Annotated in this window: 38 protein-coding genes and 4 pseudogenes; 18 read left to right on the top strand and 24 right to left on the bottom strand. The window is 70.7% G+C overall.

Annotated elements, in window-relative coordinates:
- Positions 1–138: 138 nt before the first annotated feature.
- From ACFVX9_RS27575 to ACFVX9_RS27565, 3 genes are all read right to left on the bottom strand, one after another.
- On the bottom strand, positions 139–567 hold the full coding sequence (locus tag ACFVX9_RS27575; RefSeq protein WP_387984063.1) for a hypothetical protein: 429 nt from the start codon (positions 565–567) through the stop codon (positions 139–141).
- A 274-nt stretch (positions 568–841) separates the two neighbouring features.
- Positions 842–1,303, bottom strand: a complete 462-nt coding sequence (locus tag ACFVX9_RS27570; RefSeq protein WP_387984060.1) for a nuclear transport factor 2 family protein — start codon at positions 1,301–1,303, stop codon at positions 842–844.
- Between the two features lie 322 nt (positions 1,304–1,625).
- Positions 1,626–2,672: an alpha/beta hydrolase family protein gene (locus ACFVX9_RS27565; protein WP_387984057.1), complete on the bottom strand. Its 1,047-nt coding sequence runs from the start codon at positions 2,670–2,672 to the stop codon at positions 1,626–1,628.
- A 291-nt stretch (positions 2,673–2,963) separates the two neighbouring features.
- Between ACFVX9_RS27565 and ACFVX9_RS27560 the strand changes: the two genes are divergently transcribed.
- Positions 2,964–3,383 carry a VOC family protein gene (locus ACFVX9_RS27560; RefSeq protein WP_380478864.1) on the top strand — a complete coding sequence of 140 codons (420 nt, stop codon included), beginning with the start codon at positions 2,964–2,966 and terminating at the stop codon, positions 3,381–3,383.
- A gap of 74 nt (positions 3,384–3,457) precedes the next feature.
- Here the strand turns inward: ACFVX9_RS27560 and ACFVX9_RS27555 are convergent, their stop codons facing one another.
- The gene (locus tag ACFVX9_RS27555) at positions 3,458–4,378 is read right to left on the bottom strand and encodes a LysR family transcriptional regulator (RefSeq protein ID WP_380370966.1); all 921 of its coding nucleotides are present in this window, start codon (positions 4,376–4,378) and stop codon (positions 3,458–3,460) included.
- A gap of 130 nt (positions 4,379–4,508) precedes the next feature.
- Between ACFVX9_RS27555 and ACFVX9_RS27550 the strand changes: the two genes are divergently transcribed.
- Complete coding sequence (locus tag ACFVX9_RS27550) at positions 4,509–6,110, top strand: bifunctional 3-(3-hydroxy-phenyl)propionate/3-hydroxycinnamic acid hydroxylase (RefSeq protein WP_387984052.1); 1,602 nt, start codon at positions 4,509–4,511, stop codon at positions 6,108–6,110.
- Positions 6,111–6,122: 12 nt separating this feature from the next.
- Here the strand turns inward: ACFVX9_RS27550 and ACFVX9_RS27545 are convergent, their stop codons facing one another.
- From ACFVX9_RS27545 to ACFVX9_RS27530, 4 genes are all read right to left on the bottom strand, one after another.
- Positions 6,123–6,677: a hypothetical protein gene (locus ACFVX9_RS27545; protein ID WP_387984089.1), complete on the bottom strand. Its 555-nt coding sequence runs from the start codon at positions 6,675–6,677 to the stop codon at positions 6,123–6,125.
- 173 nt (positions 6,678–6,850) lie between these two features.
- Positions 6,851–7,120 carry a hypothetical protein gene (locus ACFVX9_RS27540; RefSeq protein WP_380478870.1) on the bottom strand — a complete coding sequence of 90 codons (270 nt, stop codon included), beginning with the start codon at positions 7,118–7,120 and terminating at the stop codon, positions 6,851–6,853.
- Positions 7,121–7,385: 265 nt separating this feature from the next.
- Complete coding sequence (locus ACFVX9_RS27535; protein WP_063352546.1) at positions 7,386–7,757, bottom strand: hypothetical protein; 372 nt, start codon at positions 7,755–7,757, stop codon at positions 7,386–7,388.
- Positions 7,754–7,996, bottom strand: coding sequence for a plasmid mobilization protein (locus ACFVX9_RS27530; protein WP_063352545.1), 243 nt, complete (start codon positions 7,994–7,996; stop codon positions 7,754–7,756). The genes ACFVX9_RS27535 and ACFVX9_RS27530 overlap by 4 nt, the downstream gene beginning before the upstream one ends.
- Before the next feature lie 995 nt (positions 7,997–8,991).
- On the opposite strand from ACFVX9_RS27530, the gene ACFVX9_RS27525 reads away from it, so the two are divergent.
- Genes ACFVX9_RS27525 through ACFVX9_RS27515 form a run of 3 tightly spaced genes read left to right on the top strand, consistent with a single transcriptional unit; the run spans position 8,992 to position 12,079 of the window.
- On the top strand, positions 8,992–10,077 hold the full coding sequence (locus ACFVX9_RS27525; RefSeq protein WP_244293829.1) for a bifunctional DNA primase/polymerase: 1,086 nt from the start codon (positions 8,992–8,994) through the stop codon (positions 10,075–10,077).
- The gene (locus ACFVX9_RS27520; RefSeq protein ID WP_363373991.1) at positions 10,074–11,678 is read left to right on the top strand and encodes a phage/plasmid primase, P4 family; all 1,605 of its coding nucleotides are present in this window, start codon (positions 10,074–10,076) and stop codon (positions 11,676–11,678) included. Before ACFVX9_RS27525 ends, ACFVX9_RS27520 begins: the two co-directional genes overlap by 4 nt.
- Positions 11,675–12,079, top strand: a complete 405-nt coding sequence (locus ACFVX9_RS27515; protein WP_063352543.1) for a DUF6009 family protein — start codon at positions 11,675–11,677, stop codon at positions 12,077–12,079. Before ACFVX9_RS27520 ends, ACFVX9_RS27515 begins: the two co-directional genes overlap by 4 nt.
- A gap of 78 nt (positions 12,080–12,157) precedes the next feature.
- On the opposite strand, the gene ACFVX9_RS27510 is transcribed toward ACFVX9_RS27515, so the two are convergent.
- Both ACFVX9_RS27510 and ACFVX9_RS27505 read right to left on the bottom strand, forming a co-directional pair.
- Positions 12,158–12,706 (bottom strand): hypothetical protein, encoded by a 549-nt coding sequence (locus ACFVX9_RS27510; RefSeq protein WP_387984046.1) that lies wholly within the window; start codon positions 12,704–12,706, stop codon positions 12,158–12,160.
- Positions 12,707–12,946: 240 nt separating this feature from the next.
- Entirely contained in the window at positions 12,947–14,452 is a 1,506-nt protein-coding gene (locus tag ACFVX9_RS27505; protein WP_387984043.1) for a hypothetical protein, read from the bottom strand.
- A gap of 2,084 nt (positions 14,453–16,536) precedes the next feature.
- On the opposite strand from ACFVX9_RS27505, the gene ACFVX9_RS27500 reads away from it, so the two are divergent.
- The 3 genes and pseudogenes from ACFVX9_RS27500 (at position 16,537) to ACFVX9_RS27490 (ending at position 19,106) form a co-directional block, all read left to right on the top strand.
- Complete coding sequence (locus tag ACFVX9_RS27500; RefSeq protein ID WP_387984041.1) at positions 16,537–16,818, top strand: hypothetical protein; 282 nt, start codon at positions 16,537–16,539, stop codon at positions 16,816–16,818.
- A gap of 758 nt (positions 16,819–17,576) precedes the next feature.
- A pseudogene (locus tag ACFVX9_RS27495) lies at positions 17,577–17,947 on the top strand (IS5/IS1182 family transposase); the annotation flags it as partial.
- Positions 17,948–18,926: 979 nt separating this feature from the next.
- A complete protein-coding gene (locus tag ACFVX9_RS27490) occupies positions 18,927–19,106 on the top strand; it encodes a hypothetical protein (protein WP_380370947.1) in 180 nt (59 codons plus the stop codon).
- Between the two features lie 713 nt (positions 19,107–19,819).
- On the opposite strand, the gene ACFVX9_RS27485 is transcribed toward ACFVX9_RS27490, so the two are convergent.
- Both ACFVX9_RS27485 and ACFVX9_RS27480 read right to left on the bottom strand, forming a co-directional pair.
- The gene (locus ACFVX9_RS27485; protein ID WP_387984038.1) at positions 19,820–21,097 is read right to left on the bottom strand and encodes an MFS transporter; all 1,278 of its coding nucleotides are present in this window, start codon (positions 21,095–21,097) and stop codon (positions 19,820–19,822) included.
- Positions 21,098–21,176: 79 nt separating this feature from the next.
- Positions 21,177–21,770 carry a transcriptional regulator gene (locus ACFVX9_RS27480; protein WP_063352539.1) on the bottom strand — a complete coding sequence of 198 codons (594 nt, stop codon included), beginning with the start codon at positions 21,768–21,770 and terminating at the stop codon, positions 21,177–21,179.
- A 546-nt stretch (positions 21,771–22,316) separates the two neighbouring features.
- On the opposite strand from ACFVX9_RS27480, the gene ACFVX9_RS27475 reads away from it, so the two are divergent.
- Positions 22,317–23,171 carry a M4 family metallopeptidase gene (locus ACFVX9_RS27475; RefSeq protein ID WP_387984036.1) on the top strand — a complete coding sequence of 285 codons (855 nt, stop codon included), beginning with the start codon at positions 22,317–22,319 and terminating at the stop codon, positions 23,169–23,171.
- A gap of 283 nt (positions 23,172–23,454) precedes the next feature.
- On the opposite strand, the gene ACFVX9_RS27470 is transcribed toward ACFVX9_RS27475, so the two are convergent.
- Entirely contained in the window at positions 23,455–23,841 is a 387-nt protein-coding gene (locus tag ACFVX9_RS27470; protein ID WP_380370939.1) for a hypothetical protein, read from the bottom strand.
- A gap of 166 nt (positions 23,842–24,007) precedes the next feature.
- Between ACFVX9_RS27470 and ACFVX9_RS27465 the strand changes: the two genes are divergently transcribed.
- A complete protein-coding gene (locus ACFVX9_RS27465) occupies positions 24,008–24,310 on the top strand; it encodes a hypothetical protein (RefSeq protein WP_380370936.1) in 303 nt (100 codons plus the stop codon).
- Positions 24,311–24,427: 117 nt separating this feature from the next.
- On the opposite strand, the gene ACFVX9_RS27460 is transcribed toward ACFVX9_RS27465, so the two are convergent.
- Positions 24,428–24,919 carry a TetR/AcrR family transcriptional regulator gene (locus ACFVX9_RS27460; protein ID WP_387984033.1) on the bottom strand — a complete coding sequence of 164 codons (492 nt, stop codon included), beginning with the start codon at positions 24,917–24,919 and terminating at the stop codon, positions 24,428–24,430.
- Between the two features lie 630 nt (positions 24,920–25,549).
- Here ACFVX9_RS27460 and ACFVX9_RS27455 point away from each other — a divergent pair.
- On the top strand, positions 25,550–26,188 hold the full coding sequence (locus tag ACFVX9_RS27455) for a ParA family protein (protein WP_279634975.1): 639 nt from the start codon (positions 25,550–25,552) through the stop codon (positions 26,186–26,188).
- Entirely contained in the window at positions 26,188–27,471 is a 1,284-nt protein-coding gene (locus ACFVX9_RS27450; RefSeq protein WP_387984030.1) for a ParB/RepB/Spo0J family partition protein, read from the top strand. Before ACFVX9_RS27455 ends, ACFVX9_RS27450 begins: the two co-directional genes overlap by 1 nt.
- A gap of 115 nt (positions 27,472–27,586) precedes the next feature.
- Here ACFVX9_RS27450 and ACFVX9_RS27445 read toward each other — a convergent pair whose 3' ends face one another.
- Both ACFVX9_RS27445 and ACFVX9_RS27440 read right to left on the bottom strand, forming a co-directional pair.
- On the bottom strand, positions 27,587–28,267 hold the full coding sequence (locus tag ACFVX9_RS27445; RefSeq protein WP_387984028.1) for a hypothetical protein: 681 nt from the start codon (positions 28,265–28,267) through the stop codon (positions 27,587–27,589).
- Between the two features lie 150 nt (positions 28,268–28,417).
- Positions 28,418–28,671, bottom strand: a pseudogene (locus ACFVX9_RS27440) (hypothetical protein); the annotation flags it as partial.
- 306 nt (positions 28,672–28,977) lie between these two features.
- Between ACFVX9_RS27440 and ACFVX9_RS27435 the strand changes: the two are divergent.
- The 4 genes from ACFVX9_RS27435 (at position 28,978) to ACFVX9_RS27420 (ending at position 32,693) form a co-directional block, all read left to right on the top strand.
- Entirely contained in the window at positions 28,978–29,460 is a 483-nt protein-coding gene (locus ACFVX9_RS27435; RefSeq protein ID WP_380370925.1) for a hypothetical protein, read from the top strand.
- A 263-nt stretch (positions 29,461–29,723) separates the two neighbouring features.
- Positions 29,724–29,951 carry a hypothetical protein gene (locus ACFVX9_RS27430; protein WP_380370922.1) on the top strand — a complete coding sequence of 76 codons (228 nt, stop codon included), beginning with the start codon at positions 29,724–29,726 and terminating at the stop codon, positions 29,949–29,951.
- Between the two features lie 232 nt (positions 29,952–30,183).
- Entirely contained in the window at positions 30,184–31,989 is a 1,806-nt protein-coding gene (locus ACFVX9_RS27425) for an ABC transporter ATP-binding protein (RefSeq protein ID WP_380370920.1), read from the top strand.
- Positions 31,990–32,051: 62 nt separating this feature from the next.
- Positions 32,052–32,693: a nucleotidyltransferase domain-containing protein gene (locus tag ACFVX9_RS27420; RefSeq protein ID WP_387984025.1), complete on the top strand. Its 642-nt coding sequence runs from the start codon at positions 32,052–32,054 to the stop codon at positions 32,691–32,693.
- Between the two features lie 100 nt (positions 32,694–32,793).
- On the opposite strand, the gene ACFVX9_RS27415 is transcribed toward ACFVX9_RS27420, so the two are convergent.
- Together ACFVX9_RS27415 and ACFVX9_RS27410 are read right to left on the bottom strand one after the other, a co-directional pair.
- Positions 32,794–33,366, bottom strand: a complete 573-nt coding sequence (locus tag ACFVX9_RS27415) for a dihydrofolate reductase family protein (protein ID WP_363378373.1) — start codon at positions 33,364–33,366, stop codon at positions 32,794–32,796.
- A 146-nt stretch (positions 33,367–33,512) separates the two neighbouring features.
- A pseudogene (locus tag ACFVX9_RS27410) lies at positions 33,513–33,722 on the bottom strand (SDR family oxidoreductase); the annotation flags it as partial.
- Positions 33,723–34,034: 312 nt separating this feature from the next.
- Here ACFVX9_RS27410 and ACFVX9_RS27405 point away from each other — a divergent pair.
- A pseudogene (locus ACFVX9_RS27405) lies at positions 34,035–36,110 on the top strand (HelD family protein).
- 81 nt (positions 36,111–36,191) lie between these two features.
- Here ACFVX9_RS27405 and ACFVX9_RS27400 read toward each other — a convergent pair.
- Positions 36,192–38,210, bottom strand: coding sequence for a BTAD domain-containing putative transcriptional regulator (locus ACFVX9_RS27400; protein ID WP_387984023.1), 2,019 nt, complete (start codon positions 38,208–38,210; stop codon positions 36,192–36,194).
- Positions 38,211–38,321: 111 nt separating this feature from the next.
- Here ACFVX9_RS27400 and ACFVX9_RS27395 point away from each other — a divergent pair, with 111 nt between their 5' ends.
- Positions 38,322–39,200, top strand: a complete 879-nt coding sequence (locus ACFVX9_RS27395) for an alpha/beta fold hydrolase (protein ID WP_380478898.1) — start codon at positions 38,322–38,324, stop codon at positions 39,198–39,200.
- A gap of 127 nt (positions 39,201–39,327) precedes the next feature.
- Here the strand turns inward: ACFVX9_RS27395 and ACFVX9_RS27390 are convergent, their stop codons facing one another.
- The 5 genes from ACFVX9_RS27390 to ACFVX9_RS27370 form a co-directional block, all read right to left on the bottom strand.
- Positions 39,328–40,644, bottom strand: a complete 1,317-nt coding sequence (locus ACFVX9_RS27390) for a nucleotidyl transferase AbiEii/AbiGii toxin family protein (protein WP_387984021.1) — start codon at positions 40,642–40,644, stop codon at positions 39,328–39,330.
- Complete coding sequence (locus ACFVX9_RS27385; protein WP_387984019.1) at positions 40,641–41,348, bottom strand: hypothetical protein; 708 nt, start codon at positions 41,346–41,348, stop codon at positions 40,641–40,643. The genes ACFVX9_RS27390 and ACFVX9_RS27385 overlap by 4 nt, the downstream gene beginning before the upstream one ends.
- Before the next feature lie 198 nt (positions 41,349–41,546).
- Complete coding sequence (locus tag ACFVX9_RS27380; protein ID WP_380370901.1) at positions 41,547–42,476, bottom strand: ADP-ribosylglycohydrolase family protein; 930 nt, start codon at positions 42,474–42,476, stop codon at positions 41,547–41,549.
- Positions 42,477–42,593: 117 nt separating this feature from the next.
- Entirely contained in the window at positions 42,594–43,763 is a 1,170-nt protein-coding gene (locus tag ACFVX9_RS27375) for a hypothetical protein (RefSeq protein WP_387984017.1), read from the bottom strand.
- A 187-nt stretch (positions 43,764–43,950) separates the two neighbouring features.
- Entirely contained in the window at positions 43,951–44,778 is an 828-nt protein-coding gene (locus ACFVX9_RS27370; protein ID WP_387984015.1) for a phosphotransferase, read from the bottom strand.
- Positions 44,779–45,319 lie beyond the last annotated feature (541 nt).

Here is a 45,319-nt window from a genome sequence, read left to right as displayed (position 1 = left end):
TGGCTGTACTCTGCTCTCCCCCACTTCCTTCTGCGTTTCCCCGTCGCACTTCGCGTAGTAGGCACCCTCCCCAGCCTCCCGCCCCTCCGCCCCACCCCCCCCCCCTCCCGGCGGGGGTCGTGGGCCGAGGGCCGCAGGTCAGCGCACGGTCACGGTGAACACGGGGGAGGCGACGTCTCCGCTGACGATGCGCAGCTCGTTCAGGCCCTTGATGCCGAGCTTCACGCCGAGCGAGTAGGAACCGTTGTGGTTGGTGGGGACGGAGGCCGGCAGGGTGACCCACTTGCCGTGCTGCTTCTGCTGCAGGGTCACCTTGGTGCCCGCCTTGAGGCCGGTGGTGGTGCCGTTGACCCGGAACAGCTGCCAGGCCTGGACGGACGTGACGGACGGCTTGGCGGTGATGCCGGCCTGCGCGGCGGCCTGCTGCGCCGTCGCCTGCTGCGTGGTGGAGGTGGGGTAGGCGGCCGGGGCGGCCGCCATGGCGGCGGTGCCCGCCAGCCCGAGGGAGAGCACGGCGACGGTGGTCACGGCGGCCAGGCGCAGGGAGTTCCGCTTGGAGACGATCACGGGTGCCCCTTTCAAGGGGAGGTGATTGCTCGGCCCGAAGAGCACGGTCGGCGCGATTCGGGCTCTGTCATCTGTAGGGACGCCGCGCTCCACACTTCGGTTGTGAGCAGATCGTCACCGCCTTGTAACAGTCGGCGATGCCTCGGAGTTCCCAACACCCGCGCACACGATCGGAATTGGCGCATCCTCTTCTGCGAACGCGACGGCCCCCCTCGACGACCCGCGTGGGCCGCCGGGCAGCCGTCCCTGGATGAACAAGTCCGAGGTCAGGCTCTCAGTGACGGTCGCCGAGGCTGGCGACCACGGCGGCCAGTCGGTCCATGGCGTGGGCTACGCCGAGCCCGTCCATGTAGTCGCGGACGTGCACGATCCGGCCGTTGCGGACCCGGATCACCAGGAGGCCGGGAATGCTGAAGGTCTGGCCGGTTGTGGTCACGGTCCCGGTGACGACCTGCTCGACGGTGATCACCTCGGGGTCGGTGCTCTCGTGCACGGCGACTTCGCGGATCTCCTGCGGTTGCGCCGGGCTTGCGCCCCAGGCCGCCCGGTAGCCCGCGCGGATCCCTTCGCGCCCCTCGTAGCGCGCCGGCATGCCGGGGAAGAGGAACGGGAACTCGTGGACGGCGTCGACGGTGTAAAGATCGGCCAGGTCGTCCGCTGACTTGTCGAGCATCGCCCGCTGGTAGCGGGCCAGGACCTCACGAGGGCCAGGGCTGGCGGGGGTGGTATCCGGCATGGCGCTTGAGCTCCGTTCGGTCAACGCAGGGCTGAGCTCTTTCGAGCGATGGGCCGGGACTTCGGGCGCACGGATGCGACGAAGGCCCCCAAGACCCGGTTGTGACACCCGACTTGGAGACCCGCTTGACCGCACTCTACGTGAAGATCGACGCCGAGATCGGAGGAACGCGACGGATGGGACGACCGCCCCGGTCGAGAGTGCCGTCGTCGTGCTGGAGTGCGCGGTGCATGGACGCACCGTCCGCAGCGGGCAACCCTACGACAACCACCAGTGGCCTGATGAACGTCAATGCGAAGGCCACGGCCGCGCCGGCCCGCCCCTACCGACACCGCGCCAGCCAGGTCGCGATCTCATCCACCACCGCCGGCTCCACGTGCCCCGGTCGCGCGTATTCGGCCGGGGTCGCACGGCCACTGCCGGGGAGGAAGAGGTGGTTGGCGTCCTGGTGGATCCTGATCGCCACCTCGGGCCGGTCCGCCAGGGCGGCCTGCCAGCGCGTCAGATCGTCGGCGACGGTGACCTGGTAGTCCCGGCCGCCCTGGAGGATCAGCATCGGGCGGGCGAGTGCGGCCGCCGTGGCCACCGGGTCGTACGCGCGCAGGTCGAGCCAGTAGGCGGCGGAGAGTCCGAACGGCAGCAGCTCCGACGGCGTGTCGGGCATGAGTTCGGGGCCCGCCACCAGCGCGGCCTGTCGGGCCAGCGCCGCCACCGCGTCGTCGATGCCCGGGCCGGGGGCGAGCGCCGCGAGGTGGCGGGCCACCCGGACGGCCGCCTCGTGCATCGGCTGGGCGTCCGCGGCGAGCAGCACCAGTCCCGCGATCGACGGGTCGGCGGCGGCGATTCGGGGAGCCACCTTGCCGCCCATGCTGTGGCCGACCAGGTGGATCCGGTCCGCGGCCACCCCGGGCTGTCGCCGGAGCAGTTGGACGGCGGCGAGCGCGGGCGGCAGGTACTCGTCGGCCATGGTGAAGTCCGAGGGCAGGTGGTCCGGGTGCGCGAAGGTGGCCTTGTCGAAGCGCAGCACGGCCACCTGTCGGCTGGCGAGCCCCCAGGCGAGGTCCTTGAGCGGCTTGTTGGGGCCGCTGCTCTCGTCCCGGTCGAACGCGCCGCCGCCGCTGAGCAGTACGACGGCGGGCCACGGTCCGGGGCCGGCGGGCAGGCTCAGCGTGCCGGGTACGGCGAGCGGACCGGCGCCGAGCCGGACTTCCCGTTCGGTGAACCGGGCCTGGTCCGCGTAGGGCGGCGGCTGCCACTCGGCGCCGTCGTCCTGGGCGAGCCGCAGACCGTGCAGCAGGCCGTCGGCGCCGACCGACGTGACCACGGTGAAGCTGCCGTCCGCGCAGGTCACCGGGATTCGGACGCGCACCGGGTCGGCTTCTCCGGGCCCGCTCACCGGCTCCCCGATCGCCCTGACCCCTCCCCGTCCCGCGGCCTCGGCCGCCCAGGCGAGCCGCAGCGCTTCGGCGGATACGGCAGCGCGCAGAGGAGGTACGAACAGTTCCACGGTCTCGGCGAAACTCTCCGCGCGCAGTAGCGCGGCGAAGTCCCGGGTGAGCCGAGCCGGGGCTCGTGGCGAAAGCGCCGGTGCTGCCCAGTCGGTACTGTCCGGCCGCAATTCGGTAGCGGACCGAGCGGCGCTTCGGGCAGGCTCGCGTGCATGGTCTCGGTGTTGCAGAACGTGGCGATCGACTGTGCGGATGCCTACGGGCTGGCTCGGTTCTGGAGTGAGGTGCTCGGTCATCCGCTGCACCCGGAGGACGGCCCGGGTGATCCGGAGACCGCGGTGATGCTGCCGGAGGGCCAACTGTTGTACTTCCACCAGGTGCCGGAACCGAAGACGATCAAGAACAGGGTCCACCTGTGCCTGCGTCCGGAGACCACGCGCGAGGAGGAGGTCGAGCGGCTGCTGAACCTCGGGGCCACTCTCGTCGACGATCGCCGGGAACCCGATGGTGCAGGCTGGGCCGTCCTCGCGGACCCTGAGGGCAATGAATTCTGTGTTCTCCGCAGTGCGTCCGACCGCGCGGCGATGTCTTCCTGCGACTCCCCCGCGCAACGGCCGGCTGCCCCGCAGTAGCTGGTCACAGCCGTTCGTTGACGGCCGGGACGACGTGGTGGTCTCCGAGCAGTGACGCGGTTCTCACGTCCGGTTCAGTGCAGCGTGGCGGCGAGCGGTCGGACGGCTTCCAGCACGTGGCGGCGGAGCCACCGGGACGCGGGATCGTCGTCGAGTCGGCGGTGCCAGCGCAGTTCGATGTCGGCCGCAGGCATCTCCAGCGGCACCTTGTACCACCGGAGGGGCACCTGTCGTTCGACGAGGTGCTCCGCCACCACCCGGGGGCCGAGGCAGATGACGTCCCCCTCCAGCGCCATCAGGGCCGCCACGGCGAAGGAGGGAACCACGGCGACGACGCGGCGGGAGCGGCCCAGGCGGTGAAGTGCCTCGTCCAGCGGCCCGTGCGCGAGGCCTCGGCGGGAGGCGGAGATGTGCGGGTGGGCGCACAGGTCGTCCACCGTCAGCCGTGCTGCCTGGCCCAGGGCGGAGTTCGCCGCCACCACGGCGACGAAGTGGTCGGAGAACAGCGTTCGCGCGCGCACGTCCGGAGGGGGCGGGTCGGCGACGCCGATGTCGAGGTCGAGCGAGCCGTCGCGTAGCCGGTCGGGTTCCTTGGAGTCCTGGGCGACGAACCGCAGGCGGACCTCGGGTGCCTCGGCGGCGATCCGGTGCGTGAGGCGGGGTGCGAGGACGGGGCTGAGTCCGTCGTTGACCCGGATGGCGAAGGTCCGCCGCCACGATCGCGGGTCGCTTCCCGCAGCATCCACCCGGAGTTCGGCCGCGGCCTCCAGCAGCGCCTTGACCCTGGCGGCCGACCGCTGGGCGAACGGGGTGGGTACGAGGCCCCGGCCGGCGCGCACCAGGATCTGGTCGTTCATCGCCCGTCGCAGCCGGCCCAGGGCCCTGCTGGTGGCCGGAATGGACAGGTGAAGGCGCGTCGCGGCCGCGGACACGCTGCCGGTGTCCATCAACGCGTCGAACACGCGTAAGAGGTTGAGGTCCAACTGGTCGGCCACGGACGCCCCCTTCGTTTGCGTCTGACGCAAACTCCCTGTGCAAAGCATGCATTAGACATCGTGTCAGGGGCGTTCGAAACTGACGTCGTGGCCACCACACCCTCCGTCCCGTCCACGAGGAGCTGCGGACATGCCGAACACCAGGCACCCTGAGAACCGGACGCCGTCCCCTAGTGAAGCCACCGAATCCGCCGAAATCGCCGTAGTCGGCTGCGGGCCGGTCGGCATGACGCTCGCGGCCCTGCTGGGCAAGGCCGGGCACTCGGTCGTGGTGCTCGAACGCTACCCCGGCCTGTACGGCCTCCCCCGGGCCGCCAGCTTCGACGGTGAGATCATGCGCGCGCTGCAAGGGCTCGGACTCGTCGACGAACTGGCGCCCACCCTGCGGACACAGGACGCGTACGAGTGGCGCAACGGGGCGGGTGACCTCCTCATCCGACAGGTGTTCCGCAACGTCGGCGCCAGCGGTTGGGCCGACCTCTACCAGTTCCACCAGCCCGACCTGGAGACGGCGCTGCACTCGTTGTGCACCTCGATGCCGAACGTCGACCTCCGTTTCGGCACCACGGTCACCGGCCTGTCCCAAGGCCGTGACCAGGTCACCCTGAACACGTCGGACGGTGCGACCTTCGCGGCGCGCTACGTGATCGGCTGCGACGGCGGGAACAGCTTCGTGCGGAACGCCCTCGGCGTCGAGCAGGACGACCTCGGCTTCTCCGAACCCTGGCTGGTCTGCGACTTCACCCTGCGGCGCCCTGCGGCCGAGCTGGGGCTGCCGTCGATGCTGCAGATCGGCGATCCCGAGGGGCCCACCACCGTCATCACCACCGGTGCCCAACGCCAGCGGTTCTGCTTCCTGCTCGACGATGACGACGACCTCGGGCGGGAACGTGCGGCGGACGGCGTGTGGTCCCGCGTGGGCCGCTACCTGTCCCGCGACGACGCCGACATCGCCCGTACCGCCACCTACACCTTCCAGTCGCTGGTCGCGAGGCGCTGGCGGGACGGCCGGGTCCTGCTCGCGGGCGACGCCGCACACCAGATGCCGCCCTTCCTGGGGCAAGGACTCTGCTCCGGGATACGGGACGCACTCAACATCGCCTTCAAGCTGGATCTCGTGCTGCGCGGAGTCCGGGGCGCCGAGGTGCTCGACACCTACCAGAGCGAGCGGGAGCCGCACGTGCGCGGTGTGACGGCCACGAGCATGGAACTGGGCCGCCAGCACACCCTGCGGGACCCGGTGCTCGCCCGCGAACGCGACCGCACGCTGATGGCCCACCGACGCGCGCTCCGGGAGCCGGACCGGATCCGGCTGCCCGACCTCGGTCCCGGCCTGTTCGCCTCCGGCGGAGGCCGACTGTCGGTCCAGGGCCGGGTGAGCGACGGCCGGCGGACGGGCCTGCTCGACGACATCGTCGGCGGAGGTGGCTTCCGGCTGCTGGTCGCCGAGCAGGCCCTTCCCCTGCTGAACCGGGCCCCGCTGAGCGACCTGGGCGTCACGGTCGTCGGCTTCGGCCCCACCGCCACAGGCACCGCCGCCGGAGCCGTTCACACCGGAGCCGCTGCCCCCGGAACCGTCGTCGCCGACCCGGACGGCACCCACCGTCGCTGGCTGTCCGACCTCGGCGCCACCGCTGCCGCCGTGCGCCCCGACAACTACGTCTACGCGGCCGGGCCGGACGCGATCACGGTGGCGAACCAGCTACTGGCCCTCCTCACCCCCGGCACCTGAGCGCGAACCGGCTCAGCCAGACCCCGCCGCCGTGCTCCGCGCCCGGAACCGCGGCCACGCCCACGAGCCCGCGCCCACCAGCAGGACCGCCCCCAGCGCGTACACCGGCAGCCAACGCGTCGTCGTCGCCGCCAGGCAGACGTCGACGGCCTGGCGGCTCTGCTCCCGCTGCACGTACCCCAACGCGTCACCGGCACGCCCGGCCAGGTCCCCCAGCGCGGCCTGCGTCCGCAGGACCTCGTAGCGGCCGGCCTCGACGCACCCGCTGCGCGTCCCCGGCATGGGGAACAGCCAGTCCCAGCGCTGAAGTGCCGGAGCCAGCGCCAGCGCCACGCACAGCCCCACGACCAGCGAGTACGCCGCCAGGCTCCGCCCGTAGGCCGCCCGTCGACCCGGCGCCGGCAGCGGCGCACGGCCGAACGACAGGACCACCGCGAGCAGCGTCACTCCGAGATAGGTGGAGAACCACTGCCATGACCCCTGCGCGAGCGAGAACGCCAGCACCACGCCGAGCGCCGTCCCCAGCACACCGGCATCACCGGCCGTCCGTCCCCCGCCCGCGCCCATGGACACGGGGCCGCGGTCACCTCCAGGGCTGTGCCCACTCACAGGCTCTCCTCGTCCGCCAACGGGGCACCAGCCTCCCGCCACCGCCTACCGCCACGGCTTGTCACCACACCGGTGAGCCCTCGGACGCCACCCGCCCAGCCCAGCCCGGGCCTACGGACGGGTCAGTGCCCTCACCGCTCCCAGTAGTCGACGTCGGGCAGCCGTATCCAGCTGTCGGCGGGGCCCGTGACGGCGCGGGCGTCGGTGGGGCGCAGGCCCGCGAAGGCGCAGGCCTGGGCGACGGCGTGGTGGTGGTAGAGGTAGCCGGTCAGGACCTCGTCAGGGGTGTGGTTCGGGAGGGGGGCGCCACCGGGGTGGAGGTCCCAGGCTTCGACGGTGCCGTCGCGGACGATGCTGCCCTGGTTGCCGCTGTTCCAGGTCACACCGTCCCAGCCCGTCATCGCGGCCCCCGTTCGTTCGTCGTCAGCGCGGCTCTCCGCGAGCGCCACCCGTCCACACACGATGGCATACCGGTCTGACAGTCGCTGTCCGGTGCCTTCGGTAGCTGCTGGGGCTGTGCCCTCGGTGACCGCCAATCGTCACCGGACAGCGCCGCGGGGGTCTCCCCCGGCTGCCCGACCGTCGTGCTCCGGAACCGCAGGACCGCAGGACCGTGCCGGGAGCCCGACGCCTTCCAGATCCCGGCTGACCGGTCGTCGACCAGGGTCAGCGGTACCAGCTGCGGACGGCGGCCGCCGTCTCGCGGACGTCCGCGTCCCCGGCGCGGATGCGGGCGGCCAGGTCGGCGGCCTGCTTGGGCTCCGCGGTGACGATGACGCCGGAGGCGCTGAGGTAGGAGGCGGCCACGACGGCGGCGAAGTGCTCGTTGGCGAACTCCAGGGCCGGCACGCGGATCAGCTGGTGCATGAGAGCGGCGGCCCGCTGGTGCACCTCGCCGTACACCGGCACGTCCATGACCTCGTCGAGGTGACGGGCGACCGCGGCGGCGAGGGTGCCGTAGTCGGTGATGTCCGGATCGGCGGGCAGGAACTGGTGGGCGATGTCAAGCAGCCACGCCCGGTCTATCCGGAGGATCACGCGGCATCCGCTGCGGCGCCGCGAGTGCTCTGGGGGTAGGGCCCGAACTCGGCCTCGAAGGCCGGCGCCCACGTCGGCGCGAAGTGCGCCGCGGCTGTCAGGAACCGTTCGCGCCGCTCGTCCGCCTCCTCGGCCAACACCTTGCGCGCATAGTCCGTCAGGCTCAGCCCGGCTGCCTCCGCCCGCTGCTCCAGCGCCTCGTGCACGGCGTCGTCCAGTCGCACGTTCAGCTGCTTCATAACGGCGAATCGTAGTTCGGGGTACACCCCGCTACAAGCTTGAGAACGGCGTGTCGGGCAACACGGACCACCCCGGCGGGCTCCGGCACGTCCTGAGCGACCAACCCGGCCGATGGCCAACGGAGCCTCGGCCCGTTGCTTTCTCGACCAAGTCGGAGTCTCGGTCGCTTGGGTCGCTTCAGTAGCTGCCCTGCCGAGCCGCGTCCTGGCGCTACGGACCCTCCGCCGGCTCAGGCTTCCAGCGACTGACCCGGATCCGGCGCCACAAAAAGGCCGTACGTACCGGGACAGCAGGGCAACGGCACTGTCCTCGGAGGGCAACGGCGACCGAAGCGACTCAGCGACTCAGTGCTGGAAGTGTTCAGGCACTGATCGCTCCTGCGGACATAGTCCCAGGTCACAGCAGCGAAGCGACTCTCCAGGCCCTGCGGCGGAGCTACTGAAGCGACCCAAGCGACCCAAGTCGGGGACTTGCACGAGAACCTGGTCCGGCGACACGCCGGGGGACAGTGCCCGAGAGACTCAGTCACTTTCAGTCGCTGAGGTTCAGTCGCTGGGAAAAACCCCAGGTCAGGGCAGGTTCACCCACCCCGTCAGCGACCGAAGCGACTCAAGGTCAGGTATATGAAGACATTCCCCTGTGCGTGTGCGCGTTATAGACCCGGGCTTCAGTCGCTTCAGTCGCTGTTTGCTGTTAAAACCGGCTTTGACCTGCGAAAATGCCGGAAGACCGAAACCAGCGACTGAACGGGGTCAGTCGCTGGTCCGGGTTTCGGTAGCTGAGTTTCGCCGCCGACTCCGGCAGTTCGCGTTCCCACGTCCTCGCTCGGATAGTCTGTGTGAGCTATCTTCTGGACTTCGGTCGCTTCAGTCGCTGATCCGGCGCCCACCAGTGCCCTGACCTGGCTATTTGCCCTCAGCGACTGAACGAGCGACTCAAGTCCGAGCAGCTACCAACCATGGGGAGAGGGACCAGCGTGACGGCGCCTAAGGCCGTGGGGAGCGACCGAGCGTTTCGCCAGCCGGATGCGCTGGCCGTCGCGCGCTGGTGCGCCGTCCAGGGTTGGCCCGTCCACCCGCTCGCACCAGGCCGCAAGACCCCGCCCGCAAACTGCCAGCCCTGCCAGGAGCCGGCTCACAGTCCCGCCGACTGCCCGTGCCCTGCGGCCGGTCGCTGGTGCCACGGCTTCCACGCGGCCACTCTCGACCAGGACATCCTCACCGCCTGGTGGCGCGTCAACCCGGACTTCGGTACCGGGGTCGCCTGTGGCCCGGCGGGTCTCGTCGTCATCGACGTCGACAGCCACCCCAGCACCGTCCCCGCCCGGGACCGGATCCTGCCCGGAATCCCGATCCACGAGAACGTCAACCTCGACGGCCTTGAGAACGGCTACCACACCCTTGCTCTGCTCGCGGCCCTGCGCCAGGCTCCTGACCCGGCGACCGACACGGAAACCCTGCGCGTGCGCACCCCCTCCGGTGGCCTGCACATCTGGTACCAGGAGGACGCCCCCCGCCGGTTCGCCTGCTCCACCGGCTCCTCCAACGGCCGGGCCCTGGCCTGGCAGGTCGACGTGCGCGCCCACGGCGGCTACATCGTCGCCCCCGGCACCGTGACCACCGCCGGTACCTACACCGCGCTCCCCGGGGCAAGGACCCCCGCGCCCCTGCCCCAGTGGCTCAGCGACGAACTCGTCCGCACCGGCCACCTCAAGGACCAGCCCAGCACCCAGCGCCCCGCCCAGCCGTCCGTCCCCGACCGTGGCCGCGCGGCCGTCGTCGCGGCAGGCGGCGGCAAGCGCGGGGCCGAGCGAGTCCTCGACACCGTCCTCCAGGACGTCACCGACTGTGCCACCACCCCCGAGGGGGCCGGTTTCACCGGCAAACTCAACCGCGCCGCCTACACGATGGGAGGCCTGGTCTCCGCCGGTCACCTGACCCACACCGCCGCCGAGCGGCTCCTGCTGGACGCGGCCCGCACGGCCCGCCCCAGCCAGGACAGGCAAAGCTCCGCCGTCATCCGCTCCGGCCTCGCCGCCGGCGCCCGACAGCCTCTGCACGTCGGGAAGGCACGCGGATGAACGACAGCACCCGCAAGAGGACGGTCTTCGATCCCGTGGCCACGGCCCAGCAGATCCTGGAGTACCCGCCGGTCCCCGGCCCAGCCTCCCCGCCCCCCTGGCACGGCACCCCCGTCCAGGAGAGCCTTCTCGACACCCCGTCCGCCGAACCCGCGCCGGCCCCCGAGCCTGTTCAGGAGACCAAGCAGGCCCCGGCCGGGCCGGAGGCGAGCGCGCACGGTCTCCTGCCCGACTCGCTGTCCGACCGAGGCAACGCCAAGCTCTTCGTCCACCTCTACGGAGGCGACTACCGCCACGTCCCCGGCCTCGGCTGGTACCGCTGGGCGGCGCACCGCTGGCAGCTCGACGAGGACGACACCGTCCTGTGGGCAGCCGGCGAGATGGCCGAGAGCATCGCCACCCACGACCCCCGCGGCGTCTACACCAACACCGATCTGCGTCGGCACCGCCGCCGGGCCCTCTCCACCTCGGGCATGAACGCCATGCTCGCCCAGGCCAAGTCCGCCCCGGGCATGGTCCTCAACGCCGCCCTGCTGGACGCCGACGCCTACGCCCTGTGCACCCCCGGCGGCGTGGTCGACCTGCGCACCGGCGCCATCGTCCCGCCCGACCCGAAGGTCCACCACCACTCCCGCTCCACCACCCTGGCCCCCGCCCGGATGCGGACCCCGCGCTGGGACCGCTTCCTCACCGACACCTTCGGCGACGACAAGGAAGGCCGGCAGACCCGGGACTTCCTCCACCTGCTGCTCGGCTACTCGATCAGCGGCGACGTCGGCGCCCAGGTCATGCCGTTCCTCTACGGCCAGGGCAAGAACGGCAAGAGCGTCCTGCTGGACGTCATGATCCAGCTCCTCGGCGACTACGCGGACGCCGCCCCGCCCGGCTTCCTGATGGCCAAGACCTTCGACGGGCACCCCACCGACCTCGCCGAACTCCATGGCCGGCGCATCATCGTCTGCTCCGAGCTCAAGCCCGGCGACCGCTTCGACGAGGCCCGGGTCAAGCTCCTCACCGGCGGCGACAAGATCAAGGCCCGCCGGATGCGCCAGGACTTCTTCTCCTTCGAACCGACCCACAAGCTCTGGCTGCTCGGCAACCACCGCCCCGAGGTCGGCACCGGCGGCTTCGCCTTCTGGCGCCGCATGCGTCTGATCCCGTTCGAACGGGTCGTCCCCGAGGAACGTAAGATCGACAACCTGGCCCACGTCCTCGTCGCCGAGGAGGGCCCCGGCATCCTCGCCTGGCTCATCGACGGCGCCCGCCGCTACTTCGCCGGCGAGAAGGACCTCGCCGGCCCCCAGCGCGTCCAGGTCGCCACCACCGCCTACGCCGAGACCGAGGACCACGTCGGCCGCTTCCTCAAGGAGGCCTGCATCACAGGCGAGGGCATGCGCGCCGAACAGTCCCAGCTCTTCGGCGCGTACACCCGCTGGTGCGGATTCGAAGGCGCCAATCCCGTATCCGGTCGTGCGTTCGCTGCACGAGTTCGCGAGACACTGGGTATGACCTCCCCCAAGGAGATGGTCCTGTCCAACAGTCGCAAGTACTACCCGGGCATCGGCCTGATCACCGACGACACAGAGGAGCAGAACGCGTGAGCGCGCTGATCGACCCGGCCGAGCTCGCCCACGAAACCGATCTCGTCTGGCTTGAGGACACCACCGACCTCGACTACGTGCGCCAGTCCCTGGACCGCCTCACCACCCGCCGCGGCCGCCCCGCCTACCACCGCGACGGCCGCATGGTCGGCTACGCCATCCTCGGCCCCGACGCCAGATCCTCCCGGGCCTCCGGCACCTTCCGCCGCCGCGTCTTCTGGCTCCTGCCGCACGACCGCGACCAGGACCCCGAGGGCCTCTACTCCACCGGCGCCCCCTCCGAGGCCGTCGACCCGCGCACCGTCGCCCCCGGCGTCAAGGGGTACAAGACCGAGCGCTCCGAGGGCGGCCCGGCCTCGCCGGCGATGCTCGAACTGGGGATAACGCTTCCGAAGGCGTGACCGTATCGGCGTGGGTGCACTCGCACCCACGCCGTTTTGATCAGACGGCAGCTGCTGTTGCTCGTCCGGCTCCGGCGGTTACGGCTCGGCGTCCGGGCGGCGCTGCTCCTCGAAGAGGGCCGACTGCCCCGCCAGGAGGCTGTCCAGGAACCGGCCGTGCTGCGGGGGCGTGCGGTCCTCGGGCTCCAGGGCCGGGGTGAGGGCCTGAGGAACCTCGGTCTTCCGGCCTTCGGCCCGCGGCTTTTCGGCTCGCAGCGTTTCAGCCTGCGGCGTTTGGATCCGTAGGGTTTCGCTCTGGAGGACTCGGGCCCGGAGGACTTGGGTCTGCGGGACCTCGACCTGGCGGACCCGCCCGGCACCCAGGACACCGAGCGCCTCGGCGAGACAGGTCATCGCCTGACCAGTCTCGGCCTCCCTCTCCCCCGGCCTCTCCCCCGTGCTGGTCTCGTCCTCCACCTGGGCGCGGTCGCGCGGCGACGTATGTGCCTTCGCGGCTCTCGCTGCCTTCGCACCGCCCCGGCCGGCCATCGCCGCCCCCGTGCGCGACGCGGCGGACTCCTTCCGAAGCCGGTCGACCTCCGTCTCCAGTGCCGCCAGGCGCATCCGCAGGTCGTCGAGCTCGCTCATGCTCCCCCTCGTTCAGGACCGTCCCCGGCCTCCCACGGCCGTTGACGTGCCGCTTCAGCCTAGCCGGGCGCCCCCGGGCCGCCGCCCCCGGCTACGGACCTGGCCACGGGCACGCCAGTTCGCTCGCCACTCACACGTTCGTCAAAGGCGACGGCAAGTAGTTCGGACGCTGCCGCAATGCTGTTACTCCGCCTCATGAGCATCGGGAGCGGCCACTGAAACCTCGCGGCCGTCGGCGCCTCACCGGGTTGCGGCTCCGGGCAGTTCGCAGAGGTCGAGCAACTCGTGGAGGCGGTCAGCGGCCAGATTCGGGTTGGCTGCGGCTCCTTCCGCGTGCTCCGGGTCGTTCAGCAGAGCCGAGACCAGGTCGAGGGGAAGGCGCGGATTGGCTGCCGTGGCTTGACGGACGCTGGGTTCGGGGTCGGCGAGCAGGTGGACGGGCGGCTGGGCCAGGCCGGCGTCGGAGGCGGCCAGAGCGCGGACGTCCGGGTCGTCGTGGTCGAGCAGGTGGTCAAGGCCGGTGCGGGGTAGGCGGGGCAGCGTGAGCAGGTAGGGCCGCTGGCGCGGTGCGGCGATGAAGGCGTCGAGAACGAGTGCGGGCGGTGCCAGCGGGTGGTTGAAGGCCAACAGATGGCGCACGTCCACGTCCGCGTCCTCGGCCAGACGGTGCACCAGCTCCGCCGACAGCAAGGGGCAGGTCGCGGCAACTCGGCGCAGCTGAGGATCCGCGGACGCGGCGCACGCCTCGTACCAGCTCGTCCCCGGCTCGACGAACATCTCGCCGATAGCACCGACGTTCTCGACGGCGTGGCCGAAGACCCGGTCGATGGCGGCGCGCTGCGGCCAGGTCCGCGGCAGCGGGTGCAGCTGGGCCCGGGCCCGCACGGCGCTGTCCGGGTCCTGGGCCAGTTCCGCCAGGAGTGGCGGGTCCAGGTCGGCTCTGGCGGCCACCTGCTTGCGCACGTCCGGATCGGGGTCGTGGGCGAGGCGGGCGACGATGTCGCCGGGCGTGTGGGGGTTGCGGGCAAGCGACCACAAGTCGCGCCGTTCAGCGAGGCACTGCTCGGCCACGGCGGGGGAGACGGCGTAGCTGATGAGCAGAAGATTCCGGGCGTGGCAGTCGCGTTCCGGCAGCTCCGCTTCCATCGCCGCCGGGTCCAGGATCCGGCGGCGGTCACGGGCGGCCTCTGCGACGGTGGGATCCGGGTCGGCCAGGAGCGCGTCGCGTTGGCCAGGAGTCAGCCATAGCCACAGGCCGGCGGCCTGGGCCCGAAGTACGGGGTTCGGGTGGTCGAGCATCCTGCGGTGGAACGATGCACGGATCTGCCCGGAGAACGCCAGCTCCTGCCGGATCTCGTCTGCGCTGAGCATCTGGTCCCGGTGGTGTTCGTCGCGGGTGGTCAGCAGGATTTCCAGGACGTCGTCGGGCAACGGCTCGGCCCTGCTCAGGCGCGGGCGCGGACCTGCGGCAAGGCTCGCGCGGACGAGGGCATTGGGGTCGTCGACCAGCCGGCCGCGCTGTTCGGGAGCGGCGTGCCGGTTGCGGGCGAAGGCGCGGCGGACCGTCTGCTCGGGGTGTGCGAGCACCGCCTCGACGACCTCTGGGGGAAGGGCACGTTCCTGGCAGAGGGCCGTCCAGGCAACGCGCCCCTGCGAGGCCAGCAAACGCAGCAGAACCTCGGGCGGCGCAGCCCGGTTGGCCGCGACGCCTCGCAGCCACGGTTCCGCGAGAAGAGAGGAGGACATCGGGACATCGTGGCAGCGAGTACGGCACCGCGTCGACGGGTTCGCTGAACCTGACGGCCCACCGAACCGCAGCTGCCGACTTTGATCGACCATTGCTGCCTCCTGAATTTTCCGCGGAAAATTCAGGAGGCAGTGAGCGAGTGGGGCCGACGTGTCATCTGGATCGGGCTGCCGCTCCCCCGCTGGCTCAGCTCTCCACCGCTGAATTTTCTGCGGAAAATTCTGCGCCTTCGGACTGGGCGCTGCGGAATCGGAGGCCCGCTAGCGGACCTTCGATCGTGCTTCGGCCGCAGTGGATCAGGTCGACTGACACGGCCTGGGGCAGTCGTTCTTGACGGCGCGGGCGAGGCGGGGGCTCGTGGTGATGAGCATCCGGCGGGCCGTCCGGAGTGAGTCACGGGAAGCCGATCAATCCCCCGGGCCGTCCCGGTGTCCTCTCTGAGGCTCCGAATTTTCTGCGGAAAATTCCGAGATGCGGTTCAGCAGTCCGGGCTGTCGAAGCGGCCGGTTTGGCGGAGGAAGAAACGGGAGGTCTGTCTCGACCTGGACGGCGCGGTTCAGGACGGATGGTCGTCATCCCGGCAACGCCCGCCGTCGTCGCCTACCAGAACCAGTGTGGTGGGCGCTCCTGCCCTCGGCGCGGGCCTGCGGGCAATCGCCATGCAGTGAGCTCGGAGCAGGCGATTTTCCGCAGAAAATTCTCCACGCTCAGGACAGTCGTGGGGCAGAAGCTTCTGCCGCTCCTTGTCCCGCCGGCGGATGATGGGCAGAGCAGCTGTGCGTCCTGGCGGCCATCGGTCTCATGGATTCGCACGTTTTCTGCCGTTGGCACAGCATGGCGGACACGCGCCGTTGGAGTGGGGTCCGGACGGGGTTTGACGTCATCACGGGGAGTCGATCAATCTCCCAGGCCGTCCCAGTGTCCTTTCTGAGGTCCCGAATTTTCTGCGGAAAATTTCGGGACGCGGTTCTGTAATCCGGCTTCCTGGTCCACCGCGATCCGAAGAGAGCGGCACTCGGCCGGCTGGCGAACGACCTTGCGGGCGATCCCGGGCAGACCTGTCGGTTCTTTCTGGTGGAGCCGTACCATCGGCCCGCGGTCGTGATGGGCACTCAGCCACGTGTGGGGAAGTCGTTGAGGCGACTGATCCAGCCTGAAGTAGATGGCGCGTCTGTCTCGACCTGGACGGGTTTGGCTCGGGATGGACGGTCGTCATTCTGCAGCGCCCGTCGGCGCCGTCTACCAGATGGCGCTTCTTCGCTTGGCGCAGGCAGGCAATCGTCGCGCAGCGAGCCTCGGAGGGCGCGTCGCGTCATCAGGGAGAACCCAGCAATTCCCCGGGCCACCCCAGCGCCCTACCTGAGGTCCGCCGAATTTTCTGCGGAAAATTTCGCAGCGCGGTCCACCGCAGTCCGAAGGGACTGGCACCCGGCCGGCTGGCGAACGACCCTGCGGGCTTGCTCGGCCGGACCGTGTGGGGCGGGCCAGCGGAGCCGCATCATTGGCTGCGGTTGTGACGGAAGCTCAGTCGTGTGTGGGGGAGCTGTTGAGGTGACTGATTCAGCATGGAGGAACGGAGCGTCTACCTCGGACTGGATGGGTGTGGCCCACGATGAATGTTCGTCACCGTGGCAGTGTCCATCGGCGTCGCCTACCAGGACCAGTGCGGTGGGTGCTCCTGCGCCCGGCGTGGGCAGCTGGGTAGTCGTCGTGCAGCAAGCTCCGGATAGCACGACTGTGTCCTGGGCCAGGGGGTCGCGGCTCGGCGATTTTCCGCAGAAAATTCGTCGGCGGTCGGGCAGGGGCAGAGCCGCTGTTGGTCTTCGCCTCGGTAGCGGATGACTGGGTACGCGTCCTGCCACGGCCCGTGTCGACAGGCTCTACGACTCCGGCGAACCGGCCTACCTGTGCAGGCGCGGCATCCGTCGCACCATCCTGGAGAAGACCTACCAGATCCGTAGCCGAAAGAAGCTCGGCGGCGGCGACGGGGTACGACGAGTTGGCTGTCCGCTACGAGGCAACCGCGTTGATCGCTGCCATATCCGAGTAGCTGCGAAACGCCCCCCGCTGCGATCATGTGGCGGTGAACGATGGACTGCCCGACGGCTGGACGATCGAGCGAGTGCGCTCCGCATCAGAGGATCCTGAAGCCGCCTTGCTCACCCTCGAACGACTGGTCGTGGTCGAGGAGCACGGCCGCGCGGACTATGTCTCACTCCGACCCGACGTCATCCTGTCCCTCCACGGCCTATGCCTCGTGCGAGCGGACGACGACTGGTACATGGGCGAGCTCGACTCCGACGGCTCAGTCATCTGCTGGGTCGCCTACGGTCCCGACTTGGGCGAAGCCATCCAGGGGTTGTGAGTATCAGGCGATCGGCTTGATCACTTTCAGCGTGCCTCAGCGGGGGAGAGGACCACCCCGACTTGCCGTGATAGGCGCTCCCCCGTAGGAGGCCGCAGGGGAGTCGAAGCCGTCGGCAATTCCTGTGTCGCGAGGGCGGGGGGCCGCTTGCTGGGAACCGGCACACAGCGCTCGCGCCGATCGGAGCCCGATCTGTCTAGCAGTCAGCCGACGGATTTTCCGCAGAAAATTCGAGGGCTTCGATGGGGGAGCAGCATCAGCATCCGGACCAGCCGACTGGCAAGCGCACGCTCACGTGCTGCACAGCCACGACTCGGACCCGGGTTCGGGTTCGGGTTCCGGCTCATCAAGGGGCTTCCGTGCCGCCGATCCATGCCGTCCGGGCTGGCTCTTCCGAGCTTCTCCTCGAAGGCCGGCCAGAGTTCTCGACGGACATCCATCGTGCCTACGGGCAACGGCAACGGACGATGCCAGCAATGGACGATGCGGGGGCGGCCGATCCATGGGCCTTCGTCGAGGGACTCTGAATTTTCCGCAGAAAAGCCGATGCGCCATCGGCCAAAGCGATGCTCTGGACATCCACGGCGGCGCCGAGTTCGCCATCTCTACGTCCGCCGGTTGACCTGCTCTACGGCGCCTCTGCCTTCACGATCGAACCAGCAGCTCGTATCCGACCGGACCGATGGCCCCGGAAGTGCTCACCGGGACAGGGCCGCCACCCCCCGATCTCGACCGTACGGCTCATACCTCGGAGAGAACCCGGCCAGTGGGGCAGCGGGCCACAGCTGATGCCGGTCGTCGAACGCATTGGACTCAAGGGCCCCGGCGTGGTCATTCGCGCACACCCCCGACTGCCGCCGCAACTGTCGCTACCTGCGAAGGCGCCAGTTTCAAGCACACCATTCCGGAGAAGCAGGATCAGCGGGCCAACCGTCGGCGACGACGCAGCTGAAGAGATTGGCCGGGCTTCGACAAGGAGATGTACAAGCGCCGGAACGAGGTCGAGCGCACGGTCAAATCGGCTCAAGCATTCCCGGGCCCCGGGGCTGTGGCGACGCGCTACGACAAGCGTGCCTACGTTTTCACCGGCGCCGCCACGGTTTCCTCGATCCGGCTGTGGCTCAGGCCGTGGGTCGGTTTTTCAGGCCCGTCGCGATGCCGTCCCAATCCGGGCCGTGTAACCACAGACTCTGTGCCGCCTTCCGCATCAGTGCCGGCTCGCCCGGCCGTGGCAGAAGCACGAGCCGGTACGCCAGACTCCGCATCTGGACCGGCAGGTAGCCCCGTCAGCTAGCTGCGGGCACAGCTCCCGCAGCATGGCGAGGATCGCATCCGCGTCGGCGAAGGCCAGCTCCCCGGCGAAGTGACGAAGTAGATGGCGCTGACGGCCGGTACCTCGGTGCTGCCAGGAACCCGGGTCTACCGTGAGGCGGAGGCCCGGAGGCCCGGAGGCCCGGAGGCCCGGAGGCCCGGAGGGGAAGGGGAGCGGGTGAAGGTCCAACTTGCCGCGCTGCCGCAGCGGGCTGCGGTACGCCTGAGGTCGAGCTGGCTGGCCAGGAGGTGGCGGAGCTGGGGACGGGTTTCCGGCGGAAGGAGAAGCGGGCGCGATGTTCGGCACCTGCCCGGCGTGGGTGTGAGCGCGAGTGGCTTCTTCGAGGCCTCGGGAGCCGACTCCTCAGCGGTCAGAGGCGATTTGCATGCCGCAGGCCACTTCACGTTCAAGGGCCTGAACACAAAAGACGTCAGAAGACCACTAATAAACAAATCTCGATACGGCGCCGTTTTCGGACGACGTGGTGCTGGGCATGTCGACCCGTAGCCTTCCGATGGTGGTCGGGCCCTTCGGCATTTAGTTCGTATGCACAAGAAAGAGGGCGGTCCGGATGCGCGGTGCGGATGCGGTGGCCGAGGTGAGCCAGGTCGACGGTCGAGACTTCGCGACGTGTCGGGTGATCGACCCGACGAGTCCGGATGTGGGGGAGAGGGCAGGATGCGGCCTGGGGGAGTGGCGGAGCGTCGTCCACCAGAGCCGGGCGCCTCGCGCGGACGGGAGCCCGGTGCGCGGGGATGACTCCCGCTGTCGAGGTGCCACGGGACTCTGTGAGTCGGTGACCGAGTCCTGGAAGCTCATTGACGCCTGGCTGGCGAAGAATGCACCGGCCAGCCTGGCCGAGCTTCGCCCGCCCGCATCGCCCGAAGCCGTCGGGCGCACCGAGGAGCGGCGCGGGTTCGAGATCCCCGCCGATCTGTGCGAGTCGCTGCTGTGCCACGACGGAGACGACGCCTAGATCGCTGTCCTTCCGTGCGGCCCCTGTACTCCACGGAGGGGATCTGGGACGCCGACGATCCGGACCAGCAGGACGACCCGTGGTGGGGAGCGCGGTGGGCCTCGTTTGCCAGCCGCGACGGCGGCGAGCCCGACCTGTGGCACAACCACCTCGGAGGGCTGCCTACGACTCGGCCTACCTCGCCGGCTGGCCGAGCTTCGCTACTTGGCTCCACGCCGTCGCCCGGACGATGCTGCATCACGACGACCGCGATCACGTCGAGCCATTCAGGTCACCAATTCACTTTCATATCAAGGTAGTTGATCTATAGATCTCACCGACCGGGCGGAACTCGGTTGAACTGCAAGCCCTTTGTGGGAGTCCTGCTCAGGCGTTGGGAACGCAACACCTGAACTGGGCGGACTGGTCTTCGGTGTTGCCCACTACCTGGTTGAAGAGCCCGCGATGCGGTGTGTCATCACATCCCGCACGAGGCCCGCCGTGAAAGCCAGTTGCAGGTGTCTGGTCATCGGACGCGACACGACCGTGGCGAGTGCGGTGCCGGACACCGGCCGAACTCCGCTGCCTACACGAGAAGTTCGGAGCCTGTCGGCTGGAAGTCGCCTACGAATGGCTCCCGATAGCGGAGGCCTTCGCGAAGCCGTCCACGGTGCCCGGAGGGCAGTGCCGTCAGTGGCGCCGCAGGTGACGTGAGTGGGTCGCTGCCCGGCCGGTCACACTTGGTGCCGTCGGGGCAGTTCGGCGTGCCTGACCGGGGCGGAGGCCAGGGCGAGGGCCGCGCCCAGGCCGGCGACGGCGCCACAGCCGAGGAACACCGGTGCGGCGCCCCAGGTGCCGATGGCGGCGCCGACCAGCGGGTAACACAGGGGCGCGAGACCGACCATGGTGAGCATGACGACGGAGGTGACCCGGCCGAGATAGGCGGGGTCCGCGGCGGCCTGGATGAGGGCGTTGTCCAGGGCGCCGGAGACGCCCAGGCTCAAGCCGACAACTGCGGCCAGCACCGCGGCGGTCCACAAGGTCGGGACCAGTGCCATGGCGGCCGCTCCCGTGCCGCCCACGAGCAGTGTCGCGGCCAACACGAGGCCCGCGCGCGGCAGCCACCCGACGACGGCGAGCAGCGCGGCGCTGACCGCCGCTCCGGCGCCGAAGGAACCGACGATCCACCCGTAGCCGGAAGGCCCCCAGCCGCGTTCGGCGTTGAGCAGCACCATGCCGACGTTGAGGGTGCCGGTGAGGCCGAGTTCGCAGACGGCTCCGGCGGCGACGAGCGGGCCGATGAGGCGGTGGCGGCGGATGTAGCGCAGCCCGTCGAGGAGATCGGTGCGCGCGCTGCCGGGTTGCGGAGCGTCCTCGCCGCGTGCTCCGAGGGGACGTATTCGTACCGTCAGCAGAAGCGGCAGGGAGAGGGCGAAGAGCAGGCCGGCGGTGGCGAAGGCCGCGGCCGCACCGCCGAGGCCCATGGCGAGGCCGCCGATCGGCGGGCCCGCGATCTGGCCGAGGCGCATCGACAGGGACCGCAGACCGGTGACGCGGGCCAGCTGGTCGGGGCCGGTGATCCGCGGCGGGAGGGCCCCGACGGCGGGGATGAACAGCGCGTCCACGGCGCCGAAGACGAGCGCCACCGCGACCAGGACCCACAGGACCGGCGCGGTCAGCGCGATGCCGGCGGCCACCGCGAGGATGAGCAGGCAGCGCAGGGCGTCGCTGCCGAGGATCACCCGACGGGGGTCGGTCCGGTCGGCCAGCACGCCCCCGCCGAGCATGAGCAGCGCCCGCGGGAGCGCCCCGGCGGCCATGACGAGGCCCACCTCGGTCGGGCCGCCTGCCTTCTGGGCGGACCAGCCGAGGGCGACGAAGTACACGCTGTCGCCGACGAGCGAGGCGGTGTACGCGGCGAGCCAGCGCAGCACGTTGCCGTCACGGAAGGCCGGGATGCCGACGCGTTCGGGCGGGGCCGTTTCGGGCGGGGCCGTCTCCGCGGTGGCCATGATGGGCTCCAGCAGGTCGGGACACATCCGTGTCAGGTGCGGGACGGGAAGAGGCGGAAGGGGCACAGAGGAGGAGGCGTCAGGGGCGGAAGGGGAAGCCGTAGAGGTGCACGGACACGTGCTCGCGGTCCTCGGTGTCACCGGCTGCCTTGGCGGCCTTGCCGCGCTCCCGCCAGCGTCGCCCCAGCGCCACGAGTTCGCCGTTAAGCTCGGCGAGTTCGGCCGGCGTCAGGTCGAGCATCCACTCGGAGCTGAACGCAGAGTCCGTCCACACCTTGCCCCAGGCGGCGCCCTGGTCCAGGTAGGCGCGGTACTGGGAGGCCCGGGTCTCGACGATGCCGCGGGTGACCGCGCCGACTGCGGCGGCTCCCTCGGGCGTGCCCGCGAAGTTCGAGTCCTGAAAACCCCAGCCCTCCTCGGAAGCCACCTGCCACCACCGTTCGCGGCCGTCCGCACTGCGGCCGCTCGCCGCGGTCACGAAACCGTGTTCGGCCAGCTTGCGCAGGTGGTAGCTGACCAGCGACGGGGCCGCGTCGACCTGTTCGGCGAGCTGGGAGGCGGTCGCGGTGCCTGCGGCGTACAGCAGCCGGTAGAGCTGCATCCGTAGCGGGTTCGTGAACGCCTTCAAGCGGGACAGGTCGGTGATCTGGTCGGGCTCGCGCTCGGGTTGCATGTCCCGACCGTAGGTCTGAAGGGAAAATTGCGCAATAAAGTTTTCAGATCTTCGGAGGAGCGATTCCCCAGAGGGGTGATGCCGCCACCGCGTGGCCCGCTTCGGCGGTCGCCAGCCGACCACCCCGTCGGCGCGCGCAGTTCGGCGATCTCACAGTGGAAGCGCCGCGCGACCTGGACTCGGCCGCTCTCGATCCGGCCGGCGCCGACGGCGGGGCGGGGGTGGGTGCCGGGCAACGGCCTGGTCCAGATCGTGCTGCTGGCATCGGCGGTGACGTCCGGGCGTTGGTGCCTGACGCTGTCGGAGATCTCGGAAATCAAGTGTCGGGGCATGATCCGATCGGCCTGATGACAGAGCGTCTCCCCCCAGCGCGGGATCTGTCCGTCCGGCGGGACCTCCGGGTGGGATCGCCGAGCCTGTCGCTCAGGGGCAGTTAGCCCCAGCACCTGTCACGAATACTCAGGAAACGGCTCGGAACTGCTGAAAGCGCCGCAGCCGGGATGGCCGGTGATCGTACTGGATTGCATGGATGCATAAGACACGCCCGTGCCCCGCCGTGAGATCTACGACGCCAGGAACAAAGAGAGCCTCCCGGGCGCCCTGGTGCGCTCCGAGGGCGAGGCTGCGAGCAAGGACGAACTGGTCAACAGCGTCTACGACACGCTCGGCACCACCTTCGACTTCTTCCTCACCGCGTACGGCAGGAACTCCCTCGACGGCGAGGGCGGCCCACTTCGGGCGACCGTCCACTGCGGTGACAAGTTCGCCAACGTGTTCTGGAAGGGCGGGCGGCTGGTTCTCGGCGACGGCGACGGCGAGTTCATCCAGCTGCGTCCACGCGACCTCCTCGACGTCGTCGCGGCCAGCGTGAGCGGGCAGATCCTGAACCCGCAGCTCATGTACCTCGGTCAGTCGGGGGCGCTCTCCGAGTCCATCAGCGACGTCTTCGCCTCCCTCGTCAAGCAGTACTCGCTCGGCCAGAGCGCCGACCGGGCCGACTGGCTCCTCGGCGCCGGAATGCTCTCCCCTGGTCTCAAGGCCAAGGCGCTGCGCTCGCTGGCCGCACCCGGCACCGCCTACGACGATCCCCGGCTGGGCAAGGACCCCCAGCAGGCCCACATGGGCGGCTACATCGAGACCCAGCAGGACAACGGCGGGGTGCACCTCAACTCGGGTATCCCCAACCGCGCTTTCCACCTCGCCGCCACCGCCATCGGCGGCAACGCCTGGGAGAAGGCCGGCCGGATCTGGTACGACGCCGCGACCGGCGGCAAGCTCGCCGCCGATGCCACGTTCGCCGACTTCGCCAAGTTGACCGCGACCGTCGCCGAGGACCTCTACGGCAGCGGGACCGAACTGGACGCCGTCAACAACGCCTGGAAGTCGGTCGGCGTCCTCTGACCCCTTCCTCACCAACAGGTTGTCCGGCGGGCCCACAGGACAGGGCCCCGCCGGAAGAACGCGCCGAGCCGTTCGGCGTCCTCCGCCGCGTCGCTGGGTTTCCCTCGGCCGGGGTCACCCCGGTGGCTTCGAGAACGATCAAGTCAGCCCCCGGGGTGGGTGGCGGCGCGCCAGGACCATGGCCGTTGGACGCCCTGCCGGTTGAGGAAGTCCTGCAAGGCTGTCGGCTGCAGCACGGGCACAGGTGCCGGCGCGGTTGGGGGAGGGGCCGGGGACGGGCCGGTCAGGCCAGCCAGCGCAGCACGGTCCAGGGGCCGGCGGGCAACGGGGAGAAGACGATCGTGGGTACCAGGAGCAGTCCGGCACTCACCCACCAGTAACGCCGGCCCCGTAGGCCGGTCAGGCTGCGGAGCCCGAGGTTGACCAGCCACCACAGCAGGCCGAAGACCGTCCAGACGACGACGCCGGCCACTATCCACACCATCGGGCCGTCGTTCTCGGTGGGTTCGCGCTGCCCGAGCCCGAGCCAGACCAGCGGGTAGTTGAGGAAGAACACCAGCGTGAACATCAGCGGGACCATGGCGGCGAACCCCAGCGCGACGTTGGCCAGCACCGGGGCTGCCCACGCCGCCCGCCTCGGCTGGGCCTCAGGCGCTGCGCAGGGGTGCATGGTGCTTCTCCAATGCCCGGTAGAGCTCGATCAGTTCGACGTCGTATTGCCCTGGCTGCCCACCGCCGAGGAGGCGCCCGGATTCGCAGCGAGAAGGGCGTCCGTTGGGGAGAGCGGGCGGGCCTCGGCTGCCTTCGCCTGATCAGCTGTTCCGGATACTTCTTCCATGGGAAGCAACAGGAAGCCATTCTGGCGCACGCTCGGAACTCCGAAGACGCTCGCCCTGTACCGCACGCCCGACCGGTGGCGGTTCGCCGTGTACTTCGAAGCGCCGGGAGGGGTCGCCGACGGTTTCCTCGATCGTCCCGCACCCTCCTGCGAGGCCGAGTTGGCCCAGTTCGCTCTGCGCCTCAGGACCGAAGAGATCACCCATCGGGATCTTGAAGTCTCGTGGCAGCCCACCGATCGACCGGACTGGTGGATCGGAGTCATCACCAGGGTCGGCCCACTCCTCGATACGGATCACTGATCCGCCCTCGGCAGCCAAGTAGCGAACCCGGCCAACCTATGCCGTCACAGCACCGGTAGGGCTGCGCCAGGAGACGAGGTCGACCTCGCCCGTGACGGCGTCGGCCGTGGTGTCGAATCAGCCGTGGGCGACGTCCTCGGGCACCGACCGGGCGAGGGTGTCGGCTACCGTCGTGCAGGCGAGCCAGGCCACGGAGCGCAACTCGGCGTCGGGGGAGTCTGCCCGGCTCAGTACGGCCAGCGACTGGTTGACGGCGACGACGAATGCGGCGAGTTCGTCGAGCGTCCGGGGGTCGGCCGAGGAGTCCGCCAGTGCTGTGCGCACCCGTTGGCGCTGCACGTCGAGCAGACGGCGCACCTGCGCGCTGTTCTCCTCCTTCAGCGTCGGCGACTGCGCGGCGGACTGGGTGATGAGGCACCCTGCGGGGACCGACGGGTTGGCGATGCGGCCCAGGACGACGCCGAAGAACGCCTCGACCGCGCGCACCGGATCACCGGGGTGTGCCGCAAGCGCCTGCTCGTACTGCGTGCCGTAGATCGACGCGTAGCGGTCGAGGCACTGGCCGCCGCCGACGACGTGCAGGGCCCCGTCCTCCCCGACTGCGGCCACTACCCGGCCGAGGAGGCCCCGCAGGCGATGCTGGCCGCGCTGACCGCGTTCCTGACCCCGTACCGGGACGGGGAGACCGCAGAGGACGCCCCCACGGCACGCGTCGGCCCCACCACCCCGGCCTGTGACTGACCCCCGTGCTGGCGGGGGAGGGGCTTCTTTCTGGCCTGCGCGGAGCAGTGATGCCTTTGCCGTTTCTTGATCAGGGCTCACGCTGCCGGATAGCGAACTGCGGTGATCTGTTGAACTGTCAGGAAACGGCAGGGAGGTGTTCCATACGCCAGGGCTGCGCGGGGGCGCACGGCTGTTCGGGTTGGCCGGTGAAGGTGAATGCGTCCTGGTAGCGGCGCCATCGCGATGCCGCTGTCCGTGCGTCACGCTCTCTTGCGATGGCGGGATTCGGGGCCGGGTCGCCGGGGATATTCGGCGGGTCCTCGGAAATCAGGGGCTCAGGGAAACGGACATTGTGCTTCATGACACGCGGGTCGTGTCGGCATCAGGCCTGATCATCTGGAATGCTGTTCCAGTCCGCCGTCACCGGCTTTGATCGGCGGGCATCCGCAGTACCGGGCAAGCGGCCCGGGAAGCCCACGGAGAGAACGGAACATCATGAAGCCATCTGTACTTGTCGTGTCCACTGACCCTCAGGGATCGGCCGTCGTCTGGGCGGAGCGGGTGGGGGACAACCTGCCCTTCGATTTCATGGCAGCGCACGACCAGGCCGATCAGCTGCTCCACCTCAAGAACACCGGTGCCAAGGTCCACGTCATCGCCAACCAGAAGGGCGGCGTCGGCAAGACCACGACCACGGTGAACCTCGCGGCGTGCACCTTCGACGTCCTCGGCGAGAAGGACGAGTACGAGCACATCTTCATCGACACGCCGGGCACCCTGGCCGATGAGGAGATCCTGCGCAGTGCTCTGGAGATAGCGGATGACGTCCTGGTCCCGATGATCACCGAGCCGTTGTGCTTCGACCCGACGGCGCGGACGATCCAGAAGGTCATCGAGCCGATGGACATCCCCTTCCGGGTCGTCATCAACAACTGGGACCCCCGGGACGGCCGCGCCGACCTGGAGGATACCGAGGCGTACATCGCCGCGAAGGGGTGGCCGCGGGCCAAGACGGTCCTGCGGCGTTACAAGATCCACTCCCGGGCGGTGGCCGAGGGAACGGTCGTCACCCAGTACAAGGAGAGCGGCACCGCCTACCGGGCCCGCGAGGACTTCTTCCGGCTGTCCCTCGAGCTCGGATACGGGGGTCGCTGATGGCCGGCCGTCGTGTTTCCTTCGCCTCGATGGCGGCCGACCCGGTCGTCGACGCCCCCGGGGTGGTCAGCAACCAGGAGACTCCGGCCCGGTGGGTCCCCACGGGGCCGGACTCTCCGGCCCGGTGGGTTCCCACCGCCAACTGCCTCCCCAACCCGCGCAACCCGCGCGACGACCTGGGCGACCTGTCGGACCTGGCGAGCATCAAGGACCGCCAGCTGCAGAGCTGCCTCGCCGTCACCCCGGACGCGTACCTCCGGCTCTGGCCGGAGGACGAGGGCCTGCTCGCTGCGGGCCCGCAGGACGTGGTCATCGTCAACGGCAACCGGCGCCGGGCCGCTGCCGCGCTGTACGGGCGCGAGCAGCTGCTCGTCGTCGTCGACGACTCGGTGGCGGACTCCAAGGCGACCCTGCTGCGCGCGGCGCTCGACGAGAACATGGCGCGCAAGGACTTCGACCCGATCGAGGAGGCCAACGCGGTCCTGCTCATCGTGGCGCAGTACGCCACCGCCAAGGAGGCCGCCGAGGCGGAGGGCTGGTCCCAGAGCTGGATCTCGCACCGCAAGAACCTGCTGAAGCTCCACCCCGAGCTGCAGCGGCAGGTGCGGGCCAAGGCGCGGGGCGAGGAGGGCGTCTCCATCAACGTCGCCCGCCGTCTGGGATCGGTCAAGGGCATCGAGGCGATGTCCCTGGCCGAGCAGACGGAGCAGCTGGAGCAGCTGCTCCAGGCCGACGCCGATGCCGTCGCGGCGAAGCGGGCGGCGAAGCTGGGGGCCCGGGCGGCGGCTCAGGCGTCCGCGGACGGGGCGACTCCTCAGCCCGCGCCGCAGCGACCCGTCGCATCCGCGAGTGGGCCTGCGGAGAGCGCGACCACGACCGCGGCTGTGACCGCGGCTGCGTCCACGGGCACCGTCACGCCGTCGCCGGTGGATCCGTCGCCGGCGGAACCGTCGGCCTCGGCTACCCGGTCGAAGCCCGCCAGTTCCGGCGCGGGTGAGAGCTCTGCTTCGGCTCCGAGCACCGAGCCTGCTTCGAGCACGGAGTCCGCTCCGAGCGCCGAGCGATTTTCCGCGGAAAATTCCGAGCCTCTCCCGATGCCGGAACAGCGAGCCGAGGCCTCCCCGGCCGAGCAGCCGTCGGCCACGCCGTCCGCGGAACTCGGCGATGTCGACTGGCACGACGTCGAGGAACTCGCCGACGCCATCTGCCGCACCCTCTCGGCCGACGAGGCCTACCGCCTCGCCGACGCCCTGGCGAACCGTCTGCTGACGACCAACAGCTGACGCGTCCTCCGGTGCCCGCCCCGTCGTTCGCACGGGGCGGGCACCGGATCGGCTTCCCCCGCCGGTGCCTGCGGGAGGGAGGCACGGACTTCTTCGGCCGTTCGAACGGTGCCGCTCACAGTCCGGCTTCGTACGTCCCGGGCGGCACGGGCGTCCCGTCGTACGGGAGATAGCACCTCATGCGGTACGACAGCAGGTGCTGTACGAGGTCGCTCGCCAGGAACGGCTCTTCCCACTCCCACTGGGCACCGCCGCGGCAGGCGGTGCAGGAGGCGTCCCGGTGGCTGCGGCACACCGCGCGGCGGGCAACGTGCTGGGTGCGCATCTGGAGTCGCCCGGACAGCCAGATCTCCGTATGGGCTCTCGCCTTCTGCGCCTTGCAGCGCAGCAGAACGCAAACCTCTTCGACGCTGAGCACCCGCAGGGCAACACCCAGGCGGGCGTGCTGGCTGACCTGTGAGGTCGCCAGGCCGGGCAGGAGTTGCTCGGTCAGGCTCGGCTCAAGCCGCTTGATGAGCTGGTAGCTGGCTCTCTTGCTGTCCTCCTCTGCGGGGAGATCGTGGATCAGCCAGATGAGCGGGCTGTGCACCACGCTGGTCGCCTTCCGGTTCGCCCGCAGGAGGCGCGCGGCGTCCTTGAAGTCCTGGCAGGACTTCTCATCCTCAAGGCGCTCCAGCAGGTTGCGACGTGCCTCGGCGTACTTTCCGAACGGCCGGTGTCCGTAGTCGACGACCTTGATCTTCGTCTCGGGAGTCGTCACCAGCTTGGCTGCTATCCAGGCCCACTCCGTCAGCATGGGACCGACCATAGCCCACCCCGGTGCTCCCGGAGGAGGCCTCGTCGCGGACCCGGGTGGTGACGGAGAGCGGTTTCGGCCGCCCGAAAGTTCGCGTGGGAAAGGTGTTTTGACGCTGCGTCGACTGGTGCATTCCGCCGTGGCGTGCGGTCAGGTCTGTTCGTTCCCGGTCCACGCGCGGAGCTTTTCCGGGTTGCGGACGGCCCAGATGCGGGTGACGTGGTCGCCGCTGGTCTCGAACGCGGCGACGGTCACGGTGACGCCGGAGTGCTGGGCGACCAGGCCGGGGCGGCCGGAGTTGTTAGAGCTGCCGGAGTCCGTGCGGCGCGGATGCGCCGACGGCCCGAGGACGCCAGTTGTCGGCAGGCCGCGGGCGTCCGGTCGACGATCTCGGAGACCTCGGCGCCGCACCTCACATCTCGCGGGCCTGCGTCGTCGGACTGCCGAGTACGTGCTCGCCGCGATCTTGGCGTGGCGGCCGGGCGGCGGGCCTCCCCGCCCCATCCTGTACGCGGCGGGCTTCCTCGCACTCGCCTCGGTCCAGGTTGGCGTTGCGTCAGGCGCTGCCGGGTGCCTCTGGTGCCGACCCGCTGCGACGCACCCCGTGACGCCCGCCGAGCCTCGGGGGCCCCGCGCCGTACCGTCAGCGACCCGTCTGCGGGCTCGGGCCGGGGCGCCGCAGTGTCGGTGGTGTCTGGTACGAAGGCCCTGTGACGGAGGACGAGATCATCAAGCGGCTCATCGAGCAGAATGCCGGAGAACGGCCTTCGCCCGCGCCTCCGGAGGCCGTGTCCGGGCTCGAAGCAGTTGTGGGGCACCCGATGCCGTCTTTGCTCAGGCGGATCTATCTCGAGGTCGCCGATGGCGGATTCGGCCGCTGGGGCGGTGCCCTGTCGCTCACCGAGTACCGTGACGAACCGCCCGTACTGGAGGCGTACCTCGGGTGGCGCGAGGGCTACGGCGCGGACTATCCGACACCGGTGGTACCGCTACTGCCCTGGGGCTGCGCTATCTGGTCGCTCGTCGACTTCAGCACTCCCGAGGGGCGGATGTGGGGCTGGGACCCGAACGGCGGGTGCTTGCGCCACTCCCTCTTTCCCGAACCGTTCACCCTGTCCGAGCGGCTCACCGGCTGGCTGGACGGCCGGGAGGACTTCCCGCAGCCGTCCAACCGGGCTGACTGCTCGGAGTGAGTGGTTCGGCATGGCGGTATGGCTATGGCCTGACGCGAATGATTGCTCGGGACCAATGGGTCACCCGGAAATCCGCAGACTGGTGGCGGCTCGTCACGCACGGTTTCTTGGGGGATTCTTGACCGGGAAATCGAAGCGGGCGCTCGTCGAGTTGGACAATCCGGAAAAATCGTCAAATTTTCACATTTTGCACAATCGATGCTTGTGCATTGCGGAGGTGAGGATGACGATGGACCGAGGGGGACTTCGAAAGAAGGTTGATCATGTCATTCCTCGGACAGTTCCAGTCCTTCGGGCGGTTCCGTGACGACTGGGGCGGCGGTGGTCGCGGTGGCGACTACGGCGACTTCGGTGGCGACTTCGGTGGCGACCGTGGCGGCTACGGCGGCTACGACGACTTCGGCGGCGACTTCGGTGGCGACCGTGGCGGCTACGGCGGCTACGGAGGCGACCGCGGCGGCTACGGAGGCTACGGCGGAGGCCGGTGGTAAGGATCGCTTCCCTGTGAGAGCGGGCCGGGCACGTGTGCCCGGCTTTGCCGTGTCGGCCGGGAGTGACCCCGTGCGGGCCCGCGCCGGCCGTGCGTGTGGAGACCTTCCATTTCCGGAGCAGGGCCTCTTTGATCGGGAGTTCCTCTCAATCCGGAAGTGATCTGGGCTCGGGGACGAGCGAGAAGACCGTGAGATGACGAGGAAACACAGGCTTCGGTCGGCTCTGCGACGCTTGCTCACGGTCGCCGAGACCTCCGATGTGGTCGCCGCGGCACCGCCGGTCCCGCTCCAGGCGATCTTCCGGCGCTTCTGGCCCTACACCAAGGGCGGCCGCCGATGGCTGGTGGTGCTGCTGGCCCTGGTCGCGGTGGGCCCGGCGATCGAGGCGATGGAGATCTGGCTGTTCAAGATCGTCATCGACGACATGCTCATTCCGCACCGGCTGAACCTGTTCCTGCCGATCGCCCTCGCCTATGTGGGGCTGACCCTGCTCTCCGGAGTACTGGGCTTCGCCCGCCGGGTGATCTCCACCTGGGTCAGCGAACGCTTCCTGCTCATCCTGCGGTCGGACGTGTTCCGGCACATCCAGGGCCTGTCACTGGGCTTCTTCGAGCGCCGGCGGCTCGGCGACGTGCTGTCCCGGGTGACCGGCGACGTGGACGCGGTCGAGACCTTCCTGCTCTCCGGCATCGTCAACGCGCTCGGCCAGGTGGCGCGGCTCGGCATCTACGTCGGCCTGCTGCTGGTGCTGCGCTGGGAGCTGACCCTGGTCGCGTTGGTCGCCGCGCCGCTGTTCTTCCTCACCGCCCGCCGCTTCGCCAAGCTGATCCGGGCGGCCTCGCGCGAACGCCGCCAGCGCAGCGGCTCGATCAGCGCGGTCGCCGAGGAGACGCTCGGCAACATCGCGCTCGTCCAGGCGTACAACCGCCAGGGCTGGGAGCACGCCCGATTCCAGCGCGAGAGCATCGGCCGGTACCACGCGGCGATGGCCTCGACCAGGATCGGAGCGCTCTACGGGCCGGCGGTCGACTTCGTCGAACTGCTCGGCGGCCTGGTGGTCATGGGCCTCGGGGCCTGGGAACTCGTGCACGGCCGGCTCACCTTCGGTGGCCTCATCGTCTTCCTCACCCTGCTGAGCAGGCTCTACGGCCCGATCCAGAGCATGTCCGGACTCGGCAACACCTTCTACGCGGCCTCCGCCGCCGCCGAGCGGATCATCGAACTGCTCGACCAGCGTCCACAGGTGACCGATCCCGTCACCCCCCGGCCGCTCGGTCGCGCCCGGGGCGGCATCGAGTTCGACGACGTCACCTTCCGTTACCCGGAGGTGGAGGCGCCCGCGCTGTCGGGGGTGTCCTTCGAGGTGGCACCGGGGGCGACGCTGGCCCTGGTCGGCGCCAGCGGCGCGGGCAAGTCCACCGTCGCCAAGCTGCTGCTGCGCTTCTACGACCCGGACGACGGCGCGGTACGGCTCGACGGCCTCGACCTGCGCGACCTCGCCCTCACCGACCTGCGCGAGAACGTCGCGGTGGTGCTCCAGGAGACCCTGGTCTTCCACGGCACCGTCCGGGAGAACATCGCCTACGGGCGCCCCGAGGCGAGTGAGGCCGAGATCCTGGCGGCGGCCCGGGCGGCGGACGCCCACGAGTTCATCACCCGGCTCCCGGACGGCTACGACACCCTGGTCGGCCAGCGCGGTCGCCTGCTCTCCGGCGGCCAGCGCCAGCGCCTCGCGATCGCCCGCGCGATGGTCCGGGACGCCCCCGTCCTCATCCTCGACGAGCCCACCACGGCCCTGGACGCGGAGTCGAGCCAACGGATCATGGGCCCGCTGCGCCTGCTCATGGCCGATCGCACGACGATCATCATTTCGCACAACCTGCTGACCGTTCGCGACGCCGACCAGATCGTCCTGCTCGACCAGGGCCGGATCGTCGCCCACGGCACCCACACCGAGCTCCTCCTCCGCAGCTCCGTCTACGCGGGCCTGCACCGGTTGCACCACCCGCCGGGCGAGTCCGTGGAGGCCGTCCCCTGAGTCGTCGCCCGGGCGTACCGATCTCGGCCACGGCGCTGCAGGGCTGTTGGTAGATTCCTGGCGTGAGTGAGCAACTGCCCGGCGGTGGGGTCGAGCTGTCGGCCGACGAGATTGCGGCCCTCGACGACAGGTGGTCGTCGTGCTGGACGCCGGAGGAGGTCGCGCGGCGGTTGGCGGGGGTCGGCACGCCGTGGTGTGTGGCTGCGGGGTGGGCGTTGGACCTCTTCCGGGGCGGGCAGGCGCGTGCGCACGGGGACATCGAGATCGCGATTCCGGCCGCGAGCTTTCCCGAGGTCCGCAGCCGCTTCCCCGGGTACGTCTTCGACGCGGTGGGCAGCGGCCGGATCTGGGAGGACGCCGCACCGGGGGTGCTGGCCGCCACCCATCAGACCTGGCTGCGCGATCCGGCCACCGGTGACTACCTGCTCGATGTGTTCCGCGAACCGCACGACCGGGACGTCTGGATCTGCCGGCGCGATGAGAGGATCCGCTTTCCCTACAGCGAGATCATCCGCCACACGGCAGATGGCATCCCGTACCTGGCGCCCGAGCTGGTCCTGCTGTTCAAGGCCAAGCACCTCCGCCGGAAGGACCAGGCGGACTTCGACACGACCGTCCCGCTGATGACCCCGGCGCAGCGCGAGACCCTGGCCGAGCTGCTCGCCTGCGTCCACCCCGGGCATCCCTGGCTCGCGGACCTGTAGTCCCCGCGCCGGCGGCTCGCAACGGCGGGACGTGGCCCCTGCGGCGGGGCCGGCGCCGCGCAGTGGTCGGCGCGGGGGCTTACCGGGTCTGCGGGGAACGTCAGCGGACGACGTCGAAGACCTGCTTCTGCAGACCGTTGGGGTAGACCTCGTGCTCGACGAGCGTCAGCTTCTGGGTGTCCTTGTCCGTCGTGCTGAACAGGCGCTTGCCCGCGCCGAGCAGGAGCGGGAAGACGAGCAGGTGGTAGCGGTCGACCAGACCGGCGTCGGAGAGGGCCTGGTTCAGGGTCGCACTGCCGTGCACGATGATCGGGCCGCCCTCGGTCCGCTTCAGTGCGGCAACCTCGTCGAGTGAGCGCAGGATCGTGGTCTCGCCCCAGTTCGACACCAGGTCGTCCTCGGTGAGGGTGGTGGAGACGACGTACTTCGGCATCACCTTGTAGTCGGCGAAGTCCGCCATGTCGGGCCACACCGAGCTGAAGGCCTCGTAGCTGACCCGGCCCAGCAGCATCGCGGTGGCCTCCTGCTGCTCCCGCCCCTTGATCTCGAAGGCCTCGGGAAGGAACTCGATGTTCTTGAAGGTCCAGCCGGAGTTCCGGTAGCCGGGCTCCCCGCCCGGGCCTTCCACAACGCCGTCGAGCGAGATGAAGGCGGTGCTGATCAGGGTGCGCATCTCTGGTTCCTCGGTGTCTCGGATCTGGATTCTTCCGGGTCTGCCGACCTGGTCGGCATCGGATGCCCTGCTGCCGGCCGCCGATGTGATCAAGGTAGCCGGGCCGGTCGAACCAGGCCACCAGCCGGGGCCGCGGTGCGTTGCCGTCAGCCCCTGGGGAACTCGCCGCCGTCCACGACGAGATTGCTCCCCGTCAGCCAGCCAGCCAGCCAACCAGCCGGCCAACTCGCCCGGCCGGACAGGAGGAACAGCACCGCGTCGGCGATGTCGTCGGGTTGGCCGTCGCGCCCAAGCGGGGGAGTGGTGGTGTCCTGGCCCGGCCCCGCGTCCAGGCGCGCCCACTGCTCGCGCGTCGCTAGGCGCTATAGGGGCGTCCTATGGCGTGCCGGTTCCGTCGTACGCCGTCGCCGGCCGCTCACCCTGCGGCCCCGACGTGCTCAGCGGCCACCCGTGCGCGACTATCTGGCGTTACATCAGATGTGGTGTGTGGGTTGAGAGTTGGGGAAGTGAGGCGCCGAGGGCGCAACGGCGGCGCGTTCGTCAACTTTTACTTTCCCCCGCCCGCCCCCGCATAGTGACGGCCCGAACCAGAGAGGAGGCCCGTCGTGCCGTACAGCGATGACCGTGCCGAGTGCCAGGTGCAGGCGGAAAACGTGCAGGTGGGGGCCGTGTGCGCCGAGTACGACCGGCGTCTGGAGCAGGCGCGCGCCGAACTGGCCCGTACCCTCGCCGCGCCCGCCGACGGGGCCGGGGCCGTGTACGAGCGGGACGTGGCGGCCGCGCGGTGGGCCGGGGAGGTGCGCCGCCTGGAAGGCGCCGGCCACGGGCTGGTGTTCGGCCGCCTCGACACCGCCGACGGCACCACGTTGCGGATCGGGCGCCTGGGCCTGCACACCGAGGCGGACGAACTGCCGCTGCTGGTGGACTGGCGGGCCGAGGCCGCCAGGCCCTTCTACGAGGCCACGCCCGTCCACCCGATGGGCCTGCGACGCCGGCGCCACCTGCGTCTGGACGGCCGCACCGTCGCTGCCGTCAGCGACGAACTGCTGGACGGCTCCGACCCCACCCGCGAGGACGTGATCGGCGACGGCCCGCTGCTGGAGGCCCTGTCGGCCCGGCGCACCGGACGCATGGGCGCCGCGGTCGCCACCCTCCAGGCCGAGCAGGACGCGATCGTCCGCTCCCGCCACCGGGGGGTGACGGTGGTGCAGGGCGGCCCCGGCACCGGAAAGACGGTGGTGGCCCTGCACCGCGCCGCGTACGTGCTGTACGCCTTCCCGCGCGCCGCCGAACGCGGCGTCCTCGTCCTGGGCCCCAACGCCCGCTTCCTGGACTACATCTGTCAGGTGCTGCCCTCGCTCGGCGAGAACGACGTCGCCCTGGCGACCTGCGCCGACCTCGCCCCCGCCACCCCCGGCCCGGCGGCGCCCGAGGAACCGCAGACCGCCCGCCTCAAGGGTGACCCCGCCCTCGCCGACGCCCTGGCCGCCGTGGTCCGCGCCCACCAGGCCCCGGCGGCGGACGGCCTGGCCATACGGGTCGGCCAGGAGGAGGTGCACCTGCCGTAGTCCGACCTCGCCGTCGCCGCCCGCGCCGCCACCGCCGACGGCCTCGCCCACAACCGCGCCCGCGACCTGTTCAAGGACCTGCTGGCCGACGCCCTCACCCGCGCCCTCGAACGCGACACCGCCGACACCCTCGACCGGCTCGACGCCGAGGTCGCCCAGCTCACCGGCCTCAACCTCGACCGCGTCGCCGCCGCCGATCTGCGCCGGCTCGGTCTCGACGGCTCACGTGCCCACGAGGCCGTGGGTAGCGACGATGCCGCGGGTGCTGGCGGCACCGCGGGAACCGACGGCACCTTCGACGCCGAGGCCGTTCGCGCGGCCCTGCTGGACGACCCGCACCTCGACCGCGTCCTCGACACCCACTGGCCCGCCCTCACCCCGCACGACGCCGTCCGCGCCCTGCTCACCGACCCCGCCGCCCTCGCCGCCCACCTGCCCCACCTCTCCGACGACCAGCGCGCCCGCCTGCTGCGCGCCCCTGACGCCCCGTGGACCGACGCCGACCTTCCGCTGCTGGACGAGGCCGCCGCCCTGCTCGACGGTCCCCCGCAGCGCAGTTGGGGCCACGTCGTCGTCGACGAGGCCCAGGAACTCACCGCGATGCAGTGGCGCGCCGTGCTGCGCCGCTGCCCCACCCGCTCGATGACCGTCGTCGGCGACTTCGCCCAGGCCGGCCCCGCCGCCCAGGCCCGCGACTGGCACGAGGCCCTCCACCCGCACACCGGGAGCCGCTTCGACCTGCACACCCTGACCGTCAGCTACCGCACCACGCAGGAGATCCTCGCCACCACCACCGACCTGCTCGCCCGCATCGCCCCCGGCCAGGCCCGCGCCCGCGCCATCCGCCACGGCGAACCCCCGCGCACCCTCACCGCCCCGGCCCACGGCCTCGCCGCCGCCGTCCTGGCCGAACTGCGCGCCCAGACGGCCGCCCACCCCGGCGACCTCCTCGCCGTGGTCTGCGCAGACGCCCGCCTGCCGGAGCTGGAGGCCGCCGGCCTGCCCGGACACGTCCGCCTCGTCCCCGCCTCCGAGGCGCGCGGCCTGGAGTTCGACGCCGTCCTCGTCGTCGATCCCGACCAGATCACCGCCGCCCGCCCGGCCGGCGAACGCGACCTGTACGTCGCCCTCACCCGTGCCACCCGCCGCCTGTGCGTGATCAGGACCGCGGGGTAGGCCGGGCAGGGGAGGGGGAGGGTTCGGCCCGGTAGACGGTGAGGTGCCGGCCGGGGGCGCCGGGTACCCGGGCGGCACCGCCTACCCCGCTCCGGCGCATGCCTCCGCCTCCGCCAGGTACCGCGCCACCGGGCCCAGCGTCAGCATTCCACTGGCGGCGCCGGCATGTTCCGTACGGGCACCGCGCAGGGCAGCCCCGGCGCGTGCGGCGATTCCGGGCTCGCCGAGGCGTACGGCGGCGCGGGCGGTCAGGCACCACATGGCCTCCTGCATGTGGTCACGCGCCGGTTCGGGCACCGCGGCGAGGGCGGTACGGGCCTCCTCGACCCGCTCCTGGGCCAGCAGCACGAGGGGGCGCACCCAAGCCCGGTACGGGCCCCAGTCGAGGTGCGGGTCGGTGGGTGCGGGCCGGTCGTGCAGCAGGCGCAGCCCGAGGAGCGCGAGCGCGAACAGGCCGCGGTGCAGCCCCGGCATTCCGGCCTGCTGGAGGGCGTTCTCGGCGGCCCGGTAGTGCGCTGCGGCCGTGGCGGCGGTCGGCCCGCCCGGTTCGGTGCTGCGGGCGGCCGTGGCCCGGGCCCGGAACCACCCGGTGAGGACGGGGACGAGGGGCGCCTCGGTGGTGGCGGCGAGCCGCTCGGCGGCCTCGGCGTGCGAGGCCGCGGCGTCGAGGTCCCCGAGGGCCGAGGCGGACTGGAGGCGGACGAGTCGGCCGAGTACGGCGAAGTTCGGCAGCTCGTGCCGGGCGGCCAGATCGAGGATCTCGGCGCCGATCCCGTCCCGTACCGCCGCGAGCCCGGGGCGGGTGAAGGACTGCAGGAACACCCCGTTGAGGGCGAAGACCAGCAGGGCGGGATCGGCCAGGCCCCGCGCCAGCGCCTCCGCCTGTTGTGCCGCCTGCCGCGCGCGCCCCAGCTCGGCCGCGGACAGGTCGGCGCTGCGGCTCTCGACGGCGACCGTGGCCAGGAGGCGGGCCGACAGGTCGGCGGGGCTGCCGGTGCCGTCGGTGCTGCCGGTGCCGCCGGTGCCGAGCGCGGTGAGCGTGCGCTCGGCAGCCGCGACGACCGCGCGGGACTGCTCGGGGTCGTCGGCCCGGCTCCAGATGGCGGGCACGTCGTAGGCGCCGATGATCCGGGCGGTCAGGGAGAGGTCTCCCGTGCGTTCCGCAGCCTGAATGGCGGCGAGGCGGTCGCGTCGCGAGTGGACGAGGGCGTCGCCACCCGCCAGTGCGAGGGTGCGGGCCAGATCCACGGTGGTGCGCGGGCCGAGCCGGACGCCCGGGCCGCGCCACCCGGTACGGGCGCCTTCGAGGGTCGCGGCCCCGTTGAGGATGTCCGTCTCCAGACGCCGGAGTTCGGCGCCAGGGTCGAGTCCGAGTTGATCGACGAGCATCGCGCGGGCGCGGCGGAGGGTGGCCAGCGCGTCGGCCTGGCGGCCCGCGCGGTACAGCGCGCGGGCCAGCAGCCCCCAGGCCGGCTCACGCCACGGGTGTTCGGCGACGTGGGCGCCCAGTTCGGCGACGAGACCGGCCCCTTCGCCGGAGTCGAGGAGGAGGCGGGCGCGCAGTTCCACCCCCTCCATCCGCAATTCCTCCAGCCGGGTCCGCTCGCGCCGTGCCCATGCGGCGCCGGTCACATCGGCGTACGCGGGTCCGCGCCAGTCCTTGAGTGCCGCGCTGAGGTCGGCCACCGTGTCGGGGTTGGTCACTGTGTCGGGGCCGGTAGCTGTGTCGGGGCTGGTCACTGTGCCGGGGCGGCGCCGGGCGCGGGCCAGGGTGTCCTGGAAGCGGTGGGCGTCCACGTCCTCACGCGACAGACGCAACGCGTAGCCGGGCCCTTCGGTGACGATGACGCGCGGCGCATCGTGGGGCGGCCGGTCGGGTTCGAGGGCGCGGCGCAGCGCGGCGACGAACGTACGCAGAGCGCCCACGGCGCGGGCCGGTGGATCGGTCCACAGGTCGTCGACGAGGGTGTCGGTGGTGACCATCCGCCCCTCGGCGGCGACGAGCCGGGCGAGCACCTCCCGATGGCGGGGGCCGCCCAGGTCGATCGGGCTGCCGTCGTCGCGGAAGGCTCGCACGGCACCGAGCACGTCGATTCGCATGCCCCCATCCTCCGTGCCGGGGGTCGGCTGCGCTTGACCGTACTGATCGGCTGCTGATCGCCGTCGCCCAGGCTGGTCCGGTCAGCCCCCGACCGACAAGGATGGCCCTTCATGACGCTCACCATTCCCGGCTTCGACCCCGTCCGCCTGCCCGGTGCGAACGGGGTGGAGCTGGCTGCCGCCGTCGGCGGCAGCGGGAGCCCGGTCGTGCTGTTGCACGGTTTCCCCCAGACCCACCTGATGTGGCGCCACGTTGCCGAGCGGCTCGCCGACGAACACACGGTGATCTGCCCCGACCTGCGGGGCTACGGCGCCAGCGACAAGCCGGCGGCCACCGACCCCGAGGTGTACGCCAAGCGCACCATGGCCGCCGACGTCGTGAACTTGGCGGCCGCCCTCGGCCACGAGCGCTTCGCCCTCGTCGGCCACGACCGGGGCGCCCTGGTCGCCTTCCGGGCGGGGCTGGACCACCCTGAGACCGTCACGCACCTGGGCATCCTCGACGTCGTGCCGACCCTCGACATGTGGAACGTCCTGCACGGCGTCCCGGCGGCGGTCGGCTACCACCTCTTCCTGATGGCGCAGCCGCCGGGCCTGCCGGAGACGATGATCGCCAACAGCGCGGACGCGTTCTTCGGCTCGTTCCTCGACTCCTGGGCCAACGACGCGACCGCCGTTCCCGAGGATGTCCGTGCCGAATACCTGCGGGCGAGCGCGGCGGCGGTGAGGTCGATCGTCGCGGACTACCGGGCCTCGGCGGGCATCGACGTCACGCACGACCGAGCGGACCTGGACGCGGGGTCGCAGCTGGCCATGCCCGTGACGGTCGTCCAGCAGGACTGGGGCGCGCAACTGGGCTATGACGCGGCAGCGGTGTGGAAGGCGTGGGCGCCGGACCTCGACCACCGGCTGACCCGGGCGGGGCACTTCATGGCCGAGGAGGCTCCCGACGAGATCGCGGAGGCGATCCGGGAGCTGCTGGCCCGCTGAACCTCCCCTTCCCGGCTCGCCGACTGACTGACCGACCGACCGGGCCACGGTCGGTCGGTCGGCGAGCCTTGGGCTTCCTCGGCGGTCGGGAACCTCTTCCCGTGTCGGGTACCCGCCGGGGTCGGTGTCAGGTGTGGGTGCCGTCCGCCGGGGGCTCGTCGGCGAGCTCGGCGAGCTCGGCGGCGTAGCGAGTGGCGGCCTCCGCCAGCTTGCGGGTCTTCCGGTCCGGTTTGTCGCTGAGGTGGGCGGCGACGGCGCGGTGGGCGTCTTCGAGGTTGCCGTCAAGGTCGTCGCCGAGTAGTTCGCGGGTGATCACCAGGGAGTTGTCCGGGAGCACGTGCCGCTGGGACATCCGTTGCTGGACCTCGGCCATGCCCTCGCGCGCCAGCACCTCCCGCAGTTCCTCGATCAGCGGGGCCAGCCACTGGGCACGCAGTGTGTACTCGCCGTGGCCGGCGAAGGTCGCGTGGAGCCCGGCGAGCAGCTGCGCCGGGTACTCCTCCACGGGTTTGGCGAACTGCGGGTAGTCCTTGGCGAATTCGTCCCAGTCGACGTAGAGCCCGGAGATCTGCTCCGGGAGGACCGGCCAGCGCGACCAGCTCTCGTCGGACTGGGTGAAGACCTGCCGCAGCAGGTCGTAGGGCACCTCGTCGGTGCGCGAGAGCAGGATCGCGTCGTAGAGGTCCTTGCCCTGCGGGTGGTTGTCCGAGACCAGCCAGAGGATCTTCCACGCGAGGGAGAGTTGTGGCGTGGCGGCGAACAACCGGCCGGTGACGCCGGGGAGCTGGTAGGACTCCGGGGGGACGGGCAGGTGTTCGGTGAAGACGAAGTCCAACTGGACGGTCCCGCCCGGGACGCCGGGTGCCGACCACGGCAGGATGAGCCGGCGCCCGGGAATCCGGCTGTACGTCCAGATCTCGTCGCTGACCGCCTGGTCCGCGTGCAGCCGCACCGCGCCCGAGAGCCGTTCGGCGTCGGCGGCGAGCTCCTCGAACATGCGGTCCGTGCGCTCGTCCTCCAGCTGCCAGTCCGTCGGGCGGACCACGAAGTCCAAGTCCCCCGGCTCCCGCGCCTGCTCGCCGTACCAGGCCCGCAGCAGGACGCTCCCGCGCAGGACCAGGTGCTCGGACCACTGCGAGCCGGCGACGGCGGACAGTACGGTGTTCAGCGCCTCGCGCCGCGCGGCGAGCCACCGTTGGGCGAGCTGCGGGTCGGTGAAGGCGGGTTCACTGGGCCGCAGGGCCCGGGCGTACCCGGCGAGGGCGGGGTCGAAGACCGGCTGCTGGCTCACCGCCTCGTCGTCGATCGGCCGGACGCTCCTGGGCAGGCCCCGGTCCTCGCGGACGTCCTCCGTTGGTGGCTGTCGGGGGAGCAGGACGCCCTGCCACGGCCCGTATTGCAGTTCCTCCCACGCCACTGGCGACTGGGGCTGGTCCTCGGTCATCGCGGGTCTCCCTCTCCGTACGGTCCGGCACTGTGCTCGTGCTCGTGCTTCTGTTCGCGTTCGTGCTTCTGCTCGCGCTCGCTGATCCATCCGTCGTCCAGGGCCTCGTCGCTGTCCACGGCGACGAACTCGCGCTCCACCGACACCACCTCGCGACCGTCGGCGGCAAGGCCCCGGAGCAGCGCGTCCAGGCGCTGGCCCGCGGTGCTCAGGCCGACCAGGCGGCACCGCTGGGTCACGAACCACTCGCGCCGACCGTCGTCGCGTATTCGGCGCGGGTTGTGCGACAGGTGCGCGCCGTGGCGGACGGCCAACTCGGCGAGGTCTGCAAGGCGGGCAGGGTCGGCGAGACGGGCAGGGTCGGCCGTGGGATGCGGGTCCGGGAGCAGCAGCTTGACGTGGTGCTCGAAGTACCGGCGCGCCCCGTGCGGCACGGCGTCCTCGTCCGAGACCGGAACGCCCTCCGCCCATGGCGTGGCCTCGATCTTCGTCCGCAGGACAGTGAAGCCGGCCCGAACCAGCCGGCCCGTGGTGCGGGACGTCGCCGCAGCGACCTCGTCCAACGAGCCGTTGGCGCGCAGGGTGAGCATCGGCTGCGAGGGCGCCGCACCGCGTGCCAGCAGGATGTGGGTGAACTTCAGGCCATGACCGTCGGCCCACCCGGCCAGCGCCTCGGCGGCGCCGGGCTCCACGGTCAGGTGCACCTCGAAGTCACCCCGGAGATCGGGAGGACCGGACCGGTCGTCACGGTGTTGGTCAGGACGGATGGCGAGCATGGGAGCATCCTGCCAAGCCCCTACGACAACGCCTCGCGCGCCCGGGCGCGCAGCGAGCTTTCGCTGGACCGGTCGCGGTCCTGTCGTCATACCGGTCGGTGGCGCGCCGCGAGTTCTCGGGCGAGGTCAGCCCCCGAGGCCGTCCACCAGGTCAAGGAGATCGGGCAGTTGCAGGACCCGTCCGCCGGAACCCGGTAGCGGGATGTGCAGCGGCTCGGTCCATCGGGAGGGGATCGCGTCCAGTCCGTAACGGGCACCCGCAAGCCCGCCGGTGACCGCGGCGACGGTGTCCGTGTCGCCGCCCAGGTCGACGGCCGCGCGCAGCGCGCCCTCGAAGCTCGTCGTGGTGCGCAGAGCCCAGACCGCTGACCCCAGGCAGGGCCAGACGGCGCCGTTGAACTCGGTTGCCTGGTCCGGGTGCCAGCCGGGATCGAGGACCGTCGCGTATCGCGGGCGGTGATCGGGATGGATGAGCGCCAGAACGTCAGGGAGCGCGCGGAGGGCGTCGTTGTCCTCCAGCGTGACGCGTATGAGTTCGTGGAAGATCGCGGTGCCTTCCCAGGCGGCGCGGTCGCCGTGGGTGAGGGCGGCGATGCGCCGAGCGGCATCCATGGTGGCGGCCTGTCCCGCACGTGCGAAGTGGACCGCGGATGTCGATGCCCGCATCAACGAGCCATTACCTGCTGCCCGCAGGTTGACCTGGAAGTGGATCGCGGCGGCCAGATCCCAGGGCATGCCGTTGGTGAGGACGTCCTCGGTCTGCAAGCCGATGTCCTTGGGTTCGGATGCCGCCCACCGCTGGAAGCGGCCGAAGATGTCCGACAGGTCCAGCCCGCCCCGCTGCACCAGTGACTCCGCCACCATCACGGCCATCTGCGTGTCGTCCGTGGCCTCGCCCGGATCCCAGCCGCCACCTCCGCACATCTCGGCACCGGCACCGGGGACGGGGAACCGCGCAGAGAACGCTCCTTGGGGACCGAACTCAAAAGGGGCTCCAAGCGCGTCACCCACAGCCGAGCCGACAACCGCGCCGGCAGCCCGCTGAATCCGCTTCATTGGTGCAGGCTATCGGTGCGGCCGGTGCCAGGCGGCGGGCAGGCGGTTGGGGACGTTCCGTCGTTCGTGCAGTTGTTGATCCCGGTGAGCCCGTGACTTGATGTCTGTGTCGGTGGGTCAGTTGGTGGCGGGCGAGTTGTTGGTGCTGCGGTCGTCGAGGACGATGTGCGGCTGGTGCAGGCGGTCGCTGCCGGCCTGCTCGTCGGCGGGCCGGGTGCTGTTGATGACGGCGGCGATGCGCTCGTAGCTGGTGACGGCGAGGGCCCACGTTCCGATGCTGGTGCCGATGCCGCCGCCGACTCCGCTGTAGGCGGTTTCCCGGAGCGCGTTGAGGAGGGCGATGGTGCTGGGGCCGGACAGGATCGTGTCCTCGTTGCCGTCGTTGACCGGCTTCGAGAAGTGGTCGGCGCCCTGGGCCTGGGCGGCCAGGAAGTCCCAGGTCTCGGGGTGGCAGGAGATCGCGACGGTCTTCACGGCTGCGGCCTTGAGAAGGGTGTTGACGTGGTTCTCCCAGAGGAAGGGCTCCGGGATGAGACCGGACACGTCGTCGGCGCGGCCGCTCGGGAGGTCGTCGGTCACGGCCTGGTCCGGCGCGACTGCTTCCGTGTTCTCCAGATCGACCTTCGTGTCCTGCTCCGTGGGGCCGGAGGGACGGTACAGGTCTGCGAGTTGGGCGGCCACCTCGGCGGCGATCTGGCTGAGCTGGTCCTTGGTGAGGACGTGCGGGGCGGTCGGCGCGTCGTCGGCAGGGGTGGTCTCGGACACGGTTGTCTCCTCGCTGTCGGATTCCGCGGCCTCGCCGGTCACGGAGGGGGAGGCCGGCTCTGTGGCCCGCTGTGCGGCCTGCTCGGATGCCGGGGGCTCGGCGCCGGGGAGTTCGTTGGTACCGGGGGAGTTGCTGCTGGCATCACCGCCGGGCGGGTGAGCGGCTTCCGTCGGCTGGCCCGCGGCCTCGGGGGAGTCGACGGCGGGCAGGGGCGCCTCGGCGGGGCCGCCGTCCAGGGAGGCGCGGCCGCTGCTCTGCCGAGTGCTGAGTTCGTTGCGCAGGTTGCCCAACTGGCGGTGGAGGCTGCGGTTGTCCTGGTGGGCGCGGCTGGTTTCCTGCTGCCCTCTGGCGATCGCCTCGAAGAACTCGTCGCGGTGTTCGCTCAGGCCGGCCGCCAGTGTCGCGGTGAGTTCGGCTCGCAGGTTGTCGGTGTGGTTGCGGATCTCCTCCAGGCCGGCCTGAAGGGCCGTCCCGACTTCTGCGCGTAGCAGTTCGACCTGGTGGGCGGTGCCCCTCGCCATGTCCCCTCCTGATCTCGCGCACCCGTAGGGGTGGCGGCGGGTACAGCGTGGCGGCAAGGGCCCGTGCGTGATGAGCGGATCGGTGGGACTGTCGAGAACGCGTCGATCACCGTCTGAAATCGGATCATCACGCAGATGTGTCACATTGTCGGTTGATAGACCGAATGGAGCGTCATGCTGGTGTTCATCACGGTGCGGACTCCTTGTCGGAGTTCCCGAGGATGTCGGTGGTCCAGGCCGGCCTGATCGCATGCCAGCTGTACCGGTAGCCGTTGGTGCCGTGGTGGGGCGTGGTGAGGATGTGGTGGAACTCGCACCATGCGGCGAACTCCCGCCAGGAGCAACCGGGAAGACCGCGTTGCTCGGGATGGCGGTTGTAGGCGGCTACGGTCCGCCGGATGGTGTCCTCGGGTAGGGGGCCGGCGGTCATGGCGATGGTGACGATGATCTTGGCGAGGTCGTAGCCGAAGGGGGCGAGGGTGAGGGAGTCGAAGTCGATGACGGCGACCGTGGTGTCGGTGATGAGGAAGTTGCGCGGGTTGGCGTCCTTGTAGAAGGCGGCGGGCATGGTGGCGGCCTGCTCCAGCCAGCCGTCGATCGCGCCGGGGGTCAGGAGCGGGGCCGGTACGGTGCCGGTGGCCAGAAGCCGGTGGAGGCGCTCGCGGCGGCTGTCGGCGAAGTCGGCGATGGTGACCTCGGCGGTCGCGACGTCGGCGGTTGTGGCGTCGCCGCTGGTGTGGTCGGCGCTGGTGTGGGGTGTGTTCAGGTGGGCGGCGTGCAGGTCGTGGGTGTGGGCGGTGGTGTGCTGGTGGCCGAGGAGGTCGGCCAGGGTCAGCAGGTCGTCGGGGGTGCCGTGGTGACCGTCGAGGTGCTCGAAGTCGATCGCGGTGGGGTGGATGTGGACGACTTGGGGGATGCGTACGTCGGGGTTGGCGCGGGCGATCCAGCGGTGGTGGGCCAGGGAGCGCTGCTGGGTGTGGGGCTCCGTGAACGTCTTGGTGAAGATCCGCATCATCGTGTGTGCTCCTCCTCAAACGTGGCCACACCGGCCCCGCAGGCCCGCGCTGCTACAAGGACGGTACCGGCGCACGGTGGACGTTCACAGGTGGCGTCGGCACGGTACGAACAGCTGCGAGTCGCTCTTTGAAGTGCCATGGGGATGGCGCTGGACCTCGGCATCGCGAGCCTGAACTCGCTGCTGGGGAAGGGCTATCCGACAGTGGCCAGTCTCCCCAGGTTCATGCCGGCGGTCGTCGCGGCCCGCAGGGCCGTCCTGGCGCAGGCCACACCGCGGCGGGTGGCCGCCTCGCCCCCACCGACGGCGAGCGTTCGTGTGCCGAGGCCTGCGCATGTGCGGCAGATGCCGGGGTGGGGGACTGGGTCGTGGCATTTGGTGCACTCGGTGTAGCGGGTTGCTGTGGGTCGTTCGGCGGGTTGGTCGGGCGGCATCTTGTGCTTTAGTACTGCAACCGCATCTGGGCGTGACTGTGGGTGTAGGTGTTCGTTGTCTTGACTGTGTGCCTATGGGTTGACGGTTGAGCAGGTTGAGTCGTGGT

This window comes from Kitasatospora sp. NPDC058243, from assembly GCF_042882025.1.
GTDB lineage: Bacteria > Actinomycetota > Actinomycetes > Streptomycetales > Streptomycetaceae > Kitasatospora.
Note: the sequence above shows the minus strand (reverse complement) of the source record. Positions and strands in the feature narration are given on the sequence as shown.

Bases quoted from the DNA above. Each gene is read 5' to 3' on its own strand.
- ACFVX9_RS27570 (WP_387984060.1), bottom strand. From the start codon at position 1,303: ATGCCGGATACCACCCCCGCCAGCCCTGGCCCTCGTGAGGTCCTGGCC.
- ACFVX9_RS27560 (WP_380478864.1), top strand. From the start codon at position 2,964: ATGGTCTCGGTGTTGCAGAACGTGGCGATCGACTGTGCGGATGCCTAC.
- ACFVX9_RS27550 (WP_387984052.1), top strand. From the start codon at position 4,509: ATGCCGAACACCAGGCACCCTGAGAACCGGACGCCGTCCCCTAGTGAA.
- ACFVX9_RS27545 (WP_387984089.1), bottom strand. From the start codon at position 6,677: ATGGGCGCGGGCGGGGGACGGACGGCCGGTGATGCCGGTGTGCTGGGG.
- ACFVX9_RS27540 (WP_380478870.1), bottom strand. From the start codon at position 7,120: ATGACGGGCTGGGACGGTGTGACCTGGAACAGCGGCAACCAGGGCAGC.
- ACFVX9_RS27530 (WP_063352545.1), bottom strand. From the start codon at position 7,996: ATGAAGCAGCTGAACGTGCGACTGGACGACGCCGTGCACGAGGCGCTG.
- ACFVX9_RS27520 (WP_363373991.1), top strand. From the start codon at position 10,074: ATGAACGACAGCACCCGCAAGAGGACGGTCTTCGATCCCGTGGCCACG.
- ACFVX9_RS27510 (WP_387984046.1), bottom strand. From the start codon at position 12,706: ATGAGCGAGCTCGACGACCTGCGGATGCGCCTGGCGGCACTGGAGACG.
- ACFVX9_RS27505 (WP_387984043.1), bottom strand. From the start codon at position 14,452: ATGTCCTCCTCTCTTCTCGCGGAACCGTGGCTGCGAGGCGTCGCGGCC.
- ACFVX9_RS27485 (WP_387984038.1), bottom strand. From the start codon at position 21,097: ATGGCCACCGCGGAGACGGCCCCGCCCGAAACGGCCCCGCCCGAACGC.
- ACFVX9_RS27480 (WP_063352539.1), bottom strand. From the start codon at position 21,770: ATGCAACCCGAGCGCGAGCCCGACCAGATCACCGACCTGTCCCGCTTG.
- ACFVX9_RS27470 (WP_380370939.1), bottom strand. From the start codon at position 23,841: ATGCACCCCTGCGCAGCGCCTGAGGCCCAGCCGAGGCGGGCGGCGTGG.
- ACFVX9_RS27465 (WP_380370936.1), top strand. From the start codon at position 24,008: ATGGGAAGCAACAGGAAGCCATTCTGGCGCACGCTCGGAACTCCGAAG.
- ACFVX9_RS27450 (WP_387984030.1), top strand. From the start codon at position 26,188: ATGGCCGGCCGTCGTGTTTCCTTCGCCTCGATGGCGGCCGACCCGGTC.
- ACFVX9_RS27445 (WP_387984028.1), bottom strand. From the start codon at position 28,267: ATGCTGACGGAGTGGGCCTGGATAGCAGCCAAGCTGGTGACGACTCCC.
- ACFVX9_RS27430 (WP_380370922.1), top strand. From the start codon at position 29,724: ATGTCATTCCTCGGACAGTTCCAGTCCTTCGGGCGGTTCCGTGACGAC.
- ACFVX9_RS27415 (WP_363378373.1), bottom strand. From the start codon at position 33,366: ATGCGCACCCTGATCAGCACCGCCTTCATCTCGCTCGACGGCGTTGTG.
- ACFVX9_RS27400 (WP_387984023.1), bottom strand. From the start codon at position 38,210: ATGCGAATCGACGTGCTCGGTGCCGTGCGAGCCTTCCGCGACGACGGC.
- ACFVX9_RS27395 (WP_380478898.1), top strand. From the start codon at position 38,322: ATGACGCTCACCATTCCCGGCTTCGACCCCGTCCGCCTGCCCGGTGCG.
- ACFVX9_RS27390 (WP_387984021.1), bottom strand. From the start codon at position 40,644: ATGACCGAGGACCAGCCCCAGTCGCCAGTGGCGTGGGAGGAACTGCAA.
- ACFVX9_RS27380 (WP_380370901.1), bottom strand. From the start codon at position 42,476: ATGAAGCGGATTCAGCGGGCTGCCGGCGCGGTTGTCGGCTCGGCTGTG.
- ACFVX9_RS27375 (WP_387984017.1), bottom strand. From the start codon at position 43,763: ATGGCGAGGGGCACCGCCCACCAGGTCGAACTGCTACGCGCAGAAGTC.
- ACFVX9_RS27370 (WP_387984015.1), bottom strand. From the start codon at position 44,778: ATGATGCGGATCTTCACCAAGACGTTCACGGAGCCCCACACCCAGCAG.